The 57,671-nt window shown below is 43.8% G+C and carries 50 protein-coding genes and 1 pseudogene (2 of these 51 running past the window's edge); 31 read left to right on the top strand and 20 right to left on the bottom strand.

What is annotated here, in order from left to right; all coding sequences use genetic code 11:
• Together JK130_RS03460 and JK130_RS03465 are read left to right on the top strand one after the other, a co-directional pair.
• On the top strand, nt 1-618 hold the 3' portion of the coding sequence (locus JK130_RS03460; protein WP_218352821.1) for a PRC-barrel domain containing protein. The gene continues 111 nt to the left of window position 1, outside the view; 618 of the gene's 729 nt are visible here — the last part of the coding sequence; its start codon lies off the left edge, out of view; its stop codon occupies nt 616-618.
• Between the two features lie 4 nt (nt 619-622).
• The gene (locus JK130_RS03465) at nt 623-1,939 is read left to right on the top strand and encodes a class II fumarate hydratase (protein WP_218352822.1); all 1,317 of its coding nucleotides are present in this window, start codon (nt 623-625) and stop codon (nt 1,937-1,939) included.
• On the opposite strand, the gene JK130_RS03470 is transcribed toward JK130_RS03465, so the two are convergent.
• The gene (locus JK130_RS03470; RefSeq protein ID WP_218352823.1) at nt 1,936-2,265 is read right to left on the bottom strand and encodes an ArsR/SmtB family transcription factor; all 330 of its coding nucleotides are present in this window, start codon (nt 2,263-2,265) and stop codon (nt 1,936-1,938) included. The two genes, JK130_RS03465 and JK130_RS03470, sit on opposite strands and share 4 nt — an antisense overlap.
• Nucleotides 2,266-2,442: 177 nt before the next feature.
• On the opposite strand from JK130_RS03470, the gene JK130_RS03475 reads away from it, so the two are divergent.
• Nucleotides 2,443-2,802 carry a rhodanese-like domain-containing protein gene (locus JK130_RS03475; RefSeq protein ID WP_218352824.1) on the top strand — a complete coding sequence of 120 codons (360 nt, stop codon included), beginning with the start codon at nt 2,443-2,445 and terminating at the stop codon, nt 2,800-2,802.
• A gap of 825 nt (nt 2,803-3,627) precedes the next feature.
• Complete coding sequence (locus JK130_RS03480) at nt 3,628-5,496, top strand: putative bifunctional diguanylate cyclase/phosphodiesterase (protein ID WP_218352825.1); 1,869 nt, start codon at nt 3,628-3,630, stop codon at nt 5,494-5,496.
• Here the strand turns inward: JK130_RS03480 and JK130_RS03485 are convergent.
• Nucleotides 5,485-6,090: an exopolysaccharide biosynthesis protein gene (locus tag JK130_RS03485; protein WP_218352826.1), complete on the bottom strand. Its 606-nt coding sequence runs from the start codon at nt 6,088-6,090 to the stop codon at nt 5,485-5,487. The genes JK130_RS03480 and JK130_RS03485 overlap by 12 nt on opposite strands.
• 223 nt (nt 6,091-6,313) lie before the next feature.
• Between JK130_RS03485 and JK130_RS03490 the strand changes: the two genes are divergently transcribed.
• The 12 genes from JK130_RS03490 to JK130_RS03545 all read left to right on the top strand — a co-directional run bounded on the left by JK130_RS03490 (nt 6,314) and on the right by JK130_RS03545 (nt 15,326).
• A complete protein-coding gene (locus tag JK130_RS03490; RefSeq protein ID WP_218352827.1) occupies nt 6,314-7,651 on the top strand; it encodes a sigma-54-dependent transcriptional regulator in 1,338 nt (445 codons plus the stop codon).
• Nucleotides 7,652-7,666: 15 nt separating this feature from the next.
• On the top strand, nt 7,667-7,894 hold the full coding sequence (locus JK130_RS03495; RefSeq protein ID WP_218352828.1) for a hypothetical protein: 228 nt from the start codon (nt 7,667-7,669) through the stop codon (nt 7,892-7,894).
• Nucleotides 7,895-7,898: 4 nt separating this feature from the next.
• Nucleotides 7,899-9,413 (top strand): sensor histidine kinase, encoded by a 1,515-nt coding sequence (locus JK130_RS03500; protein WP_218352829.1) that lies wholly within the window; start codon nt 7,899-7,901, stop codon nt 9,411-9,413.
• Complete coding sequence (locus tag JK130_RS03505) at nt 9,403-9,855, top strand: response regulator (protein WP_218352830.1); 453 nt, start codon at nt 9,403-9,405, stop codon at nt 9,853-9,855. Before JK130_RS03500 ends, JK130_RS03505 begins: the two co-directional genes overlap by 11 nt.
• Nucleotides 9,856-9,876: 21 nt before the next feature.
• On the top strand, nt 9,877-11,922 hold the full coding sequence (locus tag JK130_RS03510) for a response regulator (protein WP_218352831.1): 2,046 nt from the start codon (nt 9,877-9,879) through the stop codon (nt 11,920-11,922).
• Between the two features lie 172 nt (nt 11,923-12,094).
• The gene (locus JK130_RS03515) at nt 12,095-12,433 is read left to right on the top strand and encodes a DUF883 domain-containing protein (protein ID WP_218352832.1); all 339 of its coding nucleotides are present in this window, start codon (nt 12,095-12,097) and stop codon (nt 12,431-12,433) included.
• A gap of 5 nt (nt 12,434-12,438) precedes the next feature.
• Nucleotides 12,439-12,942, top strand: a complete 504-nt coding sequence (locus tag JK130_RS03520; RefSeq protein ID WP_218352833.1) for a hypothetical protein — start codon at nt 12,439-12,441, stop codon at nt 12,940-12,942.
• Nucleotides 12,943-12,951: 9 nt separating this feature from the next.
• A complete protein-coding gene (locus JK130_RS03525) occupies nt 12,952-13,203 on the top strand; it encodes a hypothetical protein (RefSeq protein ID WP_218352834.1) in 252 nt (83 codons plus the stop codon).
• Between the two features lie 11 nt (nt 13,204-13,214).
• Entirely contained in the window at nt 13,215-13,790 is a 576-nt protein-coding gene (locus tag JK130_RS03530; protein WP_218352835.1) for a CC0125/CC1285 family lipoprotein, read from the top strand.
• 240 nt (nt 13,791-14,030) lie between these two features.
• Nucleotides 14,031-14,489, top strand: coding sequence for a DUF2383 domain-containing protein (locus JK130_RS03535; RefSeq protein WP_218352836.1), 459 nt, complete (start codon nt 14,031-14,033; stop codon nt 14,487-14,489).
• A gap of 441 nt (nt 14,490-14,930) precedes the next feature.
• Nucleotides 14,931-15,107: a DUF1328 domain-containing protein gene (locus tag JK130_RS03540; protein WP_218352837.1), complete on the top strand. Its 177-nt coding sequence runs from the start codon at nt 14,931-14,933 to the stop codon at nt 15,105-15,107.
• 24 nt (nt 15,108-15,131) lie between these two features.
• The gene (locus JK130_RS03545) at nt 15,132-15,326 is read left to right on the top strand and encodes a hypothetical protein (RefSeq protein WP_218352838.1); all 195 of its coding nucleotides are present in this window, start codon (nt 15,132-15,134) and stop codon (nt 15,324-15,326) included.
• 647 nt (nt 15,327-15,973) lie between these two features.
• On the opposite strand, the gene JK130_RS03550 is transcribed toward JK130_RS03545, so the two are convergent.
• The 4 genes from JK130_RS03550 to JK130_RS03565 form a co-directional block, all read right to left on the bottom strand.
• The gene (locus tag JK130_RS03550; RefSeq protein WP_218352839.1) at nt 15,974-18,385 is read right to left on the bottom strand and encodes an efflux RND transporter permease subunit; all 2,412 of its coding nucleotides are present in this window, start codon (nt 18,383-18,385) and stop codon (nt 15,974-15,976) included.
• A complete protein-coding gene (locus JK130_RS03555; protein WP_218352840.1) occupies nt 18,375-19,280 on the bottom strand; it encodes an MlaA family lipoprotein in 906 nt (301 codons plus the stop codon). Before JK130_RS03555 ends, JK130_RS03550 begins: the two co-directional genes overlap by 11 nt.
• A gap of 305 nt (nt 19,281-19,585) precedes the next feature.
• Nucleotides 19,586-19,765 (bottom strand): hypothetical protein, encoded by a 180-nt coding sequence (locus tag JK130_RS03560; protein WP_218352841.1) that lies wholly within the window; start codon nt 19,763-19,765, stop codon nt 19,586-19,588.
• Between the two features lie 366 nt (nt 19,766-20,131).
• The gene (locus JK130_RS03565) at nt 20,132-20,770 is read right to left on the bottom strand and encodes a BON domain-containing protein (protein ID WP_218352842.1); all 639 of its coding nucleotides are present in this window, start codon (nt 20,768-20,770) and stop codon (nt 20,132-20,134) included.
• A gap of 298 nt (nt 20,771-21,068) precedes the next feature.
• Between JK130_RS03565 and JK130_RS03570 the strand changes: the two genes are divergently transcribed.
• Nucleotides 21,069-22,115 carry an endonuclease/exonuclease/phosphatase family protein gene (locus JK130_RS03570; protein ID WP_218352843.1) on the top strand — a complete coding sequence of 349 codons (1,047 nt, stop codon included), beginning with the start codon at nt 21,069-21,071 and terminating at the stop codon, nt 22,113-22,115.
• On the opposite strand, the gene JK130_RS03575 is transcribed toward JK130_RS03570, so the two are convergent.
• A complete protein-coding gene (locus JK130_RS03575; protein ID WP_218352844.1) occupies nt 22,112-22,531 on the bottom strand; it encodes a response regulator transcription factor in 420 nt (139 codons plus the stop codon). The two genes, JK130_RS03570 and JK130_RS03575, sit on opposite strands and share 4 nt — an antisense overlap.
• Before the next feature lie 373 nt (nt 22,532-22,904).
• A complete protein-coding gene (locus tag JK130_RS03580) occupies nt 22,905-23,447 on the bottom strand; it encodes a hypothetical protein (RefSeq protein ID WP_218352845.1) in 543 nt (180 codons plus the stop codon).
• A 295-nt stretch (nt 23,448-23,742) separates the two neighbouring features.
• Between JK130_RS03580 and JK130_RS03585 the strand changes: the two genes are divergently transcribed.
• Both JK130_RS03585 and JK130_RS03590 read left to right on the top strand, forming a co-directional pair.
• Nucleotides 23,743-24,390, top strand: coding sequence for a DsbA family oxidoreductase (locus JK130_RS03585; RefSeq protein ID WP_218352846.1), 648 nt, complete (start codon nt 23,743-23,745; stop codon nt 24,388-24,390).
• Between the two features lie 101 nt (nt 24,391-24,491).
• Nucleotides 24,492-25,490 carry an NADP-dependent oxidoreductase gene (locus JK130_RS03590; protein ID WP_218352847.1) on the top strand — a complete coding sequence of 333 codons (999 nt, stop codon included), beginning with the start codon at nt 24,492-24,494 and terminating at the stop codon, nt 25,488-25,490.
• A gap of 143 nt (nt 25,491-25,633) precedes the next feature.
• On the opposite strand, the gene JK130_RS03595 is transcribed toward JK130_RS03590, so the two are convergent.
• The 5 genes from JK130_RS03595 to JK130_RS03615 form a co-directional block, all read right to left on the bottom strand.
• Nucleotides 25,634-26,047: a group I truncated hemoglobin gene (locus tag JK130_RS03595; protein ID WP_218352848.1), complete on the bottom strand. Its 414-nt coding sequence runs from the start codon at nt 26,045-26,047 to the stop codon at nt 25,634-25,636.
• Nucleotides 26,048-26,051: 4 nt separating this feature from the next.
• On the bottom strand, nt 26,052-26,861 hold the full coding sequence (locus JK130_RS03600) for a DUF3034 family protein (RefSeq protein WP_218352913.1): 810 nt from the start codon (nt 26,859-26,861) through the stop codon (nt 26,052-26,054).
• Between the two features lie 38 nt (nt 26,862-26,899).
• The gene (locus tag JK130_RS03605) at nt 26,900-29,224 is read right to left on the bottom strand and encodes a putative bifunctional diguanylate cyclase/phosphodiesterase (RefSeq protein ID WP_218352849.1); all 2,325 of its coding nucleotides are present in this window, start codon (nt 29,222-29,224) and stop codon (nt 26,900-26,902) included.
• The gene (locus JK130_RS03610) at nt 29,225-29,899 is read right to left on the bottom strand and encodes a methylamine utilization protein (protein ID WP_218352850.1); all 675 of its coding nucleotides are present in this window, start codon (nt 29,897-29,899) and stop codon (nt 29,225-29,227) included. It lies immediately after the preceding gene.
• Between the two features lie 694 nt (nt 29,900-30,593).
• Nucleotides 30,594-31,043 carry an Lrp/AsnC family transcriptional regulator gene (locus JK130_RS03615; RefSeq protein ID WP_218352851.1) on the bottom strand — a complete coding sequence of 150 codons (450 nt, stop codon included), beginning with the start codon at nt 31,041-31,043 and terminating at the stop codon, nt 30,594-30,596.
• Nucleotides 31,044-31,142: 99 nt separating this feature from the next.
• Here JK130_RS03615 and JK130_RS03620 point away from each other — a divergent pair, with 99 nt between their 5' ends.
• Nucleotides 31,143-31,742: a LysE family translocator gene (locus JK130_RS03620; protein WP_218352852.1), complete on the top strand. Its 600-nt coding sequence runs from the start codon at nt 31,143-31,145 to the stop codon at nt 31,740-31,742.
• 189 nt (nt 31,743-31,931) lie between these two features.
• Here JK130_RS03620 and glpD read toward each other — a convergent pair whose 3' ends face one another.
• Together glpD and JK130_RS03630 are read right to left on the bottom strand one after the other, a co-directional pair.
• The gene (gene glpD, locus JK130_RS03625; protein WP_218352853.1) at nt 31,932-33,470 is read right to left on the bottom strand and encodes a glycerol-3-phosphate dehydrogenase; all 1,539 of its coding nucleotides are present in this window, start codon (nt 33,468-33,470) and stop codon (nt 31,932-31,934) included.
• A 113-nt stretch (nt 33,471-33,583) separates the two neighbouring features.
• Nucleotides 33,584-34,345, bottom strand: a complete 762-nt coding sequence (locus tag JK130_RS03630) for a DeoR family transcriptional regulator (RefSeq protein WP_218352854.1) — start codon at nt 34,343-34,345, stop codon at nt 33,584-33,586.
• Nucleotides 34,346-34,511: 166 nt separating this feature from the next.
• Here JK130_RS03630 and glpK point away from each other — a divergent pair, with 166 nt between their 5' ends.
• From glpK to JK130_RS03655, 5 genes are all read left to right on the top strand, one after another.
• Entirely contained in the window at nt 34,512-35,996 is a 1,485-nt protein-coding gene (gene glpK, locus JK130_RS03635; protein WP_218352855.1) for a glycerol kinase GlpK, read from the top strand.
• 307 nt (nt 35,997-36,303) lie between these two features.
• Nucleotides 36,304-39,060: a TonB-dependent receptor gene (locus JK130_RS03640; protein WP_220099459.1), complete on the top strand. Its 2,757-nt coding sequence runs from the start codon at nt 36,304-36,306 to the stop codon at nt 39,058-39,060.
• A gap of 152 nt (nt 39,061-39,212) precedes the next feature.
• Complete coding sequence (locus JK130_RS03645; RefSeq protein ID WP_218352856.1) at nt 39,213-40,658, top strand: SLC5 family protein; 1,446 nt, start codon at nt 39,213-39,215, stop codon at nt 40,656-40,658.
• A 1-nt stretch (nt 40,659) separates the two neighbouring features.
• Nucleotides 40,660-42,201 (top strand): tryptophan halogenase family protein, encoded by a 1,542-nt coding sequence (locus tag JK130_RS03650; protein WP_218352857.1) that lies wholly within the window; start codon nt 40,660-40,662, stop codon nt 42,199-42,201.
• 10 nt (nt 42,202-42,211) lie between these two features.
• Nucleotides 42,212-42,949: a SapC family protein gene (locus JK130_RS03655; protein WP_218352858.1), complete on the top strand. Its 738-nt coding sequence runs from the start codon at nt 42,212-42,214 to the stop codon at nt 42,947-42,949.
• A gap of 75 nt (nt 42,950-43,024) precedes the next feature.
• On the opposite strand, the gene JK130_RS03660 is transcribed toward JK130_RS03655, so the two are convergent.
• Nucleotides 43,025-44,983, bottom strand: a complete 1,959-nt coding sequence (locus JK130_RS03660; RefSeq protein ID WP_218352859.1) for a beta-galactosidase — start codon at nt 44,981-44,983, stop codon at nt 43,025-43,027.
• A gap of 162 nt (nt 44,984-45,145) precedes the next feature.
• Between JK130_RS03660 and JK130_RS03665 the strand changes: the two genes are divergently transcribed.
• The gene (locus tag JK130_RS03665) at nt 45,146-47,275 is read left to right on the top strand and encodes an alpha-galactosidase (protein WP_218352860.1); all 2,130 of its coding nucleotides are present in this window, start codon (nt 45,146-45,148) and stop codon (nt 47,273-47,275) included.
• Nucleotides 47,276-47,328: 53 nt separating this feature from the next.
• Here the strand turns inward: JK130_RS03665 and JK130_RS03670 are convergent, their stop codons facing one another.
• Both JK130_RS03670 and JK130_RS03675 read right to left on the bottom strand, forming a co-directional pair.
• Nucleotides 47,329-48,603 (bottom strand): alpha/beta hydrolase family protein, encoded by a 1,275-nt coding sequence (locus tag JK130_RS03670; protein ID WP_218352861.1) that lies wholly within the window; start codon nt 48,601-48,603, stop codon nt 47,329-47,331.
• 381 nt (nt 48,604-48,984) lie between these two features.
• Complete coding sequence (locus JK130_RS03675; RefSeq protein ID WP_218352862.1) at nt 48,985-51,027, bottom strand: glycoside hydrolase family 97 protein; 2,043 nt, start codon at nt 51,025-51,027, stop codon at nt 48,985-48,987.
• Nucleotides 51,028-51,373: 346 nt separating this feature from the next.
• Between JK130_RS03675 and JK130_RS16590 the strand changes: the two are divergent.
• Nucleotides 51,374-52,196, top strand: a pseudogene (locus JK130_RS16590) (transposase domain-containing protein); the annotation flags it as partial.
• A gap of 210 nt (nt 52,197-52,406) precedes the next feature.
• On the opposite strand, the gene JK130_RS03685 reads toward JK130_RS16590, so the two are convergent.
• A complete protein-coding gene (locus tag JK130_RS03685; protein ID WP_218352864.1) occupies nt 52,407-53,714 on the bottom strand; it encodes an OmpP1/FadL family transporter in 1,308 nt (435 codons plus the stop codon).
• A 262-nt stretch (nt 53,715-53,976) separates the two neighbouring features.
• Nucleotides 53,977-54,498, bottom strand: coding sequence for a TetR/AcrR family transcriptional regulator (locus JK130_RS03690; protein ID WP_218352865.1), 522 nt, complete (start codon nt 54,496-54,498; stop codon nt 53,977-53,979).
• A gap of 71 nt (nt 54,499-54,569) precedes the next feature.
• On the opposite strand from JK130_RS03690, the gene JK130_RS03695 reads away from it, so the two are divergent.
• The 4 genes from JK130_RS03695 to JK130_RS03710 all read left to right on the top strand — a co-directional run.
• On the top strand, nt 54,570-55,496 hold the full coding sequence (locus JK130_RS03695; protein WP_218352866.1) for a DMT family transporter: 927 nt from the start codon (nt 54,570-54,572) through the stop codon (nt 55,494-55,496).
• 112 nt (nt 55,497-55,608) lie between these two features.
• Entirely contained in the window at nt 55,609-57,075 is a 1,467-nt protein-coding gene (locus JK130_RS03700) for a DUF3360 family protein (RefSeq protein ID WP_218352867.1), read from the top strand.
• Between the two features lie 142 nt (nt 57,076-57,217).
• Nucleotides 57,218-57,655, top strand: coding sequence for a hypothetical protein (locus JK130_RS03705; protein ID WP_218352868.1), 438 nt, complete (start codon nt 57,218-57,220; stop codon nt 57,653-57,655).
• Nucleotides 57,625-57,671: the 5' end (the start) of a hypothetical protein gene (locus tag JK130_RS03710; protein WP_218352869.1), read on the top strand. Its footprint extends 541 nt past the window's final position; only the first 47 of its 588 coding nucleotides appear in the window; it begins with the start codon at nt 57,625-57,627; its stop codon lies beyond the right edge, outside the window. Before JK130_RS03705 ends, JK130_RS03710 begins: the two co-directional genes overlap by 31 nt.

Below are 57,671 nucleotides of genomic sequence, written 5' to 3' on the forward strand. Positions count from 1 at the left end.
GTTGCGGATACAAATAGTTGGCTTCCACTTAGCCGTAAAGTTGTTATATCACCTATCGCGGTCAACAAAGTCGATACTGAAGAGCAGTGGTTGTCCATCAACATGTCTTCTCAATCAATAAAAGAAGGCCCTTCGATTGACGAACACAAGCCGGTGAGTCGCGAATACGAAGAAACGTTGTTTAAGTATTTTGGGTATGGCTACTATTGGATTGGTCCAGGGGCCTGGGGCAACTTTTCTCACCCAACGCAACTGGCTGAGCAGGATCTTGAAAAAGAAGTTGAACAAGCTCCGACAAAACCGACAAATCATTTACGCTCATGCAATGAAGTTCACGGGTATGACGTAGAAACCCTGGATGATGACGTAGGTCATATTACTGATTTCATATTTGATAACTCAGGATGGACGCTGCAACTTTTCGTCATTGACACCAATAACTGGTTACCTGGCGGAAAGAAATTAGCGGTTCGCCCTACCGACGTAAAAAATATCGATTGGTCAAGTCACAAAGTACAGGTAAATCTATCGCATGACGCTCTGATGGAAAAACCGGAAATCGACATGGACCGGCTTGCTGACGCAGCTTATCTGGAATCTATTTTAGCGAAGGCTTGATTTTATGACTACTACGCTTTACCAAAAACAGACATCCCTTGCGATTGATAATTTTGCTATTTCGCAGGAATCCATGCCCGCTGCCTTTATTCATGCATTGGGTTATATTAAAGCAGCATGCGCAACTGCAAATTACGAACTAAACAATCTCGACAAATCCCGCTGTGAAGCTATTTGTGCGGCCGCGATGGAGGTTGCTGAAGGCAAACATGATGCTCAATTTCCGATAGATGTTTACCAAACCGGATCTGGCACCAGCACCAACATGAACGCTAACGAAGTTATTGCTACTTTAGCCAGCGAATCATTGGGTGAAAAAATTCACCCAAATGATGATGTTAACATGGGCCAGAGCTCAAACGATGTGATACCGACAACGATTCATGTGAGTTCGGTGATGGTATTAAAACGTTCTTTAATTCCTGCTTTGGAATTTAGCCATAAAACGTTGAATGAGAAAATGGAAGAGGTTGAGGGTATCATCAAGACCGGCCGAACTCATTTGATGGATGCCATGCCAGTAAAAATGAGTCAGGAGATGTCAGGATGGCAGGCTCAGCTTAAGCAATCAAAATTGCGAATAGAAGATACTATTCAGCGTCTTACTCGCTTAGCTATTGGTGGTACAGCGGTGGGTACGGGAATTAATACCGATAAAGAGTTTGGGGGAAAGGTTTGCTCGGCATTGGGTCGGTATTTAGACACTACCTTTAGCGTAACTGATAATCATTTTGCTGCTATCTCATCTCAGGATACAGCGCTGGAGTTGGCCGGCCAACTTAATACTTTGGCGGCCGCGCTAATGAAAATTAGTAACGACATACGCTGGATGAACAGTGGACCGCTGGCTGGTTTAGGTGAAATTAGTTTACCTAAACTACAAGCGGGCAGCAGTATTATGCCAGGCAAAGTAAACCCGGTAATACCCGAGGCCGTGGCCATGGCGTGTGCACAGGTAATGGGCTATCACACTGCAATCACGGTGGCCGCACAATCGGGTAATTTTCAGTTAAATGTTATGCTGCCGTTGATAGGTCGAAACTTAATTAAAGCAATTGAGCTACTTTCTAATAGCTGCACGCATTTGTCAGAAAAAGCCATAGCCACTTTTGAGGTTAATCAAGAAAAGCTAGATGAAGTTTTAGCTAAAAATCCTATTTTGGTAACCGCACTTAATCAGCGTATTGGTTATGAAAAAGGTTCTGAAATTGCAAAGCAGGCTTATGCAGATAAGCGAGACATATTAGAAGTTGCTAAAGAAATGACTGACCTGGATGAGGCAGAGCTTAAAGCTCTGCTTGATCCTGCCAAATTGGTCTAACTAGATACCGGCTCAGGGTAAAACGTGTGTAATAAACCCAGCACACGATTTACCCGCTCGTCTGTTAAACGGTAATAAATTACCTGGCCTGCACGACGGGTGGCAACCATTCCAGCTTCGCGTAGTAAAGCAAGATGTTGTGAAAGCACGGGCTGGGTCACATCGATTCGGGTCAGCAGGTCAGAAACTGAAAGCTCATTACCTATTAGCGACGTTAGCACCATTAAGCGTGTTTTGTTGGCTAATTGCTTTAAAAATTGCTCTGCTTCATTAGCATGTTCAAGTATAACTTCGGTAGTTTTGGGTTCGTTGGTGATGGCAGACATTTATACTAAAGTAGTAAGTGTTTTATAGTTGTATTGAAACGCGAAGCCATGTTCACAGACAAGGCTATTGGTCGCACAAATAAGACAGTTAAAAGATATCCGTTAAAAAATAGTTTACACCTTAATCATATTAGTACTTTCTAATGGTGATTTGTCTAAAGATTTATAGGAGGCAGTGTGCTTAAATCAATTCAAGAAAGAATTCAGGCTATTCCCCAGGAAATTCGAAAGGTGACGGCATCTGAAGCTGCGCAAGAAATAAAAGAAAATCAGGGTATTCTTATTGATGTTCGGGAACCTTCTGAATCAACTGAATCTCCGGTACGCCCTTCTTTTATAATTCCTAGAGGAATTCTTGAAATGAAGGTGTTAGAAAAATTTAAAAATCCAGACCGGCCTGTTTACTTGCATTGTGCCTCGGGAGTCAGGGCGCAACTTGCCGCTGAACAGCTCTATCGTTTAGGCTATACCCAAACTAACGCAATTATTAGTGATATTGGCGAAATACAAAATGTTTTCAACCAAGACTCACCTTAAATCTATATAGCAAAACAATTATAGTAACTGACCTGGCCCTCTTTCTATCAAACACGGGGCCCTTCCGATATTTCATTGTCACCTTCGGCCCATTACCCCGTGTAATAGCTTGGGTCCCATTACATCATCAGAACATAAATAATCTTTTATTTACTTCATGATAAATCAGAACGCATTGCTACCTCCCCTGAACAACCAAGTGATCTAACCAGAAGTTTGAGTAGCACTCTTTTTCTTCACTTTGTTCTAATAAGAATAAGTTCACAGATTATTCTTATTAAAGCGAACCCTTACAATTACCGCGCATTTTTGGCTAACCAAATAGCTACGAGCGCGCACATTCCCTTTAATTAAAGTGATTGCAGTGAATTTCAGGACAATTTTTTTCAAAAGGAATTAATGTACAGCGCCTCAATTTTTATTTTAGTTTTTTGCTGAATTTTATTGCAATGCTGTTTCCAGCTCACTTTTTAGTCATAAACTATAACCAAAAGTTTGTCGTTTATCTCATTAGTTTCTTGATGAGGGAGATAGAGCTAACATTGTCTCATTGTAGAGTTCTGAAATTTCGCAAGTACAGATAAGCATTGAAATTTATGCTTGATAGCGGTATAAGTACATGGCAAAAAACAATTATAAAAATATGCAAACCGAATCAATTTATTTCTTAACCTTTGTAGGAAGAAAAGCGCACATTCTTGAAAATAGCGACTTTTTTACCTATTTTTGTTTCGACGGCAGGAAAAAACACTTTGTTTTTTATTCGCTCAACTCTTGGCAGTAATAGTTGCTTTCGAATTTTGTTGAACATAGGCCAAACAGTTTATGCCCGATAACCTCGAACTTATTAAAAGTGACAGTAACTTACGCAAACGGCTGCTGTTAGGTTCGGTAATGCTTTCTGTTCTGGTTATAACCATTTTTTGTTACGTTGGTTATAATCTGCTTCTGGAGATGGAAAAAGACTTAGAGCGTCAATCTTTTGAAGAGCAGTACGGCGATGTAAAAACACTTCTTGCCCCAATTATTGCCAACACTACTATCGATGATGGTGTATCGCTTGTGCCCCGTGATTTATCGATACTCGCCGAAGATATTCTAATCATAGAGTTCGACCAAAAAGAGCTTTACCGTGACCCTCGATTAGCTCCACAAACCTTCCTTCAGCCGTTAAAACAAACTGGCTTTTTCACCTCGGGGGATGAAGAGTACTATGTTCACAGTGATATTTTGGCCCAGAGCAAAAAGCCATTAACCGTGATTTGGAAATTATCCGACATGTCGACCATTTCAGAGCACGTTATCAGTCGGCTTTCGGTGGCTGCCTTTTTAACATTCTGGCTGTCAATTTGGTCAGCACTTATTATGTCCTCTTTCATAGCCAGGCGGTTTGAAAGCGCCAATAAAAGCCTTGAAAAACTAGCCCTGGTCGACAACCTTACGAAATTGTATAACCGCAACGCGTTGTTGTCGGGTTTGGATCTAAAAAACAAATCCGGCGCTTTGATGTTTCTTGATTTAGATCGTTTTCGCGACATCAACGATGCATTGGGCCATGATATGGGCGATCGAATACTTAAAGCGTTTGCGCTAAGACTCAGACAATTAATGCGCTCTCAAACAAAGTTATACCGGTATCGCAGTGACGAGTTTGTTGTTTGGTTCCCACAACTAAATACTGATGAAGTAATGAGTCGGGCTTTTAACTTATTGTATGAGTGTCGTGAACCTTTAATTATTGGCAAAAGCGAATTTGAAATAGGATGCAGTATTGGTGTCGCCTGCGCGCCCGAACACGGCAGTGATGCTGAAACTCTTGTACAAAATGCCGAAAATGCCATGTTACGAGCAAAACGCATGCGCCTGGGTATTCAGGTATACAACGAACGTCTTGCTCATAATAATACGGTAGCAGTTACACTACGAAGTCAACTGCGCACAGCATTACAGCAAAATCAGTTTGAATTGTATTATCAACCTAAAGTCAGTCTGGTTGATGGTACCCTTTGTGGTGCTGAGGCTATTGTTAGATGGAATCACCCAGATGAAGGTTTGTTATCACCAGGGTATTTCATAGAACTGGTTGAGCAAAGCGGCATTGTTCATGCGTTTACACGCTATACCATCGAAAGCGCGGTCAAACAAATCAAACAATGGGAAGACAACCATACTCCCATGCCGGTGGCGGTTAATTTATCGGCCTATAATCTTGTTGATACTGCTTTTGTTCCCTTTGTAGAAAAGGTTTTGGCAGAAAGCGGAATAAACCCCGCCAGTTTAGAGTTTGAGCTAACCGAAAGCGCGACGATGGTGGATATTTCTGTAAGTAAACGCCTTATTTCAGCATTTAATGCCTTAGGAATTAAAACGTCCATCGACGATTTTGGTACGGGAATGAGTTCATTTGCTTATTTGCGAGAGTTAGATGTTCATACCATTAAACTGGATCGCGCTTTTATTATAGATATTACCAACAACGCAAAAGATGAAAAAATTGTTGAGGCAATGATTGCCCTTTGTCATAACCTGGATATTCAGGTTGTTGCAGAGGGAATTGAACAGCAAAGCCAGGCAATGTTATTAACTCGGTTAGGTTGTGATGTAGGTCAGGGGTATTTCTTCGGAAAACCCGCACCGGTGGCTGATATCAATTCGCTATTCTATAAGGGTAAAGATAGCGAGTTATCCGAATAACGACATTACTTGCTGACCGCCCATAAAAAAGCCCACGCATGCAAGGGTCAACCCTAGTAATGCTACTGCCCCATCGTCGGTAGCCATGCCTATCGCCATTATAAATACGGCACCGGCCGGGATTAGTCCTAAAAAAGGCACCAGCTCCAGAGGTACCATCATCAAGCCACACAATGCACAACTTAACGCGATTAGGCTTCTGAACAAGATATTTCGCATGAAAAACCAACGTGGCATCAATAGCCTGTCAACTTTAGTCACAATCGGGCTGATTTTATCTACGCCCTTATTCAAAGAACTTCGCCCTATACCAATCTGAGTTATTGCCGCCGGTAACCAGGGATGGGATTTGGCCAGTAAAACTTGCATAGAAATAAGAAAGATAGTGATACCCGTAACAGTTGGAATACCCGGAATAGCACCAATAGGTGTCGAACAGATAAAGGCAGGAACCGCTAACATAGGGCCAAAACCTCTTTTTTCCATCATTGTCAGCAGTTCACCAAACGTAATTTTCTCTTGTTTTCCGGCGCTTTGCATACGTCCAAGAAGCTCGTGCAAACTCATTGAATGCATTGCCGCAAAATCTGACATTGTCGGTTACCTATCGTCTCTATTGTGACAAAATGATGTGATTGATAAAATAAGCATAGCGAATTACGTGCCAGCTGCAATCAAAGATGCTGTTTAATAGCAATTATCTGTTCCTATTTCAGCACGTTACCCGTAAACTGACCATAATTAAAGTGATCTATTAAGCTATAAATACAGTAAACGGTTTATTGCTTAATAAAACAAAAACGATAGGAAATAATCTGTGTTAACTGTTTTACTTGTTGACGACGACCCAGAATTCACCGATGTAGCATGTACTATAATTGAGTTTTTGGGCCATGAGGTGTTAACTGCAGCAAATCTCAGTGAAGCGCGGGACTGGCTTACAAAAGAGAAATTTGATCATATCCTGTTAGACTTCATGTTGCCTGATGGCAGCGGCGTACACTTGTTTGATGAACTTGATGCCCTTCCTAAGCGTCCACGGGTCACTCTGATTACCGGCCACCCTTCAGTTAGAGGGATTATCAAAGGTTTATGCGGGCCCAACATCGACTACCTCGTAAAGCCTATTCAACGCGAAGAAATTGAAGCGGTTCTCAGCGGCAGAAAAGATAAAAAGAATGAAGCCGTTGGTAAAGCCACTATCAAAAAGTATTTTGGTCATTTGATCGGCGAATCAGCCTCCATGAAAGAGCTGTACAAACTGATTGAAAGAGTAAGCCGAACCAGCGCTAATGTAATGTTGCTGGGTGAAAGTGGTGTAGGTAAAGAAGTCGTTGCTGAAGCCATTCATGCTGCCTCAGATGTTGAAGGTCCTTACATTGCTACCAACTGCGGTGCATTTTCAAAAGAACTGATTGGAAGTGAGTTATTCGGACACGAGAAAGGTGCATTTACTGGCGCGGTGGGCCGTAAATCCGGTGTGTTTGAACAAGCTGAAAACGGTACCTTATTTCTTGATGAAATTACCGAAATGCCTATCGACATGCAGCCTAACCTGTTAAGAGTACTTGAAAACAGGGTTGTGATTCGTGTTGGCGGCACAAAAACGATACCTATAAACTGTCGGGTAGTTTCTGCTACTAACCGTCAAATGGAAGAAATCGCCGAAAGTAAAGTTCTGCGCGAAGACATTTATTTCAGGCTGGCGGTCTTTCCTATTACCATACCTCCTTTGCGGGAAAGAAAAGAAGACATTCCTTTATTAGCCTCCTCTTTTATTGCCGAACTCAATAAAGAAAACAGTACCAATTTTGTATGGAAAGATGCACAGCTAGATACGCTTAAAGCCTATGATTGGCCCGGTAATGTGCGTGAACTGCGACACTTTGTGCATCGCGCGGCCATTATGAGTGATCCTGATAAGCAAGATATTCAGCTTCCTAAAACTATTGAGTCTCCGTTTGCTAAAAAACAGTCTACTACACCCGCTTTGCAAGCCGGTCGTACTATAGAAGACGTTGAAAAAGAACTTATATACGCCACCCTTGAAAAAGTGAATGGAAATAAAACCCTTGCGGCTGAAATGTTAGGAATCAGTACTAAAACACTGTACAACCGTTTGCATGCCTACGGCGATTTAAGTAAAGACGATTAGCCTAAGGGAGATACTATGACTGAGGAAGAACTGACTGTAATGGCCAAGCAGGTACACGATGCCCGCAAACCATTAAACCGAATTTCGATGCAGGCTGAACTCATTAAAATGGCTTTGGATGGCGATGTGCCCCCAGAGCGGGCAAAGCAGGCTTTAGATAAAATAATAATAAGTACTAAGGATTGCAGCGAAGCGCTAACCCATATGATGGACGCTTTAAGCAATTCTCAGTCGGACGCATAAATGTATGTTTAATAAGTTGTTCCAATCGATATACAGTTGGATATTTCTGGTTGGTATTATTGTTCTCGTTATAACCGCAAACTCGTTTTATGTTATCAGTACATTAGACAAACTCGCCGTTCTTGAGGAGCGCTTGTTTGATACCTCCCAGGTCATAAGCACTATTAACAATCTGCATTCCAGAGTGCTGCACGCCGAATCGGCTAAACGTGGTTACCTGCTGACAAACGATGAACGTTATTTGTCAAACTATCAAACTGCTAAAGAACAACTGATAAATATCATGAGCGAAGTCACTACCAGCGCTCAAATAACATCAATGCCTACGCATTCTGAGAAGATTTTACAGCTGATACCGCTGACGAAAGCGAAAGTTGATGAAATGGATAGAGCAGTCCAGGCTCAAAGTGCGGGTAACAGAGAACGTGCAATTTCAATTTTAGAGAGCGCCCGCAATTTACTTTTGCATGATAAATTTAGAAATTTATTTTTAAAAATAGATGAGTCAGAAAAGAAAGCTCAAACTGATCACCTGAATAAACTATTAAAACTTCGTACTGACTCTATTAACACCCTGATTATCTCTGGCTTCACAACCGCATTTTTAATTATTGCGATTTTTGCTCTTATAAAAATGAATATGCGCGAGAATTCAAGGCATCAGCATACGTTAGAAAACGTAAATGCGGAACTTGAGCACAAAATAGCCAAACGAACACAGGAACTACAAGTTTATTCTGATGAGCTTGCGCGTAGTAACCGTGAACTCGAGGATTTTGCTTTTGTCGCCTCTCACGATTTACAGGAACCCTTAAGAAAAATTCGGGCGTTTGGTAATCGAATTGAAGCAGGGTATGCCGATGTGATTGACGAGCGGGGCCTTGATTTTTTGAATCGTATGCTTAACGCGGCAGAGCGAATGTCTATGCTAATCAGCGACCTGCTGGCCTTTTCACGAGTATCTACCCGTGGCAAAGACTTCACGGAAGTGAATTTGAACAATACGGTCAAATCTGTGGTAGATGATTTAGAAATAGCGATTGAAGAGTCTGAGGCTACGTTAGAAATTGGCGCACTTCCGACCATCAATGCGGACAAATCTCAGGCTGAGCAGTTAATGCTGAACCTATTGTCGAATGCTTTAAAATTCAGTCAGCCCAACGTTTTGCCTATTGTTAAGGTGTACTCGCGAACTTCTGAACCTGAAGAGATTGCGTCATTTCACAACAAAGATGAGTTTGATTGGGTTACAATTTGCGTAGAAGACAATGGCATCGGTTTTGAGCAATCGTTTGCAGAAAAGATTTTTGCACCTTTTCAGCGCCTGCATGGCCGCGGCACCTACAAAGGTACCGGCATAGGTTTAGCGGTATGTCGCCGCATCGTTGAGCGCCACAACGGCCTGATTCGCGCTTATAGCGAACCCGGTAGTGGAGCAAAATTTAAGATTATAATACCGGTAAACGCTGAACCGTTTGCCAATTTGTCGAGTCAAGGAGTGGTAGAAAATGACCGGTAAAGCGCCTTTACCCATAAATATTTTAATGGCTGACGATGATGAAGATGATCGTTTGTTAACGTTAGATGCATTAAAAGAAAGTCGTGTTTTAAACAATCTTTATTGTGTAGAAGATGGCATTGAGTTGCTTGAGTTTCTGCGCCGCGAAGGAAAATATGCAAATTCAGAAGATACGCCTCGCCCCAGTTTAATATTACTTGATTTAAACATGCCTCGCATGGATGGGCGTGAAGCATTACAAGAAATAAAAGCTGATCCTGCGTTACGAGGTATCCCGGTCGTTATTCTGACAACCTCTAAAGAGGAAGAAGATATGCTTAGGGGCTATGATCTGGGTTGTGCATCCTACATTACCAAACCCGTCAATTTTGAGGGCCTGGTCGATCTGATGCGCACTTTGGGCCGTTATTGGATTGAGTTTGTAGAACTTCCACACGATTAACCAGCTGGACTGAGATGTACTGTGAGTGACCTTATCCGAGTTTTACTTATCGAAGACGATGAGGATGATTATTTTCTAACTGCTGATTATCTTTCTCAGTGCGAGGAGCCCAGGTTCGATATAACCTGGGTGACTAACAGTTCGGAAGCAGTCGCTGCTTTTCGATGTAAGATTTTCGATATTTGTTTGCTTGATTATATTCTTGGTTCAGAGAATGCCTTAGATGTACTCAGTGTTATAAAATCAAAAGGTATCAATATACCAGTTGTTATATTAACAGGCCAAACGGACACAAAAGTAGATGAAATGGTAATGCGTGCTGGCGCAGCCGATTATCTCAATAAAAGTGAAATTGAAACACCCAGATTTATGCGAACAATGCGCTATGCCATGGTTCGCCGCGAAATTGAAAATGAACGTGTAGAACGTCATAAAGTTGAACAACAAAATAAAGCAAAAGATAAATTCTTAGCCCATTTAGGCCACGAGCTTCGCACTCCCCTCACCTCTATTCTAGGCTATACAGAGTTATTGCTTGATGATGCAGGCAATGAACGTATAGACCCTGAGCTTTCGATAATTCACACAAACGGCAAACATCTTTTAAGCCTTTTGAACGACTTGTTAGATATGTCTCGTATCATGGCCAATAAGTTAGAACTATCACCCAAAGACGTAGATTTAGCCGGATTCATGACTGATGTTCATTCATTGATGAACTTGACGGCAAAAGACAAAGGCTTACAACTTTCCATCGATTGTCCCGAACCGGTTCCAGAGGTTATTCGCGCTGATCCTACCCGCTTACGTCAGGTTCTTATTAATTTGATAAGCAACGCAGTGAAATTTACTGACTCGGGTAAAGTTGAAATTTTGGTTGATGTGGTACCAGGTTTGGGCAAAAACAAAGACGAGATGCTACGTTTTCAGGTTAGCGACTCTGGGGTGGGAATGCCCCCGGACAAACTGGATGATATATTTCATCCATTTGAGCAAATAGAAGATGTGATGCGGGCAAACCATGGTGGCGCGGGGCTAGGATTGGCAATCTGTAGAGAACTTGTCAGTAAGATGCAAGGTGAAATATCAGTGTCTTCGACATTTGGTAAGGGCAGTACGTTTTCGTTCTATATCCACCCTGGCGATATCTCAAAACAACCACGTGAATTATTAAATCTTTCGAGCCCTGCTATACGAAACACGCCAGAGATGAACCTGCATGTGTCGGGACGTGTGCTGATTGTTGATGACTTACGCGAATTACGCCGCCTGACCGGACATCTGGTCAGTCAGTGTCATGCTCAGGTTGCTTATGCCGAAAATGGAGTAAAGGCACTTGAAGCTGCTTTAATAGCTGAACAAGAGGGTCAGCCCTTCCATTTGGTGCTAATGGATATACACATGCCGGTAATGAATGGAATTGATGCATTAAAGGCACTACGTAAACACAACTGCCAAACCGCGGTAGTTGCGATAACAGCAGCCAGCCGGAAAGGTTTGCGCCAGTCGCTTCTTGACGAAGGTTTTGATGGTGTATTAGGAAAGCCCATTGAAAAAAATGCATTGATGGAAGTGTTAGACCAATACCTAATCCGGTCCAGCGGTGTCGAAACAAGCTTGACGCCTGCGCCGCCGAACTTCCAAAGTACTTCAAAAAGCGAATCTGAAGGCTTAAAACCGTCATCTCCCCATGAAACCGTTATTGAGAATACCGTCAAAGATTCTGTAAAACGCATTCTGGTAATAGAAGATGATAGTGATGCTGCCGAACTTATGCAGCTATTGCTTACACATCAAGGACATAGTGCAGATATCGCCCAGAGTGGCGAAGAGGCTATGGAGAAACTTGAACACGGCGATTTTCAGCACGCTTTACTCGATCTTACTCTACCAGATTACCATGGGTTGGAACTGGCACCGAAACTTCGCGAACTTTGTCCTGAATTGGAAATTATTATTGTTAGCGGCCGCGAACCCAATGCTGAGCAACTAAGTGAGAATAATATTGAGAAAGCTTTGTTAAAACCCGTTAGTAAATCTGACTTGCTTGCACTTTTTAGTGAATAAAATCTTGGTCGAGAAATTCTTACAATTACGTGCAGGAATTACCGCTAACTTTTGATTTCTATCGTCAAACGATTACAAAAAACCATTAGAAACAAAAGCTTAACAGATTTTATTTAGTGGTATAGCCTTTGCAGGCTCTTAGCTGTACATATTAAAAATCAAGGAGATAAGTATGGCTACACAAGCACGCCCGACTACGACTACAACGGCAAATACAACCACCGATAAAACCAAGGCAACTGCAGACTCTACTCATCCGATGATTGATAAAGTTCAAGAGACCTTGCATGCATCGGTTGATAAGCTAGCTTCATCAGCCAGTCGTGCCGAAGAAAACCTTCGCACTACTGCATCTGACTCAGCTGAAAATCTTTCTGCACAAAAGCGTTTAGCAGAAAAGAAATGGTTGGCTTCTCCAATGCGTAGATACGCTATTGAAAACCCAGTTGCCACTGCAGGTATTGCGTTTGCAGCAGGTATGCTGATTACTTCTTTGATGCGTAAGAAGTAAATATTATGCCGGGTAAAATGTCACCTTCTGACTTTGCCAAGGCATCTTTCAGGCCTGAGCGGCCTGTGTCGTTCTGCCCAACCAGTGATACTGGTTGGGTAAGCGATTGCTCAAAAGATGTATCAATTCATGACGATCCTACCTTTAGCGAAACCAAAACTGCAATTGAAAACATGTTTTCTCATAAACGAGACCAATTTGACTCGTTAAAAACTGTTTTAGGTGCAGAAACCGCTCTTGTAAAAAAATCAATTGTTATTTCAGCAATCGGATTGATTGGAGCTTTTGTTCTTATCTGTTTTTGCTGGCTTATTGTTAATGCAGCAATCGGTATTGGCTTAGATAGAGCTGGTATGCCTTTATTAGGCACAACAATAATTTTACTGGTAATGAACGGTATCGGATTATTATTTTGCGTAAAGGCAGTACTTGAAAGTTATAAACATATTTCTCTGATGCCAATTTTAAACGCCGTCACAGGTAATGCAGGAAAGAGCCAAAAGGAGTAACCTAACCTTATGTTTTTGTCTAACGAATTACGCAATGTCGATGCTGCTCATAAAGAGTATTCATTGGTAAAACAACGTGCTGATTATATGCAGACCAGTGCTAAACGTCGTTTACAATTATTATTTGGAAAACCAGCAGTTATAGCCGCTATTTTTGCCGCCGGCGCGTTTAAAGGTGCCACAACCAGCGATCCTAAAACAAAACGAAAATCAGCAATCTTTACGTTTATCCGTACTGCATTTTTCCAGATTATCACCTAAGGACATTCAGTATGGCTGCTTCGCACCAAATAGCCCGACGTTACATTTTCGCCATTAGCGCACTTTCAACTTTATTTATAACAGTAGGCTGTGCGACTTCCTCCCCTACCGAACCTACTCCCTATATCAAGGCAGCTTCTGCTAATAACTACGGTTATTCCAGTATGGAGCTTAGTGCAAGTGAATACAGAATTATGTTTAAAGCGACCCAGGCGACTCCCGCTGATAAAGTTCAGGAGTTTACGTTGTATCGGGCCGCAGAGCTTGCACAGAAGCAAGGTTACGATTGGGTAGCGATTGTAAAAACAGATATTGAGCGTAAAACAAGAACCGGAAAAAAGGTGGTCAGAGAAAGTAACAATTCGGTTCCAACTGTATTGCGAGATGAACAATGTACAATGTCCGGATGTAACGAAGTTGCTCAACCATTTGAGACCAGTGATGCCGATCTTCGGGTTGAAAAAACAAAAACAAAAGATATTTATTATTCTATTGTTGCCAGAATGGGAAATAGTCAGGCTGCCGCAGGCGACCAGGCATTTCGTACTTCTGAAATTTTGTCGAAACATCCTTCTGCCGCTAATTAAAGAAAGCAATAATAGGTGAGATTTATCTCACCTTTTTACATTTTGTCAGAAAATTGTGCGCAGTGCTTAATCAACCTAATTCACACCCGCCTTCTTTATTCTAAGAATAAACTTAACTATATGATATTAGGGTTAATTTTTATTGCCAGTTAGTTTTATTAATTGGTTTTCTGGAATGGGCTGTGCATCTGTTATTTTCATATTGGCTTAATTCTTTAAAAGTTTCACAGGAGCAGTAAAATGAATCAGCTACCCGCTAATATCGATTTGCTCAACGATATTATCAAAGTATTAAATGGTGGCATTAAATTTTACAATGATGGTTTAAATAAGATTGCCGATCATAATGCCCAGGCGATGTTTAACAGAATGCTACTTGAAAAAAAGCAGGCAGTTCGTATTTTAAGCAGCTATTTACCAAGCCAGTCTCCTGAGTCAGAAAAATGTCCAGCGACACGTTCAAAGGGCATTAAAACTATGTATAAAAAACTTTTGAATACGGTTAACCCAACAAACGCTTATAATTACGTAACGCAGTTAAAAGCCATTGAAGATAAAGTGTTAGCTAAAATAGATAACGCTCTCAAAGAGCATCCACCACAGAAATTAGCCTGCGATCTACGTAGGATTCGGTGTAGGCTACAACAGTGTAGAGAAGAAATTGGCACGTTTCATTACACTTCAGCCATAGCCGGTTGAAGCAGTGTATCTTACCCTAGTGCCCCGCAGAATCTTTACTGAGTGATTTTAAAAATAGTGCTTTAGGTAGCACATTTTATTGCCCTACCTTGTCAAACTATCCTCATAGGTTGAAACCTGGATATTACAAATTGATAACATAAGAGCGTAATAACGACACGCTTAACTTTCCTCTGGTTATCTATTGTATAAGCAACGCACTTTAAACTTAAAAAATCATCGTGTTACCTCATACTGTGTAACTTTTGTATTTTGGTACATTATTGTTTAGCTGTGTAAAAAGTGCAGAGTCTACTCTACCGACCAGATAAAAATTCGTTAAACCTCAATCTAAAAACGAATGAAAATAAGAAATTATCAGTCATATCAACAACTTAAAATTATGGCATGAATGGCGCATATATTAAATTGAATTTAAGGAAGCGATACGAGGATGAAATTATGTTAGGTTGGGCTGTTACATTTTTTATAATCGCCATTATTGCAGCAGTTTTTGGCTTTGGCGGCATTGCAGGTGCAGCAACAGGCATTGCCCAGTTCTTATTTTTCGTGTTTGTAGCTCTGTTGGTCATTTCTTTGATCGCCGGTGCGCTGCGCGGAAAATCACCAAAAGTATAATAATTAATTAAAGGAGCAAGAACTATGTTGTCGTACAAAAATTTACTGAAAACACTTTTGGTAGCCGGTTTTGCATTTTCTCTAAGCGCATGTGATGACGGCGGCGCTGAGAATGCGGGTGAAAAAATAGATGAAGCAGTAAATGAGGCAGGTAACGCTGTTGAAGATACTTGTGAAGATGTAAAAGAAGGCATGAAAGCAGAAGATAAAGATTGCTAATCATCTCTTCAATTTGAAAAAACCGGCCATGTGTCGGTTTTTTTATAACCTTAGTTCGAGCTTTTTTACTTCCAACATTTCAAATCGTCAGACTATATTCCTGGAATATTGATTTCTTAGGAACCTCGTTTCATACGCTCACTTTATAGAACGATTACACACCCTTCGCAAAGTATCAGGTTGCGTAGTTTACCTCCCTGCCACAAAATCGGTGCTAACATTATGATTTTATTCAGTTAGCGTATATATACTATCGTAAATTCTTAAATAGTATGAGTATGGGCTGACGCCCGGTAGCGTTTGTGCATAGTCATGAGCTCTCTCCATCAGCAGTCCATATTAGATTTTCAGACCACAAAGTATCTGCAGCATACTCTCGCGCTGTCAAGGCATAACTACTACCGGATGCTTAGCCGTTGTTATCAAGCTATAAGCCGTCTCTAGGTTATTGACTATTCACTAATAAGACAATGTATAAAGCAAAGCACATAACCTCTTAGGCCATTAGAACGCCCCCACGACTGATCACCTGGTGTTATGATTGCTGAGGTATTGTAAGGTATTTTGAGTTATTTGGTATGCGTGTGGGGCTGAAATGGAATGGACCTACACAACGCTGCGTAGGTCCGGGTAACAACAATAATTATTCAGGCGCTTTTGGGTTTGGCGACAAACTTATTTAGTAATGCGGGAAGTAGCGTTATGTCGGTAATTAAGGCCATGACCATAGCTGTAGCGGTTAACAGACCAAAGTTTACACTGGGAATAAAATCGGAAAAGCCGAACAACGAAAAGCCAGCTGCGATAATAGTGGTGGTGAACAATATGGCTAAACCTGTGTGCCCGAAAGCTGACCGTCCTGCTTTTTCAGCAACAGTGCGCCCTTCCCCGTTCTTCATACCCGTTAAATAAGCGTGCAAGAAGTGAATGGTATCATCTACTGCAATACCCATCGCAATAGCGGCAATGGTGATTGTCATAATATCCAACGGAATGGCCAGCCAACCTATCATGCCCAGTATTCCAAGTGTGGTAAGAATATTCGGAACAAGGGCTATAAGCGCTATTTTGACTGACCGGAATATAGCCAGCAGTACCAAACCTAAAACAACGTATACAATACCCAGCGTTTTTATCTGAGAATCGAACAGCCGACTTAAAATATCTTGATACAAGACAAACAACCCGGTCAATTCTACATTTTGCGCCTCGACACCCACGGTTTGAATATCCTGCTTAAGGTTTTCCAAAAAGTCGGCACGATCTAAACCTGCGGTGGTGTCCTGCACCCGAACCGAAATTCGAAGTTGGTTGTTTTCGGCAGAAAAATACGAACCAATAAGTTGATTAACTACTTTTTCATCTAGCAGATGATAAATGGTGGTCAACTCATACTCGGTAAGAGGACGATCATCATTCAGCTGGCGAGCTAATTGAGTAAAGTTTACTACAGAGGTAACGCTTCCGGTGGCTTCAAAAGCATTAACAGCGGCCTGTACAAGTTGTAATTGATTAACATTACCCGCTTTCAAAACAAGTTGATTGTTGTCTGTTTCAGATTCGGTTTTTAAAATGATATCCAACGGAGTCGACCCGCCAAACTGTTGGTCGATAAACGCGAGCTCTTTGTAGACTCTGGTTTCTTGTGCAAAGTAGTCGATAAAGGAGTTTTCAACATTGAGGCGGGATATGCCTGTTGCTAACGCCCCAAACAACCCCACCATTACCAGACTTATCGTAATTGGGTGCTTTAACGTAAGTTTACGCATAACCTCGAAAAATCGGGTTACAAAAGCGAACTCAGTGGTTTCTTTTCGTGCACGTAATAAAGAAAGCACAGCAGGGAACAGCAACAAACTGACCAGCATAGTAATAATCATTGCGATAAGCATCATGTATCCAAAGACCATTACCGGCTGTAGTCCACTAAATATCAGTGCTCCAAACCCTACGGAAGTTGTTAGCGTAGCAAAAAAACAGGGTGCTAATTTTTCTTTTAGCGTGGCTACAATGCGTTTGTGTCCATCCAATGATTCGTCGTCGCGACTAATTTGCCGATAGGCACCAATAAGGTGAATCATTACGGCCAGAGTAAGTATGAGCTGCAATGCAACAAAGTTTGCTGAGATTACGGTGGTGCGCAAGTCCAGGAATCCAAATAGCCCCATAGTGAACACCACGCTGATGGCGCATGCTGCTAAAGGAAATATTACCCACCTGATAGTGCGATAGAGTATAAACAGAAGTAGCGCGATAACCCCAGCAATAGCAGAACCAAAAGTTTTCAGGTCAGACTGGATAATATCTATAAGATGTTGGCCAACTACATACGATCCACCCAGGTAAGTATTGGCACGCTCATCAACTTGCGATGCAATATCGTTAAGTTGATGAATTTCATTCTGGCGTAACTTTGACAAAGTTGCTTTGATAGGTTCAGCTTGTTTCTTGAGCTGCTCAAGCTCTTTTTCTTGCGCTACACTCAACTCGCCGTCAAGCATCTGAGCCTGAATACGGGTAATTTCAGCTTCAAGCTTGCTGAGCGTTTCATTGTCTTCAAACACTACCTGAATAGCCGTAGCACTAGCCTGTTTGTTGACCAATAGGTCAGTAAAAATTGGATGACCTGCAACCAGTGTTTCCATTTGGTCGGGCGAATACTGCTTAGCCTGCCAGGTCAGCGCGTTAACATCGGTTCCTGATGTTAAAACACTTTTGTCACGAATAAGAGGAACGGTGAGAATTGAGGTGACTGCTTTGACCCGGTCTATTTTGTTAATTTCAGTCGACAACATTTGCAGATCGTTAAAAGTCTGCTCAGAAAATAGTTCGTGTCCGGTAGGCTCATAGGCCAGCAGAATAAACTCTTCAGGCGAAAATACCTGAGCGGCGACCTGACTCTTTATATAAAGCGCATTGTCTTTAACCAATAGCGTGTCAGCCGAAGCATCAATTTTAAATTTTGATAGTTGGGTTACCGCAAGCGCGAGCAAAATTCCGAAGGTGATGATAATTAACCACCGGGCGGATACTATCCAATGAGCGAGTTTATTCTTCATTTTGCTGCTCTTTGAAGTGAAAATATTCATCGCGGCGTTGCCCTTGTATAAACTGATTGCGGAAATACAGGTAAGGGTCATCAGCTTGTTTATACAGGTTTTCATAGGTTGCTGCCTGACCAGAGAAGTCATCAAAACCATCAAATGCACGTAAAAAATACGATTCGGGTGAGTCAGTGAGCTGATTTATTGGATGAATGATTCCTTCAGCTACCGTAGAAAAAGCTCCGCGAGAGTCACTTGGGCCTAGAAAAGGCAATACCAGGTAAGGGCCAGAAGCAATGTCATAATGAAATAATGTGTCTGCAATAGTTTGTTTATGCGCCCCAATGTCAAACCAATGCGTTGCCGGGTCAAATAAACCGAATAAGCCTACTGTGCTATTGATTAAGAACCGACTAAGATTTGCTCCTGCTTCGGCAAATTCGCCTGCTGCCAGATTATTTAGTAAATTCAGAGGTTCGCGAATATTGTCAAAGGCATTCCCAATCTTCTCTCGCCCAACTGCGGGGATCAAATAACGATATCCTTCTGCGGCTGGAATCAGTACATAGCTATAAAGTTGATGATTAAGTTCAAAAACCTGTCGGTTAAAGCTTTCCCAGGGATCGTTGTAAAATACGGCAGTAGGTGCACCGCTTTGAGCTTCATTCTGTGCCTTTGCATCAGTAATTGCTACTACGGTGGGTTGAACTTCGATATTTCCCTGACTCGTTTCTACTGTGACGGTTTTCCCTGCGTTTAGCTCATCAACTTTAGAGGGTGAAGGGCTTTGCTGTTGCTCACTGGCTGTAGAGGCTTTAGCTGGGGATGGAGGTGCTGAACTACTACAGCCATTTAACAATAGTAAGCTCAAACACAATATGGGCAAACCAAAGTGTGTTGATGATATCACAGACAATATTTCCTATATCAGATTATGTTCGCCCAAAATGTCATGCCATTCAGACAATTTAATAATTCGATTCATACGTAGATTATTTGTACTATGATCGAAAAAAGATTCGCTCGGATACAAATATCTTGAACTTTTGAATGATGAGTCTGATAACAATGTCAGTTAGCGAGAAAATAGGTGTTACTTTATACCGACTATTTTAATATAAGTCACCCGGATATAAGAAAGGTTGCAATGCTCACTTTTGAAGATGTAGTGGTTAGAAAATGCAACCTGTTTACCCAAAACTTACTACAGAAAAATTACTCGCCCGCGCGCTTAGCTATCCAGCTTCCGGCCTGAACCTGATCTACAGGAACTGGGGTGGCATATGCTTCTTTATCTTCGTATCGGTCAAACCAATTGAAGACGGGTTGGTTCTGCAGGTACTGTTGAAAACGGTTTTCTGGTTTGGTAAAGCGTTTGGTTTTTAACAGCTTCATAGAATTTCCCTCAATGCTATATTCTATAGGTCTCTGAGCGGCTACGATTGTTACCAATATAGACAAACTCAGCTTTTGACATATCTCTTTTCGTTATCCAATCATATTCAACTATTGAACCAACTTAGCAAAAAGTATAATAAAAACTGTAAAACCCTTATTTATTAACGCCTACAGAAAAAGTTGCAGTTTTGTTACATCTGATACCCGCGTGCAAAACTGGTATTGTGCTCTTATCGAAAGGTAATATTTACAGGGAGTTCTTGCTCAAAGTAAAAATTTACTGATTATCAATGAGCGAAAATGTAGCATTTGGGATAAAAAAAGCGGCGCAAGCGCCGCTTATATCGTATTAGATAGTAAAAATTAGTTCATAGTTTCTGGTTGTTTAACGGTTAGGTTATTTTCAACGTTTTTCACATCAGAAGCATTTTGCGCGATTTCCACGGCTAACTGTTGTTCAGCATCAGATTTCACTTCCCCGGTAAGGGTTACGTTTCCTGCTTCAACGTCTACATCGATGTCAAAACCAGAGATATCAGAGTCCATTAATAAACGCGTTTTGATTACCGTCGCAATTTTCGCATCAGTAAGCTCACTCGCAGCTTTCTGAGAGGTATTTTCAGCCCTCTCTTCCATCTCATCACCTTCATTGGCCATCTTTTCACTGGAGCTTTGGCCAGTCATCATACTGTTGTTGTCAACGATGGTAAGTTGATTATCGACCGATGTAACCCCGTCGATATTGACAACTAATTCTTCAGCAAGCTTTTTATCTACAGAATTTTTCACTTTTCCGGTAAGAACAACTTTTCCATTTTTGACATCAGTATTGATATCAAATGAATTCAGATTTCCATTAAACAGTAATGTTGCTTCAGCTTTGCCGTCTATCCATGCATCTTTAGCGCCCTTTTCCCAGTTGTTATCAGACTTCATGTCAGCGGCCATCGCAGTAGTGCTTACTACGCTGGCAATAAATAGCGATAAAATTGTACGTTTCATTGGATTCTCTCCTATATAGTTACTTATGCATTGATGCTTAAATCGTGCCAGAAATATCAGACCGTAAGATTATGAATTCATTATTCTTTTTTACGAATCTAGCACTAAAGAATGAATTAAATGCACGGTTTACCGCCGCATAGCGTAAAACTCGCCTATAGCAATGCAAGATTACACTGAACTTAAACCGGGTGAACCTTAGCTTTTCAATATCGTAAGGAGTATAAGTGTTTAACGCATATGCATTATATCTTTATAATGAGACCGCCCCTCTTATCCCTCTTATAGGAAGCGCTACATGTTTGAAGTCTTAGGTATACTCAGTATTGTCATGATATTTACGACAATTGCACCACATTTACCTGGTGAACACTGGCTAATCCGAGTGTGGGAGTTTCCACGGGTTCAACAGATTTGTATTATTTTAGTGGCTATCATTGGATGGGTTAGCTATCTGGTGATTGAACAAACCGATTCGTTAATTATATTTGCTACCGTTATTTTATTATTGTGTCTGGCGTATCAAATTAGCTGGGTTTATCCCTATTCGTCATTTGGCCCTAAAGAAGTCAGCCGTGTTAAGACGCCTCAGCAGGACAGGGTTTTTAGCATCATGACCAGCAACGTCTACATGCATAATAAAAATTATCAGGGGCTTATAGATTTAGTCACCAAACATAAACCCGATATGCTGGTCACTCTTGAGAGTAATCAGGATTGGGAAGATGCGATGGAACCTATCCATAACGACTATCCGTACCGGTTAGCTTGTCCGCTGGAAAATCTCTACGGAATGCATCTGTACAGCCGCCTTCCCTTTAAAGAAGAAACCATACGGTATATTGTTCAGGATGGTGTACCTTCAATGCAGGTTACCATCGAAATTGAAGGGCAACCGGTTGTAGTGTATTTGCTACATCCTAAGCCGCCAAGTCCAACCGAAAATGAAAGTGCCGGGCCCCGAGATGAAGAGCTAACGTTAGTTGGGCAGGAAGTAGTGGCTGAAGATCGTCCTGTTATTATTGCCGGAGATTTAAACGACGTAGCATGGTCACCCACTACCCGAAACTTCAGAAAGCAAACCGGTGCAAGAGATCCTCGCCGGGGCCGGGGCTTTTTCAATACGTTCCATGCAAAATATAAATTAATACGCTGGCCCCTGGATCACGTATTTCACTCGGACCATTTCGATTTGGTTAAGATTAAACGGTTGCCCGGGTATGGCTCGGACCATTTTCCGTTGTATACCTCGTTACACCTCACCAGGGACTGCGAACAATGCGAGTCATCCTCGGCGCCTCAAACAAGTGAAGCAGCAAGCATCGAATCGAATAAAGAAAGCTAAGCACTCATTGCTACGTCGGCGCTGGCAGATGCCAGCGTCTGACACCGGTAAATAATATCCCGGGTGTTGGCAGCATCTGGAACAATATCATCTTCAGGCATAACCGCCACATCACAAACTTGTTCGCTCAGCGCATTAATCAACAGTACAGGCAACGCAGTCCCATGCTGGCTTTTTATTTGTTGATAAAGGCTGCCCCCTTCAATATCGGGTAATGTTACGTCGAGTAAAACAACATCATATGTCTGACGTTGTTGTAATTTTTTGGCTGCTTTCCCACTAGCAGCAAAATCTACGGTCCACCCTAACCCTGACATAACACTCGTAATGACACTTGCGGTAACCGGTTCGTTTTCAATGACCAGAACATGTAACCCTGAGGTTTTTGACAAACTAACTTCCGGTTGTGTGCTCATGTTATTGCTCTCCATAATTGCAGCGTTTGACGCAGTAGTTGTCAGTGTAATCTTAATTTGGCTTAATTTAAGCGTAAATCAGGTAAGCATAAGATAGGCCAGCATATATGCATAACGCCAGATAAATGTGACCTGGTGTTTGGGTAAGAAAATAGAATAGCTGCGTAGATTTCACAAAAAAAATCTGCAACACAATGATAGGTAAGGGATTAATAGAAATCAAAACAAAGAAAAAAATTGAATAGACCTTATTCTCAACGATACTTTTCTAAAAAAAGACCCCCTCGCATCGGTGGGCAGCCTTTAATACAAAGCGTTAATGAAATGAACAGCAATAATCTGCATAGGTATTCGGGAAATTTTTACAAAATGATTACGCTTGTTCTTTCAAATAATTATTGATATCGCGACAGGCTTTTTCCCGGCTGATAAAGTGGGCAAGTGCTAACAAACGGTCATCACGTGGCCATACCGCTTGATTAAGCATTTCAATATCATCCTCAGCGAGTTTCTCGGTACGTAAAAACAATGCAATGGCCTTTTTATTGGGTTTTATCAGTGCGCCTTCTGCATGTTGAACCCACTGAGGAGAAAGACAAAAAAACTCGCGCTTGTAAGGGTCACGAACCACATACAACAGATCATTTCTGACCAGTATTGCTGGCCACCCTTCACCTACCCGACTTTGAGCAAACATCGCAACTGTGAATATAAGCAGCATGGCGGCAGTGGTAAAAATAAAAGTATCGCTGAGACCAGGCGCCAGCATTACCAACAGCAGTACCATAAGGGCAAATACTATCCAGGTAGCAAAAACCCTCTTCATAGCTTTCGGACTGATACCGGAAAAAACGTGCGCATCACGAATATCCGCTTTTGTGAGCGTTACCAGATTTATATGAGTAGAAGATTTCAATATCCCGTTTCCTGGAGCTTTTTGGTTATGATTACCCTGACTCTCTGTCGAAAACAGGGTCTTTATACTTATGCCAAGCCTACGACTTATTTTAAAACAGGGCTACTGGCGACGACAGTCAATCATGTAATTCTTTGATATATAAATCAATACCTTTTGAGCTCAGAAAGGATCATCCATTCCACTTTAGTAACAGATAGCCGCTCATTAGATAACTAAGTGCTCAGGTACGGTTGCGCAATTGGGTTGCTATCCATATATCTTATTCAAGCTTCACAAAAATGTAAGGTACATTATGACAACAATTACCATCGATTTGGTTTCAGATATCGCCTGTCCGTGGTGCGCTATTGGTTATGCACGGTTGCAAAAAGCACTCGAATTATTACCCGATGTTCAAACTGAACTAACCTGGCGCGCCTTTGAACTTAATCCAGACCCCGAAGCGCAACCAGAACCTATTCTTCCCGCCTTGTGTCGTAAATATAATGCGCCTGAAGCACAAATTGTTGAGTCACAGAAACAAATGATGACTATCGCTTCTGAACTTGGGCTCAATTTTGAAAAAATGGAAAGTCGATATACCACCAATACTTTTGATGCGCATCGGTTAGTAAAATGGGCGCACCAGTTTGGCAAACAAACCGCAATGAAACAGGCATTATTTGATGCTTATTTTGGTGAAGCAGAGTCTGTGCAAGACCCCCAGGTTCTATTGAAATGTGTTGAACAGGCCGGCCTTGATCAAAGTAAAGCACAACAGGTTTTACAGTCTGATGAATATGCCAACGAGGTCCGACAGGAAGAACAGCAATATCAACAGGCTGGTGTTTCTTCGGTTCCGGCGTTTATCATAAATCAAAAATACTTAATCTCAGGTGCTCAGGAGCCAGACCAGCTGGCATTAGCTTTGAAACAAATTGTAGATGAAAACGAGGGCTAGGGTATAGATTCAGGCAGACCAACCAAAAGATATTGCCGTCTGCCTTTTATTTACCTGCGTTAACTCCTCTCAGCTTCCACATTTTACCTATGGAGATCTCTATGTCGCAAAATACTGAAATTCTATTAAAACAGCGCCCCGACGATGGCAACATCGGTGAGCATTTATTTGAAGTCGTTAACAAAGATGTTCCTTCTGCAGGGGCTAATGAAATATTGGTCAAACAAACCTACATGTCGTTAGATCCCGCCATGCTGGGTTGGATGACAGCTGATGAGGAAAGTTATATTCCCCCCGTAGAACTTAATGATGTTATGCGCTCAAGTGGGGTGGGCAAAGTTATTGAGTCTAATCATCCCGATTTTGCCGAGGGCGATCTGGTCATGGGTATGATGGGATGGCGGGAGTATGTCGTATCTGATGGTAAAGGGCTTAACAAACTACAACAAGGCATTGATGAAGAAACCGCCTTATGTGTATTTGGCTTGCCCGGCCTTACCGCTACTCAAGGCTTGATGAATATTGGTAAGCCGCAGTCAGGTGAAACTTTGGTGGTTACCGGTGCTGCCGGTTCGGTAGGCTCTATCGTTGGGCAAATCGCTAAAGCTGATGGCTTACGTGTTATTGGTGTGGTGGGTAGTGATGAAAAAGCAAACTGGATAATCGATGAATTAGGTTTTGATGGGGCTATAAACTATAAAACCGACGATCTTCAGGCAAAACTTGAAGAGCTCACCCCTGATCGTATTAATCTTTATTTTGAAAATACGGGTGGGGAAATCCAGCATCACGTTATCAACCGCATGGCTGAACACGGGCGCGTTGTTGTATGTGGAATGATTGCTGACTACCAGAAAGATGAACCTGCCCCGGGCCCAAGCTGGCTTCCACTTATCAAAAAGCGGGTAATGATTCAGGGTTTTGCAATGCCCGATCATTTACACAAATCAAAAGAGCTTACTGAGCAACTTGCGCCTTATGTACAAAAAGGACAGATAAAATATCGTTCGCATATTATTGAAGGCCTTACCAGCGCAATGGAAGGTTTGAACCTGTTGTTCGAAGGCAAAAATAAAGGCAAGTTGATGGTTAAATTATAAAACGTCCCTGGTAGCTAACCCCTGTTGAAACCCGATGCCGGCCATTCTGCTGTTTGGCCGACATCTCTTTTTTTAACAGGTATAGTTATGCAACGAAGAAACTTGTAGCCAGTATACTCACCTTTACCCCCTGCATTTTTCGCTTATCTGTAGATAATTTCGCTACGTGATGGCGCCATCGTCGCCAGTACTTTATTTTGCAGCCGGTGTGGGACCTGGGCATCGTTCATGGCAGCAATAAGCAAATCTACAGCGTGATTAAAGTCTCTTTCGGGAATATTCATTCCTGTATGCACGCGCTCCATTGAATCACCCGAATAAGTGCAGCCACCACCGGTGATAACGCAAATATGCTCTACCATCTTTTCTTTAAAGCGAGTAATGTTGGAATCTTCAAAATAAGCGAACATAACTTCATCATATTCAATCTGCGTAATAAAATTATCTACGATTTCGGTCACTTTCGACCGACCGCCCAGCTGTTCGTATACCGTCAGATTATGCGAGGCACAGCCTTGTAAAACCAAAAATAATATCGCTGTCAGTACTACTTTCATGAAATCACCATAATTGTCCGCTTAAAGAAACGTACAAGCCTCGTTGTTCCGGGGCGCCCGCGATTTTGCCTAAATCTGCCCAGGCAAGGGTTACGTTAAACTGTTTTGTGGGAATATAGCTAATAAAATAATCTCGCCAATGGCTTTCGCCCAAGCCCAGATTGTCAGGCTTTGTGCGGTACTCCATGCCTACCGCGATGTTACGTGACAGTAGCATCCCGACAGATGCTTCGAGCATCAGTTCGTAATCGTCGTTGTCAGCCCCGCCAAAACCCAGTAAACCCATTTCGTTGGCTTTAGTGGCTCGCGCCGTGACATTCCATATTGCGTTATAGCCTGCAATTGCCCCTAAATGCACTTTTGTGGCGGCTACAAAAAAATCGGTACCCGTTGTATCTGAGGCCCCTAACAGGTTTGCAATTGCCTCATCTTTTAAGCGTTTGTGCTGCACACCTACACTTATCTGAGGTAAGGATGTATAGATAACATCACCGTATACGCGGTACTTTGCGCTAAAGATATCTTGCTTTATTTCGCCGCCTAAACTCTTTAGATCAAATCGCTGTTGAGCTACACCTACTTCAATACGATCATAAAATGAGACAGCCGCCGCATAAGTAGTTAACCGATAATCTCGCAGGTTTACCTGGGTGACGCCTGCGCTTGCGGAGGTTTGCTCTTGCGTATCGTATCCGGCCAGGGTAGCCCAGGGCACGATACCGCCGCCGCCGCTACCTTCGACCTGGATTAAACCGGCCGTAGCGATCAGTTTGCCATCAGCAGCATCAACAGCAGGACTTACGCCCAATGTCATCGCCACACCCCATAGTAGTAAACGTAAGTCCTTTATTTTCATTGTTTCTCCAGCCACGCTGTATGTAGATTTTCATGGTACCAGCTAATAAAGTCGTCCCGATTTACCGGGCGGCTTATATAATAGCCTTGCGCCCAGTCACATCCCCACTCTGTAAGCATTTCCAGCGTCGCATAATCTTCTATGCCTTCAGCTACGGTGGTTAACATAAAAGTAGATGCAAGGTTGAGGATTGTTTTCACGATATGTTGATCATCGGATTGTTTGGCTAAATTCAGCACAAAGCTTTTATCTATTTTTATCGTGTTTACTGGCAGGTTTTTAAGATAAGCCAAAGATGAATACCCGGTACCAAAATCATCTATTGCTAAAAGAAAACCCTCTTCTCTGAACAGGTCCAGTTGAGCTATAGCGCGTTGTGGATCTCTCAATAAATCGCTTTCAGTTATTTCAAAGGAAAACGCACTGTTCGGCAGTGAATACTGTTTTAACTGAGAAAATATAAAAGGCAGCAATTGGGTGTTAGATACATCTTTGGCAGATAAATTAATGGCAATTGATACCGGCACTTTTTTGTCGGAAAACTCGCGCGCATCTTTTGCTGCACGCGCAATCACCCAATTGGTTAACTGGCCGATGAGCCCCCCTTGTTCAGCAATAGCGATAAAATCGTCTGGAGGCACAAAGCCTAATACCGAACTATTCCAGCGTATGAGCGCCTCTGCACCAGTAACCGACATCGATTTCAAATCTAGTTTTGGCTGATAGGCCAAACTCAGCTCGTGCTGATTTACAGTAAGCGCTTTTTCTAACTCTGTGACAATTGACAGGCGTCGTGTGTATTTTTCTTCCAGTTGCTCACTGTAGAACAATAGAAATTGTTTCTTTATCTGAGCTTCATCCAGCACAATATTCATCCGCTTGAACAACGGCTCGCTGCTGTTAGCATCTTTTGGGCATTGCAATACGCCAATAGCCACTTTCAAATTGATGGTAACCACGCCACACACGACCGGCTGCTCGAGCTGCAAAACAGCTTCTTGTAACTGCACTTTGGTCAACGTCTCAGAAGGCAACCACAACAACTCTCCGCCGGTGAGTCGCGCCGATAATCCTCCGAAGGAGCGTACCCGTTCGGCCAGAATTTTGAGACATTGGTCGCCATGATGATAGCCAAAAACATCGTTGATATTACGAAATCCAGCAATGTTAATGCCTATCGCCTGGAAGCTCAGGTCGTCTCTGAAATTCTGATCGATGAAATTGGCGATGTTTGGGCGGTTTCGCAGGCCGGTAAGAGGATCGTGTTCTGCCTCATGCTTTATTTGCGCTTCTCGGGTCTGAATATCTTTGCGCATTTGAGAAAACGCATCTGACAATAGGTTTACCTCACGGGTACTCGATTGCCGTTCAATTTTATGGTTATAGCGGCCTTTAGCCGTGTCTCGGGCAGCTCTCGCCAACACGGCTATGGGCCGGGTAACATAGCGGGAAAGAAGCGCCGCTGAAATCATGGCGATTGCCAAAGCCACCAAAGTGATAATGGTTATATTCCATTGCAGAACACTGAATTCGCTGTAAAGCTCTTCCAGGTCCTGAGACAAAACCAGTTTTATCTTTTGATTCATGTGGTCTGAAAGAGTAAGGGTACGCGAAACGACCGGATAGGACTGGGCAAACAACACATCTAGCCAATCAAACTTTAATGTTGCACCATCGTTAATTACCTCGGTATTTGCCAAAGTAGAAATTTCATAAACGCGGCTTTCCTGCTGACGAACGCGTATGGTTGTATCAAGTTGCGTGATATCACGAAATTCGGCTAACAATGCTTTATCAACTTCAAAACCTACCAGAGCCACAGCAATAGGTACGGGGGCTTCCACGGTAAGTAAAATAACCTGATATAAAGCGTCTCCGATCATCAAAAAACCTGATGCTCCGCTATTTTGAATCGCTTCGTCTATTAAATTGGAATTTGAAAAGCTATGCCCGCTTTTAAATACAGTGGGAAAGGTCGAAACCATCTGGCCATCCAGCGATAAAATCGCCATCACGTCTGCGTTTATTCTTTGTCCATGGTTTTCAAGCGCACTTGCTATAGTCTTCGACTCAAAAGTTGCTACCGCTTCTTTAAACCCAAAGTCGGCCGTCAGGACGTAGGCTGAACTTACCAGTTGCTCTTCGCGCGTACCCAATGCCTGAGTAATCACTTTTTCAGCTACCTGAAGCTCTTTCTTTAACTGTTGTTGAGCCAGGCGTAGTGTTGAATTATAAACATTGACTAGAATTGCCAGTGCAGTGACAAGGACTAAGCCCAGAACCAACCGGAATATTGCCTGATTAAGGGTAACCACTTTCACTTAGTCGCTACCCCGTGAAAATTTACGTTTAAATTTATTTGATGTCTGATTTTCTTTTACGGGAATCAGGGGAAGCATAATATCAATCAAACCATGGCCTTTTTCAGCCGCAATATTGACTGTTTTTCTGGTATTTTGGGTTCGGGAAAGGCGTGGGTGCCATACGATAACTTCAGGCGCAAACGACGCGAGGCTGGCAATACCATCGTCATCGGTAATCGCACTTAACTCGTTATCACCAACATAGATAAAACCCACCATACTGTCGTGAATATTGCAGCCCAGTACCACAATGCCCGCTTTATCAAACTCTACTGGACTAGAGTCCGACCCGTTAAACATTCTTATCTCAAAAGGTTTAGGAGATGAAAAGCTATAAACATTGTGGCGAACATTATCACTGTTGGGGAAGGTAACCTTACGTCCTTTTTCTATCGTTAAGATATGGGGAGCAAACTGTCGGTCTATCTGGTCCATCACCGCTAGTGAATCAGCAGGGGTTATTTCTTTGTCAGCAGCAATACTAACGACTGCGTTAGGTACAGGCTTGTTATTTTGGTCAAGCACCCGTACTTTTACTGCAGTATTGGCTGACACTGAGGTGAAGCAAAGCAATGGGATGAGCACTACCGCATAGATCATCATTCGAATTTTCATAGAATTAATGTTTTCCATTGTTTAGCTTCTGTTCGCTTGGTGTGGTTGAGCGGGGACTAACGACCTTCACGTTCACATTCTGTAATCAAGCGTATTGATACAACTCACTATAGATTCAACGGTTTACTTAATCAAAATTTTCAGACGCTTTTATAAGGTTAAAAAGTATCTGACTTCATGCCTAAGTCCCGATAAATATATTATTAATATTCACAGTTAAAGCGAGGTGGTTATTTATCAGCTAAAAAGGGTGATGATTCACCTAATTTATTACGTATTGATACTTTAAAAAATAACACTAAAAGGCTATTCGTGATTAAAGTAATTCAATTTCATTAGAATCAGGCTTTCAGCGCGTCATGGATGTAAACCCGGCGTTTGGTAAGGATAGGTGGTCTTGCACCTTATTCAGGTTTGTCACAAATCGGTGCAAGTCAATAGATGAGTTATCAACCCGCTGAGCTTAGTCATTATTTTTTGTAGAACAGTTATTCGAAGCTTTTGGATTATTTATATCATTCGCTGAAAGTTCATATTTAATATAAGAAAATCTTTATCCATAATGTCGCACTATGGGTAACAACATAAATTAACAGTGCCTGTAGTCAGGAGTAAAAATAGTGTATCAAATAATATTGTACTGCCTGAATTAACCACACCTTCGCCAGTACCCCATTATTTAACATGACGAAGCGGTAGTTGTTGTGTTGGCTTAAGCGCGCTCGTCTTTGGCCGAGTCCATAACCACATGAGTGGTAATGGTACTCACTTGGGCGATGGCCCCCAGTACATCGGCGTGAAATTGCTTGTAGGCTTTAATGTCGGTGGTTTCTACTCTCAAAAGATATTCAAAAGCACCGGTGATATTGTGACATTCACGCACCTCTTCGCTCAGGGCCACTGCTTTTTCAAAAGCACGTTGTGAAGACGTTGTATGTTCGTTAAGCCCGACACTGACATATGCGATAAATCCCCGTCCCAGCTTAGCGTGGTTTATTACGGCGCGGTAGCCACTAATCACACCACTTCTCTCAAGCTCCTGCACTCGCCTTAAACACGCTGAAGGTGACAATCCGACGCGCTCTGCCAGCTCCGAGTTTGCCATACGCCCCTCGCCCTGAAGCAAGCGCAATATTAATCTGTTATAACGGTCATTTTTCATGGTTTATTGCAAAAGTATAAGTAGCATCCTTTATTTTTGCACACTATTGAACAAAATTACGAGTTATCATTGCTCTATAGAAAATCAACGTTAAAAATTATGACCCTGGAATTACTTTACCCGCTTAGCCTGTTTGCGCTGGTGTCATCTATCACCCCCGGGCCGAACAACCTGATGTTAATGAGTTCTGGCGTAAACTTTGGGTTGCGTAAAACCGTGCCACATATGTTTGGCGTGGCGATAGGCTTTACCCTTATGATTGTGGGCGTGGGCCTGGGAGTTATGCAGTTATTTGCTTTTTTCCCCCACACCTACCTGGGTTTACGTATCATCTGCGGGCTGTATTTACTGTATCTTGCATGGAAAATTGCCACCTCTGCATCGCCTGTCAAAAGCCATAACGCTGAAGCACAACCTTTGACATTTATGCAGGCGGCTTTGTTTCAATGGGTCAATCCCAAGGCATGGGCGATGGCCATAACTGCTACCAGTGTTTACGCTACCGACACTTACCTTTACAGTGTGATTTTTGTCGCCGCTGTTTTTGGAATTATCAATCTACCGTGTATCGGCTTGTGGGTGGGAATGGGGCATCATTTGTCAGGCTTTTTAAACGACTTTAAACGTTTGAGGATCTTCAATATTTTAATGGCGATTCTGTTGGTAGCCTCGGTTTTACCCGCCTTACTTCGTAGTTAACTCCCATTAACGGATATAATGTGTTACCCGATACCATAGGTGATCGGGCATGCTGCAACCCATGGCCGATAGTGCTGAGTGTCCCTCAGGCGAACTTTATGCCGTGCGCCTGCAGTGAAATTGTTTGGATCTGCCCAAACGTACTTCGTCAGCGTTGGTATCCCTTTCTACTAAACAAAATATGCAAGTTTAGTTAACGTTAACCTGTTTTGTATCAAGTACAGCTGAACAACTTTGCTTTGCATTCAGGTACTCATCAAGGCGCTCGATTTGCTGGGTCGAAAAATGCAGGCCCTGCTTGGTTCTGCGCCACAAGATATCTTGTACCTGCATTGCCCATTCATTTTCGACCAGATAATCTACTTCGGCTGCATATACCTGCGCTCCAAAGTTCTCACCCATATCTGACAACCCTGTTTTTTGCGCCAAAAATCGTTCGCTTAATGTGCCATACTGGCGCGTGTAGCGCTGCGCAAGCTGTTCCGGTATCCAGGGGTAACGATGTTGTAGATTTTTGGCATAGGTACGCGGGTCAGAAAAATCACCGCCGGGCAATGGTGCTTTTGCGGTCCAGGGGGGGCTTTTAACATCGAAATGTTCAGCAAGTTTATCTACGGCATGTTCGGCCAGCTTCCGATACGTAGTGATTTTTCCACCAAAAATATTCATCAATAGCGGTTGCCCGGGGGCATTACGAAGCTCTACTTTATAGTCACGGGTTAATTCTTGTGCTGAAGCATTTTCTTCTTCTAACAAAGGTCGAACGCCGCTGTAACTGTGAACAATGTCATCTTCGACGATTTGCTTTTTAAAGTATGAGTTAACAACATCAATTAAATAGTGTGTTTCACCCGGTGAAATCGCCGCCTGTTGTGGGTCGCCCGTATAGTTTTCATCCGTGGTACCAATTAAAGAGAATGTGTTTTCGTAGGGAATAACAAAGACGATTCGCTGATCTTCATTTTGTAGAATGTAGGCTTCTTTACCATCGTACAATTTGGGAACAATAATATGACTTCCCTTCACCATCCGCATTGTATCAGGATTGGGCGTGTCGGCCATGCGGTCAAGAAATGAAATGGCCCAGGGACCGGTGGCATTTGTGAGTCCCCTGGCCTTAACTGTAAACGTTTTACCTTTGGGCCCGCGTAAAGTTACAAACCAATAATTTTCTTGTTTACTGGCGCTAATACATTCAGTACGAACACGAATATCAGCACCGCATTCGCGGGCAGCAATCGCATTAAGAACGACCAGACGCGCATCATCCACCCAGCCATCTGAATATTCAAAGCAGGTTTTAACTTTGGGTAAAAGCGGACTGTCACTTTTGAGTGTTAACTTTTTTGAGCCTGGCAAGACATTTCGCTTAGCAAGCGAATCATACAAAAACAGGCCCGCTCTGAGCATCCATGCAGGTCTTAGATGCTTTTGATGAGGCAGCCGAAAACGCAGGGGCCACATAATATGGGGCGCTTTTTCTAACAGAATTTCCCGTTCAGAAAGTGCTTCTTTTACCAAACGAAACTCGTAATGCTCAAGATAACGTAACCCGCCATGAATCAGCTTACTGCTGGCAGAAGATGTAGCGCCTGCTAAATCCCCTTTTTCACACAGCATCACTTTTAAACCACGACCCGCAGCATCTAGCGCTACACCAACGCCGTTGACGCCACCGCCAACCACCAGAAGATCAGTTTCGTAATCAGCTTGGTTAAGTTTTGTCATAGCATTTTCCGAATCTGGCAAGATAAAAATCTATTTCAACGCTAAAAACAAACTAAGTCAATATAAAACGAACATTTTCGAACAATAACGAAATTCTATGTTTTGCGTGCCTTTTATTCCGCTTTAACAAAATCAATGTCGTGCGTACCGATAATAGACATAATTTCTTCAGGCGGTATCTGGTCACATACCAGGCAGTTAACCTGGGTCAGATGGCCCTGCTCTACCATCGCCCTGCGTTCAAACTTACTGTAATCTGCTGCCAATATGGTTGTTTCAGTGTTTTGAATCATTGCCTGAGAAACTTTGACTTCGCGAAAATCAAAATCTAACAAAGCGCCATCTTTAGAAATTCCGCTGATACCAATAATACTGTAGTCCATTCTGAACTGACTGATAAAATCGCACGTGGCTTCGCCAATTATCCCACCATCACGATACCGAACTTCACCCGCCGCAATAATGACTGAAAAATCCTCTTTTGAAGACAACAGTGTTGCGACGTGGATATTATTGGTCACCACGTGAAGATTTTTGTGATTCAGTAGATACTTAGCCACCAGCTCGGTAGTGGTGCCGATATTGATAAACAGTGAAGCGCCATCAGGTATCATCGCCGCTACCGCTTTAGCAATACGTGTTTTTACCTCTTCATTCTGGGCTTTTCGTTGTTGATAGGGGGTATTTTCCCAGCTCCGATTAAGACCGGCGCCCCCATGGTAGCGACTCAACACATTGGCCTGGGCTAACTGATTAAGATCACGTCGTACAGTTTGAGGTGTGACTTCGCATTCTTTTACCAAAGAGTCGATAGACATAAAACCGTGCAATTTAAGCAAGCTGACTATTTTATCGTGGCGTTGTGTTTGATTCATATTTATACCTGCAAAACTTCTGCTGTAAAAACAAGGTGTAGTATACGACTATAGATGTTCATTACCTATGACAATTTCGATTGTATATGTTCGTTATCGAAAACAACCATTGTTAATTAACTGTGAATAATGCAAACTCATAAAAAACTGGCTATGGAGTGTAATAGTGACCCAGCATTTACTGGCTATTGACCAGGGAACAACAAGTTCTCGAAGCATAATTTTTGCCGACGATGGTTCTATCGTCGCGATGTCTCAGGAAGAATTTTCACAACATTATCCCCACGATGGTTGGGTAGAACATAAACCTGATGATATCTGGAGCAGCGTAGTCAACACGCTAAAAAACGTGTTTGAAAAATGCGATGTATCGGTAGAAGATATTGCGACATTAGGTATTACAAACCAGCGCGAAACCACAATTGTATGGGACCGCCATACCGGTGAAGAAGTGTATCCGGCTATCGTCTGGCAAGACCGGCGTACTGCCCAGATGTGCAGTGAGTTGTCGGCAGATAGCGAGTTAGTGGAGTACATCACTAACACCACCGGGCTGCTGTTGGATCCATACTTTTCAGCCACAAAGATCAGCTGGATTCTGGACAATGTTGAGGGCGCCAGAACGCGCGCTGAAGCCGGAGACCTGTTATTTGGTACCGTTGATACTTTTTTAATCTGGCGATTAACCGACAAAGCATCTCATAAGACCGATGCAACTAATGCATCACGCACCATGCTTTTCAATATTCATAACCAGCAATGGGACACGCGTCTGTTAAAAACCTTTTCAATTCCTCCAGCCATGCTACCTGAGGTAATGGATTGTGCCGCAGACTTTGGTCATGTTTCGGCCGACCTGCTGGGTAAACGTATACCTATTAACGGAGTAGCCGGCGACCAGCAAGCCGCCCTGGTGGGTCAGGCGTGTTTTGAAAAAGGCATGGCGAAGAGTACCTATGGTACCGGTTGCTTTATGATTTTGAATACCGGAGACACCCCGCTTATTTCAAAAAACAGGTTGCTTACCACGGTAGGTTACAGACTAAACGGCAAGGTAACCTACGCCCTTGAGGGCAGTATTTTCATGGCTGGCGCTACTATTCAATGGCTGCGCGACGGTTTAAAACTTATTGATAACGCCTTTGAGTCTGAAGCCCTGGCCAAACGTGCCCGTGAAGATAACGGTGTATTTATGGTACCGGCTTTCACCGGCCTGGGTGCGCCTTACTGGGATCCGAATGCACGAGGCGCAATATTAGGGCTTACCCGCGATACGGGCATTAGTGAAATTGTGGCAGCGGGTTTGCAGTCAGTGTGTTATCAGACCAAAGATTTGCAAAAGGCGATGGAAAGCGATGGCGCCCGACTCGTATCGCTGAGAGTCGATGGTGGCATGGCAAAAAATGACTGGGTAATGGGATTTCTCTCAGACATTTTGGGCGCTGAAGTCAAGCGTCCCACTGTTACTGAGACAACCGCGGTCGGAGCAGCTTTTTTGGCCGGTCTGCAATGTGGAATATTCACCGAACTGGCAACGCTTACCCATTGCTGGCAATGTGACAAAGTCTTTACTCCCCGCCTTAATAAAGCGCAACGCAATACCGCCTACGATGGTTGGAAAGCCGCCGTTGCCCGTATCCGATGCAGTTAAAGCTTCTCCCCTGAAACTTTACGCAGCTTAGGCTGCGTTTTTTTGCAAAAAACAATTTACAACTCTGTCACATTTCGATTTATTTGTGATAGGATGATTTTAAGCTGGGAAAACGTTTCACCCATCCTGGCTCATGCTTACTGAATACTTGCGTGTAGTTTTAAGCTACAGACCGGTTTCAGGTAAGCGAAGGCAATGTTAACGCACTGACGATCTTCCTCTTCAATAAAATAACAGGGAGGGCGTTGGGTTAATAAATCCATTTGGAGAGAACACAGTGATAAATCATAAGCACACATTCAAACTCATGCCCGTTACAAAGCGCACACTGTTGGGTATCGCTATCGCCTCGGCCCTGTATGTTCCGCAAACTTTAGCTCAGGATTCAGATACCGTGCCTGGCGCCCCGGCTAAAAATGAAGATAAAATTGAAGTTATAGAAGTTCGTGGTTTCACAAGCTCTCTCAAAGCTTCAATGTTAAATAAAAAGGCTTCGGATACTATTTACGATGGTATTACCGCCGAAGATTTAGGAAAGTTTCCAGACCAGAATGTCGCCGAATCATTGCAACGTATCACCGGGGTTGCTATAGACCGTAGTGGTGGTGAAGGCCAATTTATCACTGTGCGAGGGTTTGGGCCTGACTTTAATACGGTACTGGTAAACGGCCGCCAAATCGCGACGGAGAACCAGGGCCGCGCATTTAGTTTCGACACATTACCTGCCGAGCTAATCAGTGGCGCAAAAGTATTCAAGAGCCCCCTTGCGTCTATGCAAGAAGGTGGCATCGGAGCCACGGTTGAGGTGACCACGGCTCGTCCGTTTGACTTCGAAGGATTTAAGGCCGCAGCCAGCATTAAAGGAATGTATGAAGAGTTGTCAGAAGAAGTCACCCCGCAAGCTTCGGGTCTGATAACTAACACCTTCAATGATGGAAAAATAGGAATTTTAGCATCGGCTTCTTATCAGCAACGTAAAGCCCAGACTAATATTCTTGAAACCCGTTATTGGCGTCCGGGTGTTAATCTTACTAATCGTTCAGAACGCGATCAACCTGCCTTTTCTGACAATGCTCAGTTCAATAACGTCTACGTACCACAAAACTTTGACCAAATTGTTGATGAGGTAGATCGGGAAAGAACATCCGCTAATTTAGTTGCACAATACGCCCCTAATGATTCTATGACGCTTACCTTAGATGGGTTGTATTCTCAGTTTGAAGTCGATTCGGATGCAAGTAGCGTAGGTCACTGGTTTACCGACAGTAACCTTGATAATTTGCAGATAAGCGAAAATGGTAGCGTAACCGGCCTGGATAGTACATTGGTGAATGGCGTCGGTGGAGCAACCGACTTCATACGCCGGCGATATGGTCGTGATGTAACTATTGAAGCTTACGGACTAAATTTTGAATGGCTGGTTAATGATAATCTTACGGCCTACTTTGATTTGTCGACCTCAAGCGCCGAGGATAAAAGCGGCGGCGATAATTATTTTACCGTCGTAGGTTACAACAACTCCTATAGTGTCAATTACGAGGGCGAAACACCCTCATTATCAGTGACAGACGGAAGTGAAGCTCTGCTAGATCCCACGTTAGGTAAAATGCATTTTAACGAGCGTAACGGATTTAATACCGAAGATACGATAAGCGAATATCGAGCCGACTTTACCTGGGTGCCGGATGAATCTACCGCATTTGCTAAAGTCGATTTTGGTGTTTATTTTCAAGACCGGGAAAAAGAGAACCAGCGCCGTGTTGCTGATTCATGCAATATTTACTGCGGTTACCAATTTAATTTTCCTGAAGAGCTTGTGTCTACTTTTACAGCAGACAACTTCTTTGGAGGTGTACCCAATCAGTGGTTGACCTACTCACCTGAAGCCTTTTTTGAGTATGCGTTATCAGATACCGCAGCGCAACAAATCGCGGATGCAACAGGTCAAACATTTGATAGCGTACGCCAGGCATTGGATGCCACTAATTTAAATAATCCTCCGCTGGGGAACGACTCGTTCACTGTGGAAGAAGACGTTATGAGTGCCTATGCACAATTCTATTTCAACACAGAATTGTCAGATATGCCGTTAGATATCAATCTGGGCATTCGCTACACCGAAACCGATTCTTCGGTCAGCGGTATAGGTCGAATTTTACAGGACCTGGCACCTATACCTAATGACCCTTCGGATCTAAATACTATTTATAATAGTGATACTGGCGAAATTATCGAACAATCGAACAGCTACGCTAATTTACTTCCAAACCTCAATGCTAAGCTGTCGCTTACCGATGATCTGTTATTACGCTACGCCTACTCAGAAACGCTGACCCGCCCGACGATGAGCGATTTGGTGCCTGTTTTTAACGTTACTGTAGCACGTCCTAACCAGCTGCAGGCGCAGGCGGGTAATAGCGCCCTAAAACCGTTCAAATCGACTAACTGGGATGTGTCGGTAGAATGGTATTATGGCGATACCAGTTATCTTTCAGCCGCTGTTTTTCAAAAGGAAGTTGAAGACTTTATCGTTGCCACTATTGAACCTGAAACACTGAATCTGGACAGTGGAGCATACGAATTTAATGTTCGCCGCCCCCGAAATGGTGAATCGGCTGATGTCAACGGTATAGAGCTGGCTTGGTTGCATACACTTGATAGCGGATTTGGTATACAGGCCAATGCAACTATCGTAAACAGTGATGCTGAATTTGACGGATCCAGTGATCAAATCTTTGCTTTGGAAGGTTTGGGTAATGCTCAAAACGTGACATTGTTTTATGAAAAGAATGCGTTTCAGGCGCGGGTTGCAATAAACAACCGTGAGTCTTTTATGCAAGATCTTGTCAGTCCTTTAGGGGGCGTCGATCCACGCTTTACCGATACTTATACTCAGGTCGACGTAAGTGCAAGTTATGACATAAATGATCACTTCACTTTGTTTTTCGAAGGTATCAATGTTACGGGTGAAGAGTTGCACCGATATGGACGCTTTCAAGAACAATTTGTTCAGCAAGTTGACGATGGAGCCCGATACGCACTTGGTGTGCGCGCCAACTTCTGAGCACTCTTAGTCAAACTTCATGGGGTCTTAAAAGGCCCCTTTGCTTATAGCAGTATTTATGCACAGCTGCATGAAGCAGTTTTGTATAATACTGTTGCCTATAGATTCTTCAGGGCCCTGCCCAATTAACTCGTTTGTGCTTAGGAGTTTATGTGACAAACAGTCTTACTCAAATCGTAGTTTTTATACTTATTACCGCTCTTATTGGGCTACTTACCTATTTAAAATGTCGAGGGCACGGACATAGCACTACAAACGAAACTAAAGAGTACTTTTTAGCCGGTGGCGGCCTGAGCTGGATATTCGTTGCTGGTTCAATTACCTTAACAAATCTAAGTACTGACCAGTTAGTAGGCATGAATGGTAATCAAATGGCTTTACTGGCCTGGTGGGAATTTTCTGCCGTAATTGGCTTAATAATTCTCGCTAAAATTTTTCTGCCTGTTTATTACCACTATCAATGCACAACTACTACAGAGTTGTTGGAAAAACGCTACAACAATAAACATATTCGCGCACTCATAGGGCTTTTGTTCTTTCTGGGTAGCAGTCTTATCTTCATGCCCGCTGTCATTTATTCGGGTTCGCTGTTTATGATCAACATGTTTAATCTTGATGTACCGCTGATGTACGTAGCGACTACTTTTGCAATTATTGGAGCAATCTATGCCGTGTTTGGCGGGCTGCGAGCGGTAGCGGTATCTGATACCTACTCAGGTGTGTTGTTATTACTGATGGCAATTATCGTGGTTGTCTTGGCGATGGTTGCCATCGACTTTGATTTTTCAGGAATACCTTCTGAACGTCTCACACTGATTGGTGACAACGAGTCCCCACTACCGTGGCATACCTTGCTTACAGGCATGATTTTTATTCAGACTTTTTACTGGAGTACCAACCAAACAATTACGCAAAGGGCAATGGCTGCTCCGAATGTCAGGGAAGCTCAAAAAGGAGTATACGCAGCCGCTTTGATTCGCTTTATTATTGTACCTTCAATTATAGTGGTTCCCGGTATCATATCTTACAAGCTCTATGGTGATATAAATGACGCTGCATATGGCACTTTAGTAGGCGATGTTTTGCCCGCATGGATGTCAGGTATGTTCGCAGCAGCTTTAGCTGCTGCGGTACTTACAACCTATAACAGTAACCTTAATTCAGCGACAACATTATATGTCTGCGATATTCATCAGGCCTATGTCAACGCTCACCCTCCGGTTGCAAAGCTTGGCGCGGTAGTCACTGTATTACTTACTCTGGTTTCATTGGCAATGGTACCTATTTATGCCCAGGCAGAGAGCATCATCAACCTGTTACAACAACTCTATGGATTACTCAGCATGCCTATCTTATCTATTTTTATAGTGGGCTTGTTGTTCAATAATGTAAATCCTATAGCTGGAATAATGGCCGTCATATTTGGCGTTGTGCTTTATGCTATCTTCAGTTTTGTATACGCACCTTTTGATTTACATTATATTCACCTGATGCTGGTAACTTTACTAAGTTGCATCGTCGTAGCGCTTGGATCTAACCGTTTGATATTCAGACAAAAGGCTGAGTGGCGCGGTCGTTTGACAGAGGCACAAACTTAATTTGGAACCGTTAAATCGTATTGTGGTTGTTGGCGGCGGAACAGCGGGATGGCTGACCGCTGGCCTGCTGGCTGCCAGTCATCAAGCGACTTCGAAATCGGGTCGCTCTTTAGAAGTATGCGTAATCGAATCTGAGAAAACGCTACCTATCGGGGTGGGCGAAGGTACCTGGCCTTCTATGCGACAAACACTTCAACGTATTGGTATAAGCGAATCCCAAATCATTCGTTACGCGGGAGCAACGTTCAAGCAAGCCAGTAAGTTTGTTAACTGGCACCAATCTTCAGCTCGAAATAGCTACTATCATCCATTTAGCGCTCCACAAAACTCAGCAAGCTTTGACATTAGCGGATACTGGCTAAATTCTGTCGACTGGAAACATTATGCAGACGATGTAAGTGTTGTTCCATGGTTATGTGAGCAAAATCTTGCCCCTCGAGCCAACGCGAATTTTCAGGTGCCTCCGGCCAGTAATTATGGTTATCACCTGGATGCCGGCCAGTTTGTTGAACTTTTGAAAAAGCATTGTATTGAGTCGTTAGGTGTTGAACACATTATCGATACTGTAGTTAATGTCGATACTCATGATGGCCATATAACTTCACTGAATACCTCTTTGCAACAAACTATCACTGCTGACTTGTATATAGATTGTAGTGGCTTTACAGGATTACTTATTGATAAAGCCCTGGGGGTGGAGTTAGTTTCCTGTAACGATATTATGCTTGCCGATACTGCTCTTGTCGCTCAACAGGCCTACGGCGACCCCGATTGTCCTATCGCGTGTTATACAAAATCTACGGCCCAGGAGGCGGGCTGGATATGGGACATTGGATTACAACAACGCCGGGGCGCAGGTTACGTATACGCTTCTGAATTTTGCTCAAACAATCAGGCACAAGACACGTTAACGGCGTATCTGCAACAAACTGGCGACCCGGTTAACACTAACTTTCGGCAAATAACTTTTAAAACAGGCTATCGGCAAAAATTCTGGTCGAAAAATTGCGTTGCGATTGGGTTAAGTTCGGGCTTTTTAGAGCCTTTAGAAGCGTCTTCGCTTATGTTGATTGAACAAAGTGCCTTGTGGTTAGCTGACAACATGCCAGGCTACATTCCTCATATGACTCAAACTGCGAAGCGTTTTAATGACTTTATGCATGCAAATTGGCAAGCGGCCATTATGTTTTTAAAACTGCATTATGTACTTAGCGATCGAAACGAGCCATTTTGGAAAGCAAACCGGGCCCCCGATACCATTCCTGATTTGCTTATTGAACTGCTCGATTGGTGGCAATACAACCCTATTGGCGAACACGATATCCCTTTTAATACAGAAGTATTCACGGCCCATAGTTATCGATACATTTTATATGGAATGAAGTCGCAGGTTAGTTTAGAACAATACCGGCGTAAACTTACTCAGTTTGACCGCGCAGCTCAAGTGATAGCGGCAAATGAGAAGCAAAAAGACCACCTTTCCCAACGCTTGCCTTCTCATCGGTATTTACTCGATGAGATTATTCATCAGTGTGCAAAATAATAAGATTATTATGACGACATCAACTACTTATGAGCTACTTGATCCCGATTTTCACCAAAATCTTTGTATCGACAATACCCAACCACTTAAGCACGCCGCTGATATTTCTTTAACGAGTGCCGGGTTAAATGAGGTTGCCGTATTAGCCAGCTGCATGCCGGTGGTCGTAGTTGAAGCAACGAGTCGAACGCCAGCTTTACTAAGCGCAGTCATGAGCCTTGGCCAGCATTCAAATTTGTTTTATCAAAATCAAAAATGGGCTGGCCATGCTATACCATTAAGCCTGCAATGCGCTCCCTTTAATTATGCCCGCCAGGATGACCAACTACTCACTGTGCTTGATATTCAAAACATGCGTGTGGGTAGTACCGGAGAAGCATTGTATGGACGAGATAGATCGCCTACTCCATATTTAAAGCAAATGCAGCAGCGCTTGCGTCATCTGTTCGAAGGACAACAGCAGGCGCTACAGTTTGTAGATACACTCAAATCATTAAATTTACTTGCCGCACTGACAATAGACATCCACCGTACAGGGAACCCTGTTGAAACCGTGACAGGTTGCGCCACTATTAACGAAGCCAGACTTGCCGAATTGTCAGTTTCAAACCTACAACGACTGCATCAATCTGGTTTTTTAATGGTGATACATTCGATGCTGGTTTCGCTTCAGCAATACAACCGGTTGGTACAACTCAGCCATAATACCCCATACCCAATTGCAACGGTATCTCTGCGGTCGGGCTAAAAGCCTGATTCAAGTATCTTCTGATTCTAGAGGCTCAGAAGATACTTCCTAGTCAGGTGTATTATCCAAACCTAATCATCGTTTCATGACCGCATAGCTATATCCCGGTAACTCATTACTGCCAATTACAAACTCTTTGTTTGCAAAGCCATCCACCCGCACTGCCTCTGCGCTGTAGTTAAATAGCAAGCGGTAGTCGCCGCGCTCCACGGTTCTTACATCTTCAGGCAGTGTGTAAGTTGTAAGCCCACTGACCTTAGCCAGCTTTTCAAGCAAGGCCCGGGTAAAGTCAGCGCACCCCAATGTACCTACGTAAACCCGGTTTTCAGCCTGCACCACTGCCGGCGTATGGTCATGATATGTGGCCAATACCTTAGTTTTGTTATCAACATCCAGCTCTTCACGCCAACGGTTACTGTGAAAGGTCTGGCCCTCATAATGAAGGGTTTCGCTGATATCGTCGCGCAGGGTTTCAACCGACAAGACTTTAACCTGAATCAAGTTCTGCAGCTTACCCGGGGCCAGGTTTTGAGGCGTTTGAAATTCTTCTGTTTTACTACCGCTGCGAGGCCCAAAAACGATGGTCGCCGAAGTTTTTTTACAGCGTTCAATGAAGCTATCAGTGACCACCGGCATGGTTGGCACCACCACCAGCTTATAGTCGGTTAATGCAGCTTCGGGTGAAACAAACGCCACGTTCAGCCCTAACATTCTTAACGCGTGGTAATACTCAAATTCGACCTGCTGATGCAGATAGCTTTGCCCCTGCTGTTCTATTTCGGTGATCCACTGATTCGCAGTGGTACTTACAATAGCGACGTCATAATGCAGTGGATCGTCCGGCTTAATATTGAGTTCGTCCAGTTCGGCTTTAACCTGCTGCACTTCTTTGTAAGCGGCTGACGGCGAATTATCGGCTCGCTTTAGCCCCGCGTGCATTTGTTCCTGGGCAAATGGTGCCTGTCGCCATCGAAAGTAGCACACCGTATCGGCGCCATGGCCAAATGCGACCCAGGACCATAAAGCAATCATGCCAGGTTCTGGACGTGGGTTGTGAACCGCCCAGTTTACCGGGCCAGGCTGCTGCTCCATAATCCAGAAATTTTTCTGGCAAAGCCCGCGAGTCTGATCAAAATAATAGCTGGAAAAATCGGGGTGGCCGGTACGCATATAGCGTTTAAATTGCGCAGTGTCCGCGTTAGCAAAAAATAAGTCCGTACGGCCCAGCGGGTAATTATCGTAGGCAGCAAAATCCAGTTCCCGGGCCAGCGCATAATTATCGGTTTGGGTATCGGCCATGGGAATAAAGTTATGTGTAACAAAACGTCCTGGGGCATGCTGACGGATAATAGCTACCATATCATCATGAAACGCAATCACCTGATCAGAACTAAACCGACGAAATGCCAGCTGATGGGCCGGATTGGTTTCGGTAACAGCAAAATAAGGAGCGCTAATGCTGGCAAAAGAAGGGTATTCCATTGACCAGAACACATTGCCCCACTCTTCATTTAGCTTTTCGATGGTTTGATAACGGGTTTTACACCACTCTTGAAAGGCATTTACGGCACTTGCCGATGCACTGGGTGTTGTATCATGACAGGCTAATTCGTTGTCAGTTTGCCAGCCCACCACCGCCGGATGTTCACCGTAACGTTTTGCCAGTACTTCACTAATACGCATAGCTTCACGATGATAATCGATACTGGAAAAATCATAATGCCGGCGCGAACCAAAGCCTCGGCTTTGGCCAGTGTTCACGTCTACCGCCAGCATGTCGGGGTAGGCTTCAACAAGCCACTTTGGCGGCGTTGCTGTGGGCGTGCACATAATGACTTTAAGGCCCGCGTTCGCCAGAGTATCGATGGCTCGGTCTAACCAGTCAAAAGTATAGTGTCCTTCAGTGGGTTCAAGTCTCGACCAGGCAAACTCGGCAATACGTACATAAGTAAGCCCTAGGTCGCGCATCTCTTGTGCATCGCTGGCCCATTGCGACTCAGGCCAGTGTTCTGGATAGTAACAAATTCCTAACATAGTGTTTTTCAGCCTACCGATAGGTTTAAAGTAAGTAACAATCAGGTTATGATACAACAAAGTTAAACGTTTACCCTGATAGTTGTACGTTTTTTACTGATGATGTTTTTACCATAACAGGCGGCGCACGCTTTCGCACGCTTAACCTAACGTAAGGCTGATATGATTACTTTTCCTGAATTTGTAACACTACATAACGCTCATACCAGTCTGGTATTTGACTGTCGCCGCCAAACACCTTCGTTACTTCATTTTGGTAACCGTTTGGGCACCCACACTACCCCGCAAATGCTGGCAACATTGGCGACCCGCCAGGAAGCAAAGTGCGCTCCGGTTACCGAACCGCCTGTTTCATTAGTACCTACCCATGGTGAAGGTTTTACGGGTGCGCCCGGGCTTGAGTTATTTGGTAAAATAGATGAATGGGCGGCAGGTTTTTCGTTAACTGACATCGAAGCAAATGATCTAAGCGCCCGTTTTGAGCTTAGTGACGAACATCGTCAGCTAACATTAATTCTGAAAATTGAACTGGACACTCACACCAGCATTTGTACCTTCAGCAGTACTTTAAAAAACACCTCTGAAAACGCAATCAACCTTAACTATCTGAATGCCGCCACCTTGGCTTTACCTGCCTACATTGACACGGTACGTGCTTTTGAAGGGCGTTGGTCAAATGAATTTCAAACCCAGGATCACGCATTATTTATGGGCAGTTATGTTCGGGAAAACCGGCGGGGAAAAACATCTCACGACACTTTTCCGGGTTTGTTGGCGTTTCCGGCTCATACGCGTGAAGAAAGCGGCGATTGTTATGGGTTTCATCTGGGGGCTTCAGCCAACCATAAATTGCGGGCTGAAATAATGGCCGACGGCCGGGGCTACGTGCAGTTTGGTGAACTGTTATTTCCAGGTGAAGTTACCCTGAATGCAAACGAGTCATATACCTCTCCGGTTTTATACTGCGGTTTTTCTGATTGCGGATTTTCTTCGTTATCGCAGCAATTTCATCGGTATATTCGCCAAAACATACTGTCGGAGGCGGTTAACAACAAACCCAGACCGGTACACTATAATACCTGGGAAGGGATTTATTTTGACCACGATACAAAAACTCTGTCTACGCTTGCCGACACGGTGGCCGAGTTAGGGGTTGAGCGTTTTGTACTTGATGATGGCTGGTTTAAGGGCCGCCGGGGTGACAACGCCGGCCTGGGAGACTGGCAGGTAGATACCCAAATTTACCCGCAGGGGCTAAGTGGCCTGATTGATCACGTAATAAGTAAAAACATGGAATTTGGTATCTGGTTTGAGCCCGAAATGGTTAATCCAGACTCTGATCTATATCGGGCCCACCCAGAGTGGGTACTGCAGACCATTAATAATGAACAGGTGCCCTTTCGTAATCAATATGTGCTTGATTTAACGAACCCCGATGTAGTGAACTACCTGTTTGAAGCCATTGATACCTTACTCACAGAACACCCCCACATAAGCTATATTAAGTGGGATATGAATCGCGATGTTAATCACCCTGGCAACGCCCGGGGCCGGCCCGCGATGGCTGAGCAAATTCGTTCGTTGTATCGCCTTATCGCCTCTATACGAGAAGCGCATCCGCACCTTGAGATTGAAAGCTGTTGTTCGGGGGGGGGACGGGTCGATCTTGGGATATTACAGCACACCGACCGATTCTGGACATCTGATTCTAACGATGCATTAGACCGGTTAGGCATTCAGCGGGGATTTTCATTCTTTTTCCCTAATGAGGTAATGGGCGCGCATGTCGGTCCACGTGATTGTCATATCACGGGTCGTACCTTATCTATAGAGCTTCGCTGCGCTGTGGCATTGTTTGGCCATATGGGCATTGAAATGGACCCTCGCGAACTGACCACCCACGAACAGACGGTGGTAAAAGCCGCAATAGCGCTTTACAAGCAACATCGTACATTGCTGCATACCGCCCATCTTCATCGTTTAGACACCGATGGCCTTAGCATCAATTTTGGCTATGTTTCTGCTGATAAAGACGAGGCTCTTTTTGCCTATAACAGTATCAGAGAAACCCCACGCACTACCCCGTCCAGACTCTATTTTACCGGACTGGCCGCAAACCGAAATTATACGCTAAGTCGAATTTGGCCCGAGGTTCTCAACGAATATTCTGAGTCGGTTTTACAAGCCCTTGATAAAAAGATATTCAGCGGAGAAGCGTTGATGCAGGCTGGTCTGCAACTGCCGGTACTATTCCCCCAAACCAGCATTATTTTCCATCTGAACGCCGACTAACTTCTATCGGCTTCGATAATACGCCGTCTGCATTTTTCGGCGGCGTATTTTTATTACTTATGCTCCATGCTCATACCGGTCGAATAACGGTTATCAAACCCTGTCCAGGGTTCAGGCACTTTGCCTTCTTGCGAAGTCTGATTACTATCGCCATTTACCTGCAACATACTGCAGTCTTGTTTTTGTTGTTTTATGTGGCAATTCATCATAGCCAACACAAAATGTTTGGTAATATTATTTAAAGTTTGTGTTTGCCAGGCCGGTTCGTAGTAATGACCAATATCCAGCTCATTCCCTAATGCTTCTTCAGGGGCTGGATGAGCGGCTATATTATGACGCGCGTTGTGCAGAGTCAGCAATTGTGTACCCTGACTACCGGTGTTTTCAAACAGCCATCTAATTCCCTGATAGCCAGAAATATCATCCAAATCACCCGCTATATACATAATGGGGGATGCTATCGCTTCCAATGATTTTTTACTGAACACGGGTATTTGTCCGCCCCACGGCGCCAGAGCTACCCCTGCGGCCCAGCGTGTATCAGGTTTGGTGTTCGATGATTTGCCTGCAGAACAGGTATTTAAACGCTGTGCCAGCGATTTGGCTTGTTCAGAGTCTTTGACCCCGGTAAAACGCCCCGCGGTCTCTGGCGAAAAATTATAGCAACCGCCCAACGTACTGAGTAGTCCATACCCGCCCATTGAATAACCCACTAAACCAGCTTTGTCCTTATTAATGTGTTGACCGAATGTGTCATGCTCAAAAAGTTTATCCAGCGTAACTTGCTGGTCACGTGAACGGTTAAACAACGTTCCGGGAAATCCTGCATAAGGAGCCTTGGCAAAGTCAATATCTTCATTGGTTGAACCAGTATGATCAATAGCTGCCACCACGTAGCCATAGCTTGCCAGGTGCTCGCCCAGATAATACATAAGGTGTCGATAACCCGTGTACCCATGAGACATAACCACCAAAGGATACTTTCCCTTGGCTATCTCGACATTACGCGAGGCTTTTCCTTTAATACTAAAGCTGTTGTGGTTGCGGGTGACATTTTCATAAACTGCGTTTTCTTTTGATTGAGACGTTGGATACCAGATTTCCAGGGTAAGGTTCCGGGCTGTGCGCTCATCTGAAAAAAGCTGAGGGTGCGAATCGGAAGTTATCGTGGTGGTTTTAACGCCTACTGAATAAGCGCCGGTGGTGCTCAACTCAGGTGTAACATCTTTTGGCAGGTTTTGATATAACGTTTGCTGGGCAAAAGCGACGCAGGTAAAGACTGACAACTTCACAGCCAACAATAAAGATAAAGGGTTAAACGTTTTCATTTCAATGCGTATTTGGCGGATAATTGCTCGATAATAACAGGCTCTGCTGTTTAAACAATCGCCTTATGTAAATATAATGTTGATTATATTTTTCTAGATAATACGCTGGGTTCAATAACAGAGAAAAAAAACAGCCACTAGCTTAATGCGGATAAGTTCAGGAAAAGCTGATAAAATAAAGGGCTACGGCGATGATTGATAAAATCTAACTGTAGCCCTTTTGCTATAAGACTTTTAGCTATTCTTACAGCTACTGTCATTAGCCTGCTGAATTGAATAGTACTTACATATTTATTTAAAAAACGCTTAAAGACTGGCCTTACGCAATCAAGGGCTTTTTCATCATTTAACGCTTTACATCAAGCTTGCGAAAACCCACCGTTACTTTCTGACAGGCGTTAGTCTTGCCGTATAGCCGCCGCCTGCTTTCATTTTCATGGTCAGCGTGGTGTTCGCCGTTACCGTTTTGCGGATCACCTTATAATCTTCGGCCCAGCGATCCGCATTGATGCCATCCTGGAAAATCGTTATTTCAAACTCACCTTCTGGCAAAAATGACAGGGAGAGTGGCAACTCGCGAGGGTTTTCATCCGTCATTGCGCCTATAAACCAGCGCTCACCAGAACGACGGGCTACCGTAATGTAGTCACCAACCTTTCCATGCAAGGGGATGGTGTCGTCCCACACAGTAGGCACTTTTGAAATGAACGTCGTGCTTTCTGACTCTTCACGATAACGCGTTGGCGTATCGGCCATCATCTGCAGCGGGCTTTCAAACACTGTAAACATCGCCATCTGATGCACGCGTGTAGTCTGGCTCATGGGACGATTAAAGCGAATCGCAAAGTCCTTATGGTTTTCATCCTTGCCGCTGTACTGAATTTTCTTAAAAGCTGCCGGCCCCACCGCATTAGACATCGCGCCCGGGGTATAATCCATAGGGCCTGCTACCATACGGATGAAAGGCAACGTGGTATTGTGCTGCGGCGTGCTTTCGTCACTCCACTTGTTCCACTCAAGCCCTTTCACGCCCTCGCGGCTTATCACGTTCGGATAGGTGCGACGCAGTCCTGCAGGTTTGTAGGAGCCATGAAAATCCACCAGCAGATTACGTTTTGCCGCTTCGTGTGCGACCTTCCAGTAGAAATTCACCATTTCCTGATCGTCACGCTGAAAAAAATCCGGCTTTATGCCTACCGCTCCTAACTCAGCGAAGCGATCCATCGCCTCATCAAACTGCTCTTTTAACGTCAGCCAGGTCGTCCATAAAATAATGCCTACGCCTTTGCTTTTGGCATAGCGGATCACCTCTGGTACATCGAAGCCTTCGACCGAGCCCATCAGGTCCCCAAGCGGGTACCAGCCCTCATCTAAAATCACGTACTCAACGCCGTAATCAGCCGCAAAGTCGATGTAATACTTGTAAGTTTCGGTATTTAATCCGGCTTTAAAATCCACGCCGTGAATATTGTTGGCGTTGTACCAGTCCCAAGCCACCTTACCAGGCTTGATCCAGCTGGTGTCTTCAATTTTTGAGGGAATGGCTAACTGATAGGTTAATTGATTGGTCAGCAGCTCGGCGTCGGTTTTTGCTATCGCGAGCACACGCCACGGATAATCACGGGTGCCATCGGTTTTGGCAATGTAATCGGCACGAGCAGTAACCGGCTGGTTTCTGTCTTCCCAGGGGGCTTCACCCTTCTTAACTGCGCTAGGTAAGTTCGCAAAGGTACCGGTAAAGCCGTTTTCACCGTTTCCGGTTAACCACAGCCCGGCATAGTCATGCAGTGCGGTTTCCGTAATAAGCACGTTACCCGCATCCATTGTAACCATGGCCGGAGTGCTAGAAAGCGTCTGCTTACCTACGGCACTTACCGGCTGGTAGATATAGCTACGTTCGTTATGTGAGTACAAACTTTCTTCTTCGGGCAGATATACATCGGCGTCATCAGGGAAAATAAATTCTGCGACTTCTGATGTCACCGTTACCGGATTGTCCCAGTGTGTGCTGAAGCGATAAGCAACACCATCATCATACGCCCTAAAAGTGACTGTCAGCCCGTTTTCAAAGTCGACGCTCAGTTCATTAAAGTTGTCCTGAATGCTCGCAGATTTCACTTTGACTTCAGGGGTGAGTGTCTGCGATATCGATTTTTCATTGACCTCTTTGATGCTCGTGTCGTCGGTTAAAGAGGCATGCTGCGTGGTAATGAAGTTCACTTTGGAAGGCAGCAGCAAAGCCTGATCATTCAACGTTACCGCATAGGTCACTACATCAGTTACTGATAGCGTCACATCAACAGATTTATCCGGAGACGATACAGTGAATGTGTCTGCATTCACTGCGCTGGTCCCAACCAACCACACCACAGGGATAAGTGCGGTGTTTACCCATTTTTTACTACTGGTGAATTCCTGACTCATAACTTTCCTCTTTTTAGCTTGAACCACTGATTTGCGATTTACCAAGCATGGCATCCAGTGTGTATAGAAAACATTAACATAAAGAATAGCAGGAAAGGGTAAACGATTACACCAAATAACAAACCAATCTTAATCGTTTAAGTTTTTGCGTATTTTGGAATATGCTAAGTTAGTGTTTTTCTGGCACCAATTACCGGAATCCCCCCTACCGTCTAAGCTCACGGCGGGTAAACGTAAACAACAAGGTTAGCCAATAATGCAGCTTCCATAAGAAGGTCCGCGGTTGCGTAATGCCCCTCAATTCAGAGGTTGACATTCGGTATAAGAAGATCAAAATCCGATGATCGTGTCATCGGATTTTATTGGGGAGCTTTCAGAAGCCCGCGCGCGTACATCAATGTCTCCCCGAGTTTCGTTGTCTGGCTGACATTTTAGACTCAGATATTATTGAATCTTGCCTTACTTCTCATAGCGTTGTCACTCTGCGCAAACGCAAGCTGCCAATAGATGCGATGATTTGGGCAGTGATAGGATATCGTTAATCAGAACGGGTTCTGTTCGTCAGTTGATCAACAGCCTGAATATTATTTTGCCACAAGATGTTGATTATGTAGCATGCCGTGACAAGGCTAGGAAAAATTAGGCTCTGAAGTCGTCGAATATGTATTTTATCAGTCTGCAAACCGTTGGCATCAGCGTGCTGAGCATCCTCAGTGGTGTGACTTATCCTTTTATGGTCTTGATGGCGTGGTCTGGCGTACACCAGATACCCTAACCAAAAGTGAAAAATTTGCCCGAACCGCTAATTAATCCTATGAAGCGACCTGTCTTCAGGTAAGCATGGTAAGAATGATGAAACTAAGTAGTCATTTGATACTGAATAGTGCGTTCGATAGCGTGGCAGAAAATGAAATGAACCTAGTGTCGAAGCTGGTTGTAACGATACCAGAAAGCATCACTCTCATATACCACAAACTATCGAGGTCAGACTGTATGGCGTATCCGGCCGCTGAAATTGTTCACCTGTATTCTCATCGCTGAGAAATCGAACTGGGCTAGCGTGAAATGAAACAGCACATGCTGGAGAGTTGTTTTATCTTCCCCCTGAACTTATCGTTCAGGGATGTTTGGGTGTTCCGTTGGTCTATAATCTTATACGATACAAAATGATTCTGATGGCCCATTCACTAAAAGGGGTATTTCCAAATCAGCTGAGTTTCCGAGATGCGTTATACCATATTATAACGTTAACCATGATGCCGCTCTATGCCCTAGGCTATGTGTCAAAAATTGTTTTAGATATAGAAAAAGGAATGCCGCTCACAATAAGTGAACGGCATTAGCCCCCTGGCTGCTTTTTAAAGGCGGCAGTTTCACAGTTAGAAACTGGTATTAACCTGTACACTTAAAATGTGGGCATTCGCTGACTGAGTTCCGGTAACGGTAGAAGTTAACGGACCAATTTGGCGGGTTTTATCTACTTTTGCCTCACGACCATTCAGATAAGCATAACCGACATCAATTGCTGTCGTGTCGGTTACCGAATAGGTCAGACCTGCGGTTATCCACTGGCGGTCGGTATCAGGAATACTTAATGACCGGTTTTCGGTGGTTACAGCACCATCATCGTAAGCGTATCCGGCTCGCAATGTCATAGCATTGTCTAACTTGTACGTAACCCCAAGGGCTCCGCGCCATGAGTCTTCAAAATCTTCCTGTTTGATAAGAAAATCATCGCCGCTGGCTAGGTTGGCCTCAAGTTTATCAAATGTGCTCCAGTCGGTGAAAACCGCACTGGCTTGTACCGACCAGCGCTTATTGATTTTTTGGTTCACTGCCAGTTCGGTAATTGCAGCAAGGTTAATATCAACTTTGCCCGGCTGATTTAGCTCACTTCGAATTTGTGAGCTTATGTCGCCATCAAGCTCAAGTTCAGTTTCTGCCCGGTAAGACAATGCAATATGCGTACTTTCTGTCGCCTGCCAAAAGACACCGACATTCCATCCATAGCCCCAGTCGTCACCTTCTAAACTGAACAAAGAGGCATTGGCCGGTAATTCCTGGCCTACTGCCTGTGACAAAATTGGGGTTAACGAATTTGACACTGCAGAGTTGATTTCAGCTTCTGCATAAGTGGCACTAACCCCCAGCCCTAAATGCAATGTGTCGGTGACTTTGTAAGAAACCGCAGGGTTTATAGTGAACGACTTTACTTCTGCAGCGTCGGCAAAATGCAATGCTTCAAAGTCTGAGCTGTAGTCAGTACGCAATCCATACGTAGTAAACCCACCTACGCCTACAGACCATTTATCGTCAATGGGTGTGGTGTAAAACAATGCAGGTACCAACGCCGTATCAGCAATATTGTCTTCACTGGATTCAGTGGATACCACAGGTACATTGCCTTGCTCGGTCATCAGCGACGTATTCGTCTGAGCACTTACATCAACATTTGGATCGATAAAGCTGATTGCGCCACTGAACTCTGCCTTTTTAAATAAACCAATTGCAGCAGGATTGGTCGCTAAAACAGAAGCATTTTCTGGCATAGCCGCTTGGCCGGCAAAAGCCCGGCCCAGTCCGTTAGCACTATGTTCATTTACCTGAAAACCCGCAGCTAAGACCGACGAAGACATGCACGAAACAGCCACACCTACCGATATGAATAATTTAGAGTGTTTAAACATAAAATTCCCTGGCTTTTAAAAAAAGTGAAAAGCGGTACACGACGCGGTTTTAAGAAAAGGTTTAGCTAAACAACGTCGGGCAAATATGCCGCTAAGATTACGATTTAGAACAACACGCCGCAACCATTAGCAATTCCGATTGCTGACAAATCATACAAACAAGCTATAAAACTTTTATTTAAAAACATTTAACATACATTTATATAACTTTTTTAACATTTTCGGCGACTTTAATATCAGAGATAGTTTTGTTATTTCTAGCTTAGCGCGTACGATATAAGTTATTCACACAGGTTTTACTGGCGGTAAGCGCCTGTTCGTGACATACAGGCCAGCTATGGAGCAGCCCTTCATAAATTACCAGCAGCTCATAATAAGCGTTTTGTAGCCCGCTTATGCGAACCATGTTTTCTATAACCTCGTGGGTGTGTCTACTAAGCATTGCTTTTAGCATTGGCTCTGCTGGATAAGCTGCAACGGCAGATAGAAACAGGCACCCCGGCTGTGCATTGGTTCTTAGCCATCGACCAATCTGTTCAAAAACGTCAATAAGTGCGATTTCACCTTCTGAATTAATATTTTTAAAAAGCATAGCCATATAACGTTCATGTCGTAACGCCAACGCTCCGTTAATCATGTGAATTCTTGAGGGGTAGTACTTATAAAGCGTGCGCAAACTTACGCCTGCGGCATCTTTTAGCTTATCTACACCCGGCTGAGCAAATCCTTGCTCTGCAAAAACATCCTCTAATGCCGTTGCAATTTTTCGAGAGGTAATATTCATACTTGCAACACTAAAGCCGTCGCTCTACCCTTGCAAGTAGAACGACCACTTTACTTATAGGATATGTTGATATGTCAGCCCGCGCGATCACGTTTATCATGGATGTTGGTTTAATAGTGACATGGAGCTCTGGCTTTGTTGGCGGAAAATTAGCCTCGGCGACCGATACTATTTTTTTAGTGTTGTTTTGGCGTTTTGTAATAACCGGTCTGGTGCTGCTGCCTTTCACTTTGAAAGAGGTTAGTCAGCTTTCTGCGCGGACGATTATTCAGCAAATGTTAATAGGCAGCTTAGCAATGTTTGGCTATCTAGCCGGTGTAAACGCAGCGATTCATTTAGGCGTGCCCGCTGCTCTGGCGGCATTAATTGCCGCTCTCCAACCGTTAGCCACTGCCGCTCTGGCAGGGCCGGTATTGCATAAAAAGGTAGGTAAATTAGAATGGCTGGGGTTATTTATAGGTTTTATCGGCGTTGCGGTCTCGGTTGCCGGTAACATAAATCAGGCTTCTGCTACCGGGTTTGCCATGGCGTTTTTAGGTATGCTTAGTCTGGTGGCGGCCACTTTGCTTACAAAGCACGCCAGAAATAACCCGCCCATCGGTAGCTCGCTAACGATTCAAAGCTGTACCACGGCTATTCTGTTTGCACCTTTAGCGTTATACATGGATAACGCCCTGATTTTTCCACTCGATACTGCATTTTGGGAAGCCGTAATTTGGTTTGTGCTGTTCTCTACGCTAGCCGCATATGGATTTTACTGGGGGTGTTTACAGCGGGGTAGCGCGGTAAAAGTGGCCAGTTTAATATATTTAACACCACCGGTTACCGCAGTGTGGGCGCTGGTAATGTTCGATGAAGCCATAGCCACCGCCACGATGATAGGCTTTGCGATAAGTCTGGTAGGAATTTTAATTGCCCAAAGCAACAGGGCTCGTTCTTCTGCGCACCCCTCATCGGCTCAAAAATCTTCGTCACAAGGGTCGTCACCACAACAATAGTCAATATGTGAATTTGCTTATTTTTTAAACAAAAGTATAAGCCCATGGTCGTATTGTTAATAATTTGTGACAACTCTAGACTGCCTTCAATATATTTGAAAGCGAGGTAGTTGTGTCACAAGAACATTCACAAAAATATTCAACACTAAGCCGACCCAGGTCAGAATTCGCCACTCGCGAAGCCTATTTGGAGCACGAATTACAGGTTATGTCGCCACGAAGATGGCGTCCTAACCTTCCCATGCGGGATTACCGTTTTGAGTGGGAAGACTTAGTTCCCGGCATGGCGGCAACCATAGGCAAAATTGTGATGGTTGCTGCAGTGGTCGGCGCATTCGCGGCTCCGTTGGGCTTATCCTCAGAGTTTGTTATTGAAAATGTGCGCTTTGAACTACTCATTGCTGCGGTTTTATTTGTTATTCTGATCTCTGGCTTTTTGAATCCGTCAGCGAATCTGGCAGGTACGCATGGTCCGCTACTGCCGCTGGTGCCTTTGATTGTTGCCTCTGGCGGACACCCTATGGCATTAGGGCTGCTAATAGGCGGCCTTGGATTTATTTTAGGGATCACCAAAGGCGGGAGCCTGTTAGCCAAGCTTACCAGTAATGGCGTATGTGGCGGCTTGCTACTCTATCTTGGGTTTATCGGTATAACCGGCCAGGTCCAAAAATTATTTACCTGGGCAGAAAGCTTTGACATGGGTTACCTGGCATTTGTAGTGCTTATTGCCACTATTCTTATGTATGCCTGGCTTGAGCACATTAAAAAGCGCTGGTTGGCAATCCCTCTTGGCGCTGGAATGGCCGCCATAATAGCGTTGGCGATGGGCGCACCATTTGAATTTAGCACCTCACCTGGCATACCTAATATGAATCCGGCGTATTGGTGGGGCGAAGACACAGGTTGGAAGCTAGGATTACCAGACTGGTCACACTTTGTTGCAGTATTGCCATTTGCGGTACTGGCCGTTTCAATGTGGTCGCCTGACTTTTTAGGGCATCAGGTATTTCAAAAGTTAAGCTACCCCAAAAATACCAAGCGGGTACATATGGATATCGATGACACCATGATGACAGCATCTACCCGTCAGGCAGTTGGAAGCCTGCTGGGGGGCGGTAATATAACGTCTTCGTGGGGTACTTATATTATTCCGGCATCTATTGCCCGCCGGCCAATTCCTGCCGGAGCAATAGTTACCGGTGTGCTTTGCATTGTGGCGGCGTTCTGGGGATATCCTATGGATCTGGCCGTGTGGCCTCCGGTGCTAAGCGTAGCACTATTAGTGGGAGTATTTTTGCCACTCATGGAAGCCGGTATGCAAATGACCCGCGAAGGAAAAACCGCCCAATCTGCGGCAATGGTCGTGATATCTTCGGTATTGGTAAATCCGGTGTTCGGGTGGTCGTTAACCTTATTGCTCGACAACCTGGGACTGGTGGGCTGTAAAGACCGGGCGGAAAAGCTGGGCAAAGCCGGCCGTTGGATAATTCCGGGGATAGCTTTTGTTGTACTGTGCATCGTTATGGCCATTATTGGTATGTTCCCGGGAGTACCGGCACTGGTAGATACGTTTAATTAATTCCCAACCTTAAACACCTTTATGTGTTGTCGCCTCAACTGCTTGTTGGGGCGTTTTTGTTTGTGCAACTAAATGATTGTTTGTAAAGTAAACAACAATGCAATAATCAACTATTTTGGCTAATAAGGACATCTGCCTTCCTATGACCGCGCAAATAAGCGAAACCATTGTGTACCAAAACAAAGTTCGGGCCTTGATGAGTTGTCCGCTAGATGCGCTATTTTCTTTGGGACATATGCAAAACCCATTTTCTCATGCCTCTTTTGGGCTGATTCGCGGCTATATTGGCCATTGGGAAATCCACCACGACAGGTTGTATCTGACCGGGATTTACAACGAAACAGACTTCAGCACCAATAATCTTCATAAGCTGTTCGAAGGATACGACGAACGTGTGTTTGCCCACTGGTACTCAGGTACTTTACGTATGCCCGAAGGAAAACTACTCGAATACCTGCACCTTGGCTTTGGCTCTCAGTACGAACGAGATGTTGTACTGAAAGTAAAGCGCGGCAGAATCACGGGTAAAACAGTAAAGGACAACAAACCATGCAAGATGCAGCGCTTTTTGGATATTTGATAGTTACGCTGGGCTT

The organism is Alteromonas lipotrueiana (assembly GCF_019249245.1).
In the GTDB taxonomy this organism is placed as follows: Bacteria; Pseudomonadota; Gammaproteobacteria; order Enterobacterales; family Alteromonadaceae; genus Alteromonas; species Alteromonas lipotrueiana.

Coding starts and splice junctions, on each gene's coding strand:
- JK130_RS03465 (WP_218352822.1), top strand. CDS start 623: ATGACTACTACGCTTTACCAAAAACAGACATCCCTTGCGATTGATAAT.
- JK130_RS03470 (WP_218352823.1), bottom strand. CDS start 2,265: ATGTCTGCCATCACCAACGAACCCAAAACTACCGAAGTTATACTTGAA.
- JK130_RS03480 (WP_218352825.1), top strand. CDS start 3,628: ATGCCCGATAACCTCGAACTTATTAAAAGTGACAGTAACTTACGCAAA.
- JK130_RS03485 (WP_218352826.1), bottom strand. CDS start 6,090: ATGTCAGATTTTGCGGCAATGCATTCAATGAGTTTGCACGAGCTTCTT.
- JK130_RS03495 (WP_218352828.1), top strand. CDS start 7,667: ATGACTGAGGAAGAACTGACTGTAATGGCCAAGCAGGTACACGATGCC.
- JK130_RS03500 (WP_218352829.1), top strand. CDS start 7,899: ATGTTTAATAAGTTGTTCCAATCGATATACAGTTGGATATTTCTGGTT.
- JK130_RS03505 (WP_218352830.1), top strand. CDS start 9,403: ATGACCGGTAAAGCGCCTTTACCCATAAATATTTTAATGGCTGACGAT.
- JK130_RS03515 (WP_218352832.1), top strand. CDS start 12,095: ATGGCTACACAAGCACGCCCGACTACGACTACAACGGCAAATACAACC.
- JK130_RS03520 (WP_218352833.1), top strand. CDS start 12,439: ATGCCGGGTAAAATGTCACCTTCTGACTTTGCCAAGGCATCTTTCAGG.
- JK130_RS03525 (WP_218352834.1), top strand. CDS start 12,952: ATGTTTTTGTCTAACGAATTACGCAATGTCGATGCTGCTCATAAAGAG.
- JK130_RS03530 (WP_218352835.1), top strand. CDS start 13,215: ATGGCTGCTTCGCACCAAATAGCCCGACGTTACATTTTCGCCATTAGC.
- JK130_RS03535 (WP_218352836.1), top strand. CDS start 14,031: ATGAATCAGCTACCCGCTAATATCGATTTGCTCAACGATATTATCAAA.
- JK130_RS03540 (WP_218352837.1), top strand. CDS start 14,931: ATGTTAGGTTGGGCTGTTACATTTTTTATAATCGCCATTATTGCAGCA.
- JK130_RS03545 (WP_218352838.1), top strand. CDS start 15,132: ATGTTGTCGTACAAAAATTTACTGAAAACACTTTTGGTAGCCGGTTTT.
- JK130_RS03550 (WP_218352839.1), bottom strand. CDS start 18,385: ATGAAGAATAAACTCGCTCATTGGATAGTATCCGCCCGGTGGTTAATT.
- JK130_RS03560 (WP_218352841.1), bottom strand. CDS start 19,765: ATGAAGCTGTTAAAAACCAAACGCTTTACCAAACCAGAAAACCGTTTT.
- JK130_RS03565 (WP_218352842.1), bottom strand. CDS start 20,770: ATGAAACGTACAATTTTATCGCTATTTATTGCCAGCGTAGTAAGCACT.
- JK130_RS03570 (WP_218352843.1), top strand. CDS start 21,069: ATGTTTGAAGTCTTAGGTATACTCAGTATTGTCATGATATTTACGACA.
- JK130_RS03575 (WP_218352844.1), bottom strand. CDS start 22,531: ATGAGCACACAACCGGAAGTTAGTTTGTCAAAAACCTCAGGGTTACAT.
- JK130_RS03585 (WP_218352846.1), top strand. CDS start 23,743: ATGACAACAATTACCATCGATTTGGTTTCAGATATCGCCTGTCCGTGG.
- JK130_RS03590 (WP_218352847.1), top strand. CDS start 24,492: ATGTCGCAAAATACTGAAATTCTATTAAAACAGCGCCCCGACGATGGC.
- JK130_RS03595 (WP_218352848.1), bottom strand. CDS start 26,047: ATGAAAGTAGTACTGACAGCGATATTATTTTTGGTTTTACAAGGCTGT.
- JK130_RS03600 (WP_218352913.1), bottom strand. CDS start 26,861: ATGACATTGGGCGTAAGTCCTGCTGTTGATGCTGCTGATGGCAAACTG.
- JK130_RS03610 (WP_218352850.1), bottom strand. CDS start 29,899: ATGGAAAACATTAATTCTATGAAAATTCGAATGATGATCTATGCGGTA.
- JK130_RS03615 (WP_218352851.1), bottom strand. CDS start 31,043: ATGAAAAATGACCGTTATAACAGATTAATATTGCGCTTGCTTCAGGGC.
- JK130_RS03620 (WP_218352852.1), top strand. CDS start 31,143: ATGACCCTGGAATTACTTTACCCGCTTAGCCTGTTTGCGCTGGTGTCA.
- glpD (WP_218352853.1), bottom strand. CDS start 33,470: ATGACAAAACTTAACCAAGCTGATTACGAAACTGATCTTCTGGTGGTT.
- JK130_RS03630 (WP_218352854.1), bottom strand. CDS start 34,345: ATGAATCAAACACAACGCCACGATAAAATAGTCAGCTTGCTTAAATTG.
- JK130_RS03640 (WP_220099459.1), top strand. CDS start 36,304: ATGCCCGTTACAAAGCGCACACTGTTGGGTATCGCTATCGCCTCGGCC.
- JK130_RS03655 (WP_218352858.1), top strand. CDS start 42,212: ATGACGACATCAACTACTTATGAGCTACTTGATCCCGATTTTCACCAA.
- JK130_RS03660 (WP_218352859.1), bottom strand. CDS start 44,983: ATGTTAGGAATTTGTTACTATCCAGAACACTGGCCTGAGTCGCAATGG.
- JK130_RS03665 (WP_218352860.1), top strand. CDS start 45,146: ATGATTACTTTTCCTGAATTTGTAACACTACATAACGCTCATACCAGT.
- JK130_RS03670 (WP_218352861.1), bottom strand. CDS start 48,603: ATGAAAACGTTTAACCCTTTATCTTTATTGTTGGCTGTGAAGTTGTCA.
- JK130_RS03675 (WP_218352862.1), bottom strand. CDS start 51,027: ATGAGTCAGGAATTCACCAGTAGTAAAAAATGGGTAAACACCGCACTT.
- JK130_RS03685 (WP_218352864.1), bottom strand. CDS start 53,714: ATGTTTAAACACTCTAAATTATTCATATCGGTAGGTGTGGCTGTTTCG.
- JK130_RS03690 (WP_218352865.1), bottom strand. CDS start 54,498: ATGAATATTACCTCTCGAAAAATTGCAACGGCATTAGAGGATGTTTTT.
- JK130_RS03695 (WP_218352866.1), top strand. CDS start 54,570: ATGTCAGCCCGCGCGATCACGTTTATCATGGATGTTGGTTTAATAGTG.
- JK130_RS03705 (WP_218352868.1), top strand. CDS start 57,218: ATGACCGCGCAAATAAGCGAAACCATTGTGTACCAAAACAAAGTTCGG.